Source organism: Longispora sp. NPDC051575, assembly GCF_040681875.1.
Lineage (GTDB): Bacteria > Actinomycetota > Actinomycetes > Mycobacteriales > Micromonosporaceae > Longispora.
Genome location: NZ_JBFAZP010000002.1, coordinates 712,109 through 769,779, shown reverse-complemented (window position 1 = coordinate 769,779; position 57,671 = coordinate 712,109). Strand labels below are relative to the sequence as shown.

At 73.1% G+C, this 57,671-nt stretch carries 48 protein-coding genes and 1 riboswitch (1 of these 49 cut by a window edge); of the genes, 26 read left to right on the top strand and 22 right to left on the bottom strand.

What is annotated here, in order from left to right:
* Positions 1 to 103: 103 nt before the first annotated feature.
* The gene (locus tag AB0M43_RS07175) at positions 104 to 1,192 is read left to right on the top strand and encodes a hypothetical protein (RefSeq protein WP_363721940.1); all 1,089 of its coding nucleotides are present in this window, start codon (positions 104 to 106) and stop codon (positions 1,190 to 1,192) included.
* 81 nt (positions 1,193 to 1,273) lie between these two features.
* On the opposite strand, the gene AB0M43_RS07170 is transcribed toward AB0M43_RS07175, so the two are convergent.
* A complete protein-coding gene (locus AB0M43_RS07170) occupies positions 1,274 to 3,208 on the bottom strand; it encodes a hypothetical protein (protein ID WP_363721938.1) in 1,935 nt (644 codons plus the stop codon).
* Positions 3,209 to 3,451: 243 nt separating this feature from the next.
* On the opposite strand from AB0M43_RS07170, the gene AB0M43_RS07165 reads away from it, so the two are divergent.
* From AB0M43_RS07165 to AB0M43_RS07135, 7 genes are all read left to right on the top strand, one after another.
* The gene (locus tag AB0M43_RS07165; protein WP_363721936.1) at positions 3,452 to 3,709 is read left to right on the top strand and encodes a hypothetical protein; all 258 of its coding nucleotides are present in this window, start codon (positions 3,452 to 3,454) and stop codon (positions 3,707 to 3,709) included.
* Between the two features lie 111 nt (positions 3,710 to 3,820).
* Positions 3,821 to 4,861, top strand: a complete 1,041-nt coding sequence (locus tag AB0M43_RS07160; RefSeq protein ID WP_363721934.1) for a class I SAM-dependent methyltransferase — start codon at positions 3,821 to 3,823, stop codon at positions 4,859 to 4,861.
* A 117-nt stretch (positions 4,862 to 4,978) separates the two neighbouring features.
* Positions 4,979 to 5,148: riboswitch (M-box (ykoK) riboswitch) on the top strand.
* A gap of 281 nt (positions 5,149 to 5,429) precedes the next feature.
* On the top strand, positions 5,430 to 5,603 hold the full coding sequence (locus tag AB0M43_RS07155; protein WP_363721932.1) for a hypothetical protein: 174 nt from the start codon (positions 5,430 to 5,432) through the stop codon (positions 5,601 to 5,603).
* 34 nt (positions 5,604 to 5,637) lie between these two features.
* The gene (locus AB0M43_RS07150; RefSeq protein WP_363721930.1) at positions 5,638 to 6,579 is read left to right on the top strand and encodes a CorA family divalent cation transporter; all 942 of its coding nucleotides are present in this window, start codon (positions 5,638 to 5,640) and stop codon (positions 6,577 to 6,579) included.
* Positions 6,580 to 6,992: 413 nt separating this feature from the next.
* Positions 6,993 to 8,249 carry a S8 family peptidase gene (locus tag AB0M43_RS07145; protein WP_363721928.1) on the top strand — a complete coding sequence of 419 codons (1,257 nt, stop codon included), beginning with the start codon at positions 6,993 to 6,995 and terminating at the stop codon, positions 8,247 to 8,249.
* 161 nt (positions 8,250 to 8,410) lie between these two features.
* Positions 8,411 to 9,343, top strand: a complete 933-nt coding sequence (locus AB0M43_RS07140) for a hypothetical protein (protein ID WP_363721927.1) — start codon at positions 8,411 to 8,413, stop codon at positions 9,341 to 9,343.
* Between the two features lie 471 nt (positions 9,344 to 9,814).
* Positions 9,815 to 10,348, top strand: a complete 534-nt coding sequence (locus tag AB0M43_RS07135) for a hypothetical protein (protein ID WP_363721925.1) — start codon at positions 9,815 to 9,817, stop codon at positions 10,346 to 10,348.
* Between the two features lie 70 nt (positions 10,349 to 10,418).
* On the opposite strand, the gene AB0M43_RS07130 is transcribed toward AB0M43_RS07135, so the two are convergent.
* Together AB0M43_RS07130 and AB0M43_RS07125 are read right to left on the bottom strand one after the other, a co-directional pair.
* Complete coding sequence (locus tag AB0M43_RS07130; RefSeq protein WP_363721923.1) at positions 10,419 to 12,461, bottom strand: hypothetical protein; 2,043 nt, start codon at positions 12,459 to 12,461, stop codon at positions 10,419 to 10,421.
* 205 nt (positions 12,462 to 12,666) lie between these two features.
* Positions 12,667 to 13,134: a hypothetical protein gene (locus AB0M43_RS07125; protein ID WP_363721921.1), complete on the bottom strand. Its 468-nt coding sequence runs from the start codon at positions 13,132 to 13,134 to the stop codon at positions 12,667 to 12,669.
* 299 nt (positions 13,135 to 13,433) lie between these two features.
* On the opposite strand from AB0M43_RS07125, the gene AB0M43_RS07120 reads away from it, so the two are divergent.
* Positions 13,434 to 13,634 (top strand): hypothetical protein, encoded by a 201-nt coding sequence (locus AB0M43_RS07120; RefSeq protein WP_363721919.1) that lies wholly within the window; start codon positions 13,434 to 13,436, stop codon positions 13,632 to 13,634.
* Between the two features lie 172 nt (positions 13,635 to 13,806).
* Positions 13,807 to 14,478: an SIMPL domain-containing protein gene (locus tag AB0M43_RS07115; RefSeq protein ID WP_363721917.1), complete on the top strand. Its 672-nt coding sequence runs from the start codon at positions 13,807 to 13,809 to the stop codon at positions 14,476 to 14,478.
* Positions 14,479 to 14,608: 130 nt separating this feature from the next.
* On the opposite strand, the gene AB0M43_RS07110 is transcribed toward AB0M43_RS07115, so the two are convergent.
* Positions 14,609 to 15,169 carry a hypothetical protein gene (locus AB0M43_RS07110; protein WP_363721915.1) on the bottom strand — a complete coding sequence of 187 codons (561 nt, stop codon included), beginning with the start codon at positions 15,167 to 15,169 and terminating at the stop codon, positions 14,609 to 14,611.
* A 247-nt stretch (positions 15,170 to 15,416) separates the two neighbouring features.
* On the opposite strand from AB0M43_RS07110, the gene AB0M43_RS07105 reads away from it, so the two are divergent.
* Positions 15,417 to 16,916, top strand: coding sequence for a GGDEF domain-containing protein (locus AB0M43_RS07105; RefSeq protein WP_363721913.1), 1,500 nt, complete (start codon positions 15,417 to 15,419; stop codon positions 16,914 to 16,916).
* Positions 16,917 to 17,025: 109 nt separating this feature from the next.
* Here the strand turns inward: AB0M43_RS07105 and AB0M43_RS07100 are convergent, their stop codons facing one another.
* The 3 genes from AB0M43_RS07100 to AB0M43_RS07090 form a co-directional block, all read right to left on the bottom strand.
* Positions 17,026 to 17,868, bottom strand: coding sequence for a 5'-3' exonuclease H3TH domain-containing protein (locus tag AB0M43_RS07100; protein WP_363721911.1), 843 nt, complete (start codon positions 17,866 to 17,868; stop codon positions 17,026 to 17,028).
* Positions 17,869 to 17,994: 126 nt separating this feature from the next.
* Positions 17,995 to 19,245, bottom strand: a complete 1,251-nt coding sequence (locus tag AB0M43_RS07095) for a hypothetical protein (protein WP_363721909.1) — start codon at positions 19,243 to 19,245, stop codon at positions 17,995 to 17,997.
* 76 nt (positions 19,246 to 19,321) lie between these two features.
* Positions 19,322 to 22,399 carry a BTAD domain-containing putative transcriptional regulator gene (locus tag AB0M43_RS07090; protein WP_363721907.1) on the bottom strand — a complete coding sequence of 1,026 codons (3,078 nt, stop codon included), beginning with the start codon at positions 22,397 to 22,399 and terminating at the stop codon, positions 19,322 to 19,324.
* A 452-nt stretch (positions 22,400 to 22,851) separates the two neighbouring features.
* Here AB0M43_RS07090 and AB0M43_RS07085 point away from each other — a divergent pair, with 452 nt between their 5' ends.
* From AB0M43_RS07085 to AB0M43_RS07075, 3 genes are all read left to right on the top strand, one after another.
* A complete protein-coding gene (locus AB0M43_RS07085; protein ID WP_363721905.1) occupies positions 22,852 to 24,882 on the top strand; it encodes a hypothetical protein in 2,031 nt (676 codons plus the stop codon).
* Positions 24,883 to 24,943: 61 nt separating this feature from the next.
* On the top strand, positions 24,944 to 25,924 hold the full coding sequence (locus AB0M43_RS07080; protein ID WP_363721903.1) for an NAD-dependent epimerase/dehydratase family protein: 981 nt from the start codon (positions 24,944 to 24,946) through the stop codon (positions 25,922 to 25,924).
* Positions 25,925 to 25,972: 48 nt separating this feature from the next.
* Positions 25,973 to 26,656, top strand: coding sequence for a PhzF family phenazine biosynthesis protein (locus tag AB0M43_RS07075; RefSeq protein WP_363721901.1), 684 nt, complete (start codon positions 25,973 to 25,975; stop codon positions 26,654 to 26,656).
* A 46-nt stretch (positions 26,657 to 26,702) separates the two neighbouring features.
* On the opposite strand, the gene AB0M43_RS07070 is transcribed toward AB0M43_RS07075, so the two are convergent.
* Complete coding sequence (locus tag AB0M43_RS07070; RefSeq protein WP_363721899.1) at positions 26,703 to 27,197, bottom strand: DinB family protein; 495 nt, start codon at positions 27,195 to 27,197, stop codon at positions 26,703 to 26,705.
* 174 nt (positions 27,198 to 27,371) lie between these two features.
* Between AB0M43_RS07070 and AB0M43_RS07065 the strand changes: the two genes are divergently transcribed.
* Complete coding sequence (locus tag AB0M43_RS07065) at positions 27,372 to 29,030, top strand: extracellular solute-binding protein (RefSeq protein ID WP_363721897.1); 1,659 nt, start codon at positions 27,372 to 27,374, stop codon at positions 29,028 to 29,030.
* A gap of 25 nt (positions 29,031 to 29,055) precedes the next feature.
* Here the strand turns inward: AB0M43_RS07065 and AB0M43_RS07060 are convergent, their stop codons facing one another.
* On the bottom strand, positions 29,056 to 29,403 hold the full coding sequence (locus AB0M43_RS07060) for a DUF4440 domain-containing protein (RefSeq protein ID WP_363721895.1): 348 nt from the start codon (positions 29,401 to 29,403) through the stop codon (positions 29,056 to 29,058).
* A 327-nt stretch (positions 29,404 to 29,730) separates the two neighbouring features.
* Here AB0M43_RS07060 and lanKC point away from each other — a divergent pair, with 327 nt between their 5' ends.
* Together lanKC and AB0M43_RS07050 are read left to right on the top strand one after the other, a co-directional pair.
* Positions 29,731 to 32,421 (top strand): class III lanthionine synthetase LanKC, encoded by a 2,691-nt coding sequence (gene lanKC, locus AB0M43_RS07055; protein ID WP_363721894.1) that lies wholly within the window; start codon positions 29,731 to 29,733, stop codon positions 32,419 to 32,421.
* The gene (locus tag AB0M43_RS07050; RefSeq protein ID WP_363721892.1) at positions 32,418 to 33,656 is read left to right on the top strand and encodes an MFS transporter; all 1,239 of its coding nucleotides are present in this window, start codon (positions 32,418 to 32,420) and stop codon (positions 33,654 to 33,656) included. The genes lanKC and AB0M43_RS07050 overlap by 4 nt, the downstream gene beginning before the upstream one ends.
* 18 nt (positions 33,657 to 33,674) lie before the next feature.
* On the opposite strand, the gene AB0M43_RS07045 is transcribed toward AB0M43_RS07050, so the two are convergent.
* The 4 genes from AB0M43_RS07045 to AB0M43_RS07030 form a co-directional block, all read right to left on the bottom strand.
* Positions 33,675 to 34,211, bottom strand: a complete 537-nt coding sequence (locus AB0M43_RS07045) for a hypothetical protein (RefSeq protein ID WP_363721890.1) — start codon at positions 34,209 to 34,211, stop codon at positions 33,675 to 33,677.
* A gap of 132 nt (positions 34,212 to 34,343) precedes the next feature.
* On the bottom strand, positions 34,344 to 37,334 hold the full coding sequence (locus AB0M43_RS07040) for a PPC domain-containing protein (RefSeq protein WP_363721888.1): 2,991 nt from the start codon (positions 37,332 to 37,334) through the stop codon (positions 34,344 to 34,346).
* A 209-nt stretch (positions 37,335 to 37,543) separates the two neighbouring features.
* Complete coding sequence (locus tag AB0M43_RS07035; RefSeq protein ID WP_363721887.1) at positions 37,544 to 38,593, bottom strand: methyltransferase; 1,050 nt, start codon at positions 38,591 to 38,593, stop codon at positions 37,544 to 37,546.
* Positions 38,594 to 38,733: 140 nt separating this feature from the next.
* Positions 38,734 to 39,402 carry a TetR/AcrR family transcriptional regulator C-terminal domain-containing protein gene (locus AB0M43_RS07030; protein WP_363721885.1) on the bottom strand — a complete coding sequence of 223 codons (669 nt, stop codon included), beginning with the start codon at positions 39,400 to 39,402 and terminating at the stop codon, positions 38,734 to 38,736.
* Between the two features lie 155 nt (positions 39,403 to 39,557).
* Between AB0M43_RS07030 and AB0M43_RS07025 the strand changes: the two genes are divergently transcribed.
* From AB0M43_RS07025 to AB0M43_RS06995, 7 genes are all read left to right on the top strand, one after another.
* Positions 39,558 to 41,456, top strand: coding sequence for a ricin-type beta-trefoil lectin domain protein (locus AB0M43_RS07025; protein ID WP_363721884.1), 1,899 nt, complete (start codon positions 39,558 to 39,560; stop codon positions 41,454 to 41,456).
* A gap of 304 nt (positions 41,457 to 41,760) precedes the next feature.
* Complete coding sequence (locus AB0M43_RS07020) at positions 41,761 to 42,369, top strand: carbonic anhydrase family protein (RefSeq protein WP_363721883.1); 609 nt, start codon at positions 41,761 to 41,763, stop codon at positions 42,367 to 42,369.
* A gap of 252 nt (positions 42,370 to 42,621) precedes the next feature.
* Complete coding sequence (locus AB0M43_RS07015; RefSeq protein ID WP_363721882.1) at positions 42,622 to 43,152, top strand: sigma-70 family RNA polymerase sigma factor; 531 nt, start codon at positions 42,622 to 42,624, stop codon at positions 43,150 to 43,152.
* Entirely contained in the window at positions 43,153 to 44,220 is a 1,068-nt protein-coding gene (locus AB0M43_RS07010; RefSeq protein WP_363721881.1) for a CU044_5270 family protein, read from the top strand.
* Positions 44,221 to 44,318: 98 nt separating this feature from the next.
* Positions 44,319 to 45,218, top strand: coding sequence for a helix-turn-helix transcriptional regulator (locus tag AB0M43_RS07005; protein WP_363721880.1), 900 nt, complete (start codon positions 44,319 to 44,321; stop codon positions 45,216 to 45,218).
* Between the two features lie 167 nt (positions 45,219 to 45,385).
* Positions 45,386 to 47,899 carry a S8 family serine peptidase gene (locus tag AB0M43_RS07000; RefSeq protein ID WP_363721879.1) on the top strand — a complete coding sequence of 838 codons (2,514 nt, stop codon included), beginning with the start codon at positions 45,386 to 45,388 and terminating at the stop codon, positions 47,897 to 47,899.
* 203 nt (positions 47,900 to 48,102) lie between these two features.
* On the top strand, positions 48,103 to 48,543 hold the full coding sequence (locus AB0M43_RS06995) for a hypothetical protein (RefSeq protein ID WP_363721878.1): 441 nt from the start codon (positions 48,103 to 48,105) through the stop codon (positions 48,541 to 48,543).
* 28 nt (positions 48,544 to 48,571) lie between these two features.
* Here AB0M43_RS06995 and AB0M43_RS06990 read toward each other — a convergent pair whose 3' ends face one another.
* Positions 48,572 to 51,421, bottom strand: a complete 2,850-nt coding sequence (locus AB0M43_RS06990) for a BTAD domain-containing putative transcriptional regulator (protein ID WP_363721877.1) — start codon at positions 51,419 to 51,421, stop codon at positions 48,572 to 48,574.
* 120 nt (positions 51,422 to 51,541) lie between these two features.
* Between AB0M43_RS06990 and AB0M43_RS06985 the strand changes: the two genes are divergently transcribed.
* On the top strand, positions 51,542 to 51,952 hold the full coding sequence (locus AB0M43_RS06985) for a peptidase inhibitor family I36 protein (protein ID WP_363721876.1): 411 nt from the start codon (positions 51,542 to 51,544) through the stop codon (positions 51,950 to 51,952).
* 51 nt (positions 51,953 to 52,003) lie between these two features.
* Here AB0M43_RS06985 and AB0M43_RS06980 read toward each other — a convergent pair whose 3' ends face one another.
* The gene (locus tag AB0M43_RS06980) at positions 52,004 to 52,369 is read right to left on the bottom strand and encodes a response regulator transcription factor (RefSeq protein WP_363721875.1); all 366 of its coding nucleotides are present in this window, start codon (positions 52,367 to 52,369) and stop codon (positions 52,004 to 52,006) included.
* A 55-nt stretch (positions 52,370 to 52,424) separates the two neighbouring features.
* On the opposite strand from AB0M43_RS06980, the gene AB0M43_RS06975 reads away from it, so the two are divergent.
* A complete protein-coding gene (locus AB0M43_RS06975; protein ID WP_363721874.1) occupies positions 52,425 to 52,610 on the top strand; it encodes a hypothetical protein in 186 nt (61 codons plus the stop codon).
* Between the two features lie 60 nt (positions 52,611 to 52,670).
* Here AB0M43_RS06975 and AB0M43_RS06970 read toward each other — a convergent pair whose 3' ends face one another.
* The 7 genes from AB0M43_RS06970 to AB0M43_RS06940 form a co-directional block, all read right to left on the bottom strand.
* Complete coding sequence (locus tag AB0M43_RS06970; protein WP_363721872.1) at positions 52,671 to 53,102, bottom strand: DUF6234 family protein; 432 nt, start codon at positions 53,100 to 53,102, stop codon at positions 52,671 to 52,673.
* Positions 53,103 to 53,196: 94 nt separating this feature from the next.
* Positions 53,197 to 53,979 (bottom strand): methyltransferase domain-containing protein, encoded by a 783-nt coding sequence (locus AB0M43_RS06965; protein WP_363721870.1) that lies wholly within the window; start codon positions 53,977 to 53,979, stop codon positions 53,197 to 53,199.
* Positions 53,976 to 54,722: an ATP-binding cassette domain-containing protein gene (locus tag AB0M43_RS06960; RefSeq protein ID WP_363721868.1), complete on the bottom strand. Its 747-nt coding sequence runs from the start codon at positions 54,720 to 54,722 to the stop codon at positions 53,976 to 53,978. Before AB0M43_RS06960 ends, AB0M43_RS06965 begins: the two co-directional genes overlap by 4 nt.
* A 102-nt stretch (positions 54,723 to 54,824) precedes the next feature.
* On the bottom strand, positions 54,825 to 55,556 hold the full coding sequence (locus AB0M43_RS06955) for an ATP-binding cassette domain-containing protein (RefSeq protein ID WP_363721866.1): 732 nt from the start codon (positions 55,554 to 55,556) through the stop codon (positions 54,825 to 54,827).
* A gap of 76 nt (positions 55,557 to 55,632) precedes the next feature.
* The gene (locus AB0M43_RS06950) at positions 55,633 to 56,598 is read right to left on the bottom strand and encodes a branched-chain amino acid ABC transporter permease (protein WP_363721864.1); all 966 of its coding nucleotides are present in this window, start codon (positions 56,596 to 56,598) and stop codon (positions 55,633 to 55,635) included.
* Between the two features lie 128 nt (positions 56,599 to 56,726).
* The gene (locus tag AB0M43_RS06945) at positions 56,727 to 57,593 is read right to left on the bottom strand and encodes a branched-chain amino acid ABC transporter permease (RefSeq protein WP_363721862.1); all 867 of its coding nucleotides are present in this window, start codon (positions 57,591 to 57,593) and stop codon (positions 56,727 to 56,729) included.
* A protein-coding gene (locus AB0M43_RS06940) for an ABC transporter substrate-binding protein (protein ID WP_363721860.1) crosses the window boundary here: on the bottom strand, positions 57,590 to 57,671 show its 3' portion. Its footprint extends 1,121 nt past the window's final position; only the last 82 of its 1,203 coding nucleotides appear in the window; its start codon lies off the right edge, out of view — the gene reads right to left on this strand; it ends in the stop codon at positions 57,590 to 57,592. Before AB0M43_RS06940 ends, AB0M43_RS06945 begins: the two co-directional genes overlap by 4 nt.

Sequence of the window (57,671 nt, the reverse complement as noted above, 5' to 3'; positions counted from 1 at the left end):
ATCCACAATCCCGCCTTGCTACTTGTAGCGGAGGCGGCCGAGCGGGCCGCACGGACGAGGGCCCGGTGCCCAGTCGTCCGTCCGTTCGAAGGAGGACAGATCCATGCGCATCCGTTCCCTGCTCCTCGCGTTCGGCGTCCTACTCGGGGCGCTCCTCGCACCCACTCCGGCCTCGGCGACCCCGCCGGTCCGGTACGCCTTCGCCTATGTCGACGCGCCGGCGGCTCCGGCCTGGGTCAACCTGTCGGCCGCGCACCGCTGGCCGGTCGGCGTCCAGGGCATGAAGATCGGCCCCGGCCGGTACCAGATCAAGTTCCCCGGCGTCGGCTACGGCAGCCGGGGCGTGGCACACGTGACCGCCGTGGACTACGGCGCCCGCAACTGCCAGCTCGTCGGCTGGACGCAGACGTCGACCGGCGACGAGATCGTCACCACCCAGTGCTGGCAGGTCGCCGGCGGCGTCATCTCGCCGGCCGACACCCGGCACACCGTGGTGTGGACGGTCGGCTCCGGGGTACTGGCCGCCGGCCAGCCCGGCCACGCGTACGTGCACTACCGGCCCGGCGTCGGCATCGTCGACCAGTACAACTCCCTCGGCCTGGTCAACGGGGTGGCGGGCGCCAACCCCTACACCGTGACCTTCCCGGCGGTCGGTGACCCGGCGGGCGCGGTGCTGGCCGGCGACGTGCAGGTCACCGCGATCGATCCGCTGTACCACCGGCGGTGCAAGCTCGGCTCGTTCACCCACAGCGGCACCAACATCACGGCGGTGGTGCTGTGCTTCGACGGCGCCAACGGCCTGCCCCCCACCGAGTTCGCCGTCTCCTACCACCGCAGGCAGTCGGTGTACGGGGCGTTCGCGCCGCCCACCCGGATGGGCTACCTGTGGTGCCTGCCCGGCGGCGGGACCGTGCCCGGCCAGACCAACTGGAACAGCGTCGTCGGGGTGGGCGGCAACAGCTGCGCCGCGCTCGCCCCGGGCTTCTACCAGTCGAGTTGGCCCCAGATCGGCCCGCCGCAGACCAACGCGCACGTCACCGCGATCAGCACGCAGCCGAACTTCTGCAACCTGAAGCTGCTCTGGTCGGCGAACGCGGCCTTCGACGTCACCGGCCACCAGGGCTGCTGGACCAGCCCGGGCGGCGTCGCGGTCAACGAGCCACATCTGATGACGTTCACGTCCAGGGTCTGAGTCTCCGGCGCTGCCGTCACCTGCGAACCTCCAGGTGACGGCAGCGCCGGGCTGCTCCATGGGCCCGCGCAGCGGGTCGGCCTACTTGGGCAGGGCCAGGTACTTGGTGACGCCGGTGGTGAAGGTGACCCGGGAGATCGGATCGCTGCCGTACTGGTCGTGTCCGGAAGTCCTGACCCCGGTGATGAACAGCGATCCGGCCTGGGTGGAGGTGTAGGTGAGGCTGTTGGTGGAGCGGGTCCACGTGACGTCGGTTCCGCCGGCCAGGATGGCGAAGTGGGTGTTGCGGTAGGCGGTGTAGCTGGCCAGGCCGGGCCAGTCGTAGGTGCGCAGGGGCACGGTGTACAGCTGCTGGTACTTCGCGAGGAGCGCCGTGAGCCAGTCGAAGGTGAGGCTGTGCCCGGGGGCGTACTGGCGCAGGTTGCCCTGGTGCAGGGTGTGGGAGTAGACGGAGCCGGCCGCCAGGTGGCCGAGGGCGACGGTGGCCTCGCGGTCGACGACCTCGGGGTAGGTGAGGTCGTGGTCGAACGCGGGGAACCGGCCGGCGGGCCCGTAGTAGGAGTTGTAGAACGCGGTCTCCTCGTCGGGTGTGGTGACGTGGTAGGCGATGTTGGTCGGCCAGTCGGGCACGACGAGCAGGGTCGGGGTCAGGGGGTGCGCCCGGGAGCAGTTGACGCAGGCGGGCCGGTGCGAGGCGAAGGACATGTTGCCGTGTAGGTACCGGACGCCGGCGGCTTTCGCGGCGTTGAGCAGCTGGTGGTTGGACGCGGCCAGGCCGTGGTCGGTCGGCGGGTCGGTGGCGTTGTCGGGGTCGGGGTGGAAGACGCCGAGTCCGGAGTACTCGGGGGTCTTCAGGACGGTGCCGGGCACGCTCAGCCCGAGGGTGTTGGCGGCGGTGAGGTTCGCGGTGATCTCGGCGGAGCTGTCGGCGTAGGTCGTGGCGTTCATCTTCGGGTGGCTGAAGGTGTGGTTGATCCAGCGGAACTGGCCGGACAGGCAGCGCGCGTAGCTGGTCAGGGCATCGGGGGTGCCGTCGGCGGAGCACTGGGCGGGGGCGGCGGCGTTGGCTCCCTCGCCGTTGTAGGCCAGGTTGAGGGCAAAGGCCGAAGCCTGGGGGTACCCCTGACGTAGCGCCGCCTGCTGGGTCGCCGCGGCGGCCAGGTCCTCGCCGGTGATGCGGAACTCGCCCGGGTCACGGCTGCCGTCGGCCAACAGGTGGTCCGTACTGTTGAACAGGTCGTCCACGTCGACGTGCAGCCAGTGCCGCTGTTCGCCGACGAACACGCCGCGCGTGGCCCAGCGCAGCAGTCCGTAGCTGAGCAGGTCGGCCTGCGGCAGGTACTGGTTCGACGTGAATGTCAGCGCCATCCGTTCGCGCCCGTCGGGGGCGGTGGCGGTCACCGCCACGATGTCCGGGCCGAGGGTCAGGATCGGGGTGGCCGCGCAGCCCGGGGCGATCGTGCTGCGGTAGACGTAGGACAGCTGGATCGGGATCTGTCCGCCGGGCCGGAGGTAGTCGAAGACCGCCGCTCCGGCCGGGGTCAGGGTCGCCGGTTGCGGTGTGGAGCCGATGCCCTCCTCGTTGCCGGAGCGCAGGCAGTATTCCTCGGGATACGTGCCGAATCCGGCGTAGAGCGCGACCTGGCGCACGTGGTAGACGGCCTCGTAGTTCCACAGGGCCGTCCACTCGCCGGCGTCGAGCGCGGACGTGTAGCCGCCGTTGCCGTCGGCGGTGAGCAGGGCCGCGCTGGTGAGCAGGACCGCGTCGTAGCGGCCGACCCCGTCCTCCCGCACCAGGGCGCCCAGCGGGGTGGCGCCGGCCAGGAGGACGTCGTAGGGGCTGCCGACCCGGTCGAGTTCGCTCCGCCACGTGGCCAGGCCGAAATCGGCTTCGTCGACGGCGATCACGAGTTGGCGCAGGGCGACCCGGTCGCCCGGATCGGCCGCCTGCGCCATGGTCGGCACGGCGAGCACGACGCCGAGGACGACCATGGCGAGAAGTGCACGAGTTCTCACATCAGCTCCTTCCTGTCAGGATTCGTGCACTGTGGACGGAAATTGACAAGGATGGATGTAACTGTCGTGCGGGTGACACCAGAATCACCTGATCGGCGCCCCGCCATCGGACGATCCGCCATCGGGCGCGGAACCCGACGGCCCGGCCGGACCGGTCGAGGGTTGCGGGCGCGCCCCCGACGGTCATCTATCTATTGTGGACTGATGCGGGGTACGCTGACACCCCCGGCGAGAGGAAGATAGATGTCGATGTCTAAACTCGGGCTGCGCGGTGCCGTGCTCGCCGCGACCGCGACCACCTTCGCCCTGCTCCTCGGCCAGGCCCCGGCCGCCGCGGTCCACTTCGAATGGGCGGGGGCGTTCTCCAGCCCGGACCAGTGCGAGCAGTACCGCTCGGACGCCGAGGCGGAGGGCTGCCTCACCGGACCGTGCACCTACCGGGACCAGCCGGGCACCGACTGGGACGGCTGGTACTACCGGATGTCGGTAACCCCCGCCTAGAGCCTGCCCTGTCGGGGACTACCGGGTCGCATGTGCGAACCCGACTGGTACCCAACGCTGGTGTTTGCGGCATGATTGTGAGATTTCGCCTGGTAGCGGCATCATGGTCTGATGGGTGTGCCAAGCGTCGAGTCCCGCCGTGAGCGCGTCGCCGAGGTCACGGGCCTGCTGACCGGCGTGTTCGCCGCACGGGCGACCGCCGGGCCGGTGTTCGTCGTCGTGGACGGTCAGCACGCGGCGGAGTTCGCCGACCGGCTCGTGGAGGCCATGGCGTCGGCCGGTCAGCACCACGCCCGGTTGACCGACGCCCGCCCCCTCGCCGACGAGGACGCGTGGCGCGCGCACCGGCACCCGCACGAGGTGGTCGTCGCCGACGGGCCCCGGTGGCGGACCCGACCCCCTGCCGGCACCTGGGACGTGGTGATCTACCTGCGCACCGCTCCACGCGACGGTGCCTCCGGCGACAGCGAGCACGCGGCGAGCGTCGTGCTGGACTACCACGACCCCGGTTGGCCGGTGATCCGTCATCTGGACGCGGGCCTGGCCGACCGGGAGCGGTGGTACCTGTCGGAGAGCCGCGCGTTCTTCGCCGTCCGCGCCCACACGTGGGACACCAGGTTCGGCGAGGACCTGCCCGCCTACGCCCGGGCCGTCGCGGAGGCCGGGCTGCGGACCGGGGACACCGCCCTGGATCTGGGCTGCGGCACCGGGCGCGCCCTGCCCATGCTGCGCGCGGCCGTGGGTCCCCGGGGAACCGTCCTCGGCCTGGATGTCACCCCCGCGATGCTGGACACGGCCCGCGAGCGCGGACGCGCGGAGCGGGCGACGTTGCTCCTCGGGGATGCCCGGCGTCTGCCGCTGGCCGCCGGGAGCGTCGACGCGGTGTTCGCCGCCGGGCTCGTCAACCACCTGCCGGAGCCCCGGGCGGGGCTGGCCGAACTCGCCCGGGTCACCCGTCCCGGCGGAACGCTCGTGGTCTTCCATCCGTCGGGGCGGGCGGCACTGGCGGCCCGGCATGGCCGCACGCTCCGCCCGGACGAGCCCCTCGCGCGCCCGAATCTCGAAGCGCTGCTGGAGGCCGCCGGCTGGCGGCTCACCGGCTACGAGGACGCCGAGCACCAGTTCCTGGCCGTGGCGGCGCGGGTGGTGTGAGCTGGGTGTCGGCGCACGCGGAGCAGGGCGGAAGTCGTCGGCGGCGGGTGTCGGGTGTCACCGTTCCATTGGTTGACGCTCCATCCGGGCGGGTGCATCCTTGACGAGGTTTACTCAGACGCACCTTGTTCGGTGAGGCGTCTGCACGGACACAGGCCACTGACCCCACGACGTCGAGAGACGCCCAGGTTCAGGACACCTCTCCCCGGCTTAAGGGGTGAGGCCAAGTGGCTGCACCACCCGGTGCTACGCCGTGCAGTGCCAAAGCTCTTACGAGGAGGGGCTCTGACCGGCGGGAGCGTGTCTCCCTGCCGTTTCGGCGTGGTCTCTCCCGGGTGCGTGTCAGCACGGCACCACGGTGTCCCGACCGCAGGGAGGTGAGTGGCATGGATAGCTGCGGCAGTAGTAGCTGCCATCCCCGTGCGTTCACCCCCACCTCGGTGACCGCCGGCGACGACCGCTAGCCAGCCTCCGCTTCCCGGTGCCCCGCTTCGGCGAGGGCCCGGTTCCGGCTGCGCCCGGCGGTGTCTCGTGCGGCGGTCCGCCCTTGCCGGACACGGAGCCCGTCATGTTCAAGAAGAAGTCCTCCGGGCGCAGCCTGGAGCGTGAGGTGATCACCGCCGTGGTCACCCTGTACATCATCATCTGCGTGGGCCTGCTGGCCGTCCACTACGCGCAACCGGCCGACCAGTGCACGGCGACGTCCTCGACGTCACCGTCCGCACCCGCCGACTGCAAGTAGCCCGACACCCCAGCACTGGACAGGAGTCCCGCCGATGACACCCCGCACCCAAACCACCACCACCACACCCTTCGACGCCGCCGCCCTGGACACGATCTGGCTGCGCGTGCCCGCGGACGACGACACCGCCCTGGCCGCCTGCCGTGCCGCGCACGGCGCGGTGTTCCCGCACCTGTCGGACGGGATGGAGGAGGACGACACGTTCATCTACATCCCCGTCACCCAGATGATCCGCAGCCCCGACGGCCCACGCCGCGTCACCGTGCTCTTCGCCCTCGCCGACGACCTGCTGATCACCGTCGCGCCGGCCGGGTTCGCGCCGTTCGACAGGGCGCTCACCCGGATGCGCCGCAACCCCGCCCTCACCGCCGGTCCGCGCGGGGTCATGCAGGCGGTGCTGCACGCCATGAACGAGGCCTCCGCCGAGGTCGTCGAGCACGCCTCCACCGCACTGGAGGCCATGAACGGCGAGATCGAACGGCTGTCGGCCGGCAGGGACGAGAAGGGCCGCGAGATCGGCGTCACCGACATCCAGGCCACCACGTTCGCCCTCAACGGCACCGAGGAACTCGTCTCCCGTTGCCTGGAGGGGCAGCTCATGTTGGCGCGCGCCGCCCGGTACCTGAGGATGGAGGTCAACGGGGACGACCCCGACCTGGCCAGCCTCGTCGACCTGCTCGGCGCGGACATCCAGGGCGTGAAGGAGCGGGCGGCGTTCGAGCACGACAAGGTGCGCTTCCTGCAGCAGTCCATCCTCGCGTCGCTGGATGTGAAGCAGAACCAGATCGTCAAGGTGTTCACCATCATCACCGCCGTGTTCCTGCCGCCGACGCTGATCGCCACGTTCTACGGCATGAACTTCGCCGTCATGCCCGAGCTGACCTGGGAACACGGCTTCCCGATCTCCATCGGCATGACGCTCGTCGCCGCGTTGTTGCCGTTGTGGTACATCAAGCAGAAGGGCTGGCTGCGTTAGCCTCCCGCGACAGGGTGCCGGACGGCCGGCCAGGACACCGACGGTGCGGACCAGAACGCGCTGGAGGGGCCTGGCCGTCGCCGTCCGAGTCCGGCCAATTCTGTGAGTGCGCCATTGTCCCGCCCTCTGGGAGCCCACCCTCCTGACCTGTGTGTACGTCACGCCGCCCGGCCAACGCCGCGCGCGGACCAGGGCGGACGCGCGCCCCTCGCGGGGTGCCGGCGGGGTAGATGTTCACCCGAAATGCATGGGTTCGGTACCCCGATCGGGTGCGCTGTTCTGTGGGGTGTGCGCCCGGACATCCGGTGACAGTTTTGGACGGTCGATCGATGTTCGGCTGTGCGACGCTCTCGCCCCGGAGCGCGCCGGCTTCCTAGGGTCCTGCCGAACGTTTCCCCTCGAAGGAGTTCGGCATGAGAACAACAGCAGTGCGCGCGTGGGTGGCCGCCGCGGCGGTCGCGGTCGCGGTGGTGGCGGGTTCCGGCGGCGTCTCCCAGGCCGCCGCGCCACGGGAGGGCGTGATCCGCGGCGACGATTCCCCGGCGGCGGTGCCCGGCCGGTACATCGTCGCGTTGAAGGACGCCCCGGCCGGGATCGCGTCCGCCTCCGTCCGCGGCCGGGCCGACGGCCTGGCGGGCAGGTTCGGCGGCACGGTGAACCACGTGTACGACCAGGTCCTGCGCGGGTTCTCCGTCAGCATGTCCGCCGCGCAGGCGCGCCGGTTGGCCGCCGATCCGGCCGTGGACCACGTCGAGCAGGTGCAGGAGATGGGCGCGGCCGACGTCCAGGACGACCCGCCCAACTGGGGCATCGACCGCATCGACCAGCCGGCCCTGCCGCTGGACGGGTCCTACTCCTACCCGGACAACGCGGGCGAGGGTGTCACCGTGTACGTGATCGACAGCGGTATCAACGCCGGGCACAGCGAGTTCGCCGGCAGGGTCAGGCCCGGCGTGGACTTCGTGGACGACGACGATGACCCGGCGGACTGCCAGGGGCACGGCACCCACGTCGCCGGCATCGCGGTGGGCGCCACCGCCGGTGTCGCCAAGAAGGCCAACGTGGTCTCGGTGCGGGTCCTCGACTGCCAGGGCAGCGGCCAGGACGACGCGATCCTCGCCGGCCTGGACTGGGTGAAGGCCAACGCGGTCAAGCCCGCGGTCGTCAACTACAGCATCGGTTGCCGCAAGCGGTGCAGCCTGAGCTCGTTCGACAAGGCGGCCAAGGCCGTCATCGACTCCGGCCTGCAGTTCGTGATGGCCGCCGGCAACAACGACGACGACGCGTGCTACTTCAGCCCGCAGAAGGTCGCCGCGGGCATCACCGTCGGCAACAGCACCAAGGCGGACAAGCGGTACTCCAGCACCCCCGGTCCGTCCAACTACGGTTCCTGCCTGGACCTGTGGGCGCCCGGCACCGCCATCAACTCCGCCGACAACGCCAACACCACGGGATTCCGGCTGGACACCGGCACCTCCATGGCCGCGCCGCACGTGACCGGCGTGTCGGCCCTGTACCTGGCCGGCCACACCGACGCCACGCCGAAGCAGGTCCGCGACGCGATCGTCGGCAACGGCGTGACGGGCAAGCTGGGCGGCATCAAGACGGGCTCGCCGAACGTGCTGCTCCAGACCGGCTTCCTCAGCTCCGGCGTCGCCGCCGGCAGGTGACGCGGGCCGGCGGGTGACCTGACGGTCCCGGCATCCCGATCCGTTGGCCGGCGCGCGTGCCCCTCCACGCGCGCCGGCCAACCTTATGCGCGGCTTATCCCTGCCCTAAGCTGGGCATTCGCCTCTTAACAACCGTGGTCGCCAGGTGGATACTCCTCCGTATGCGGCAACAGATCATCGATCGCGAACTGGCTCACGTGTTGCGCACCGGCCCCTTCTCGGCCGCGCTGCACCTGGCCATCGAGGCCAGCGGGATGCGCGTCGAGGAGATCCAGAACCGGCTGGCGGCCCTCGGCATCATGGTCAGCCAGTCCGCGCTCGCCTACTGGCGACGCGGACGCCGCCGACCGGAACGCCCGGACTCGCTGCGCGCGGTGCACGCACTGGAGGGCATCCTCGGACTGCCCGCCGACTCGCTCACCGCCCAACTCGGCCCCCGCCGTCCGCGCGGCCGGTGGCTGGACCACGCCGCCGGGACCATGGCGCTGAGCGACGGCTGGGCCGACAGCGAGAACCTTCCCCCGCTCCTCGCCGCGATCGAAGCCCCGCGACACAGCGCCCTGTGCAGCTTCAGCCACGACCTGTACCGGCTCGGACCGGACCGGGCCGCGATCTCCCTCACCACCCGGCACGTCCTGCGGGCCACCAGGGACAACATCTCCCGGCACGTGATCACCATCAAGCACGACGAGGGGGACCGGAGCAACATCCCCACGGCGCACGCGCTGCGCAACTGCCGGATCGGCCGGACCCGCGCCGACGCGGACGGCCTGTACGTCGTCACGGAGCTGATCTTCGACCGGGTCCTCAACACCGGAGAGACGGCGATCGTCGAGTACGAGCTTCGGTTCGGCCCCGGCGTCGTCACCGACCACTACACCCGGATGGTCCCGGTCCCGCTGCGCGAGTACATCCTGGAGGTCCAGTTCGACCCGGCAGCCATCCCCGCCCGGTGCCTGACCTTCTCCCGCCGCAAGGAACCCGCCCCCGACCAGGGCGTCCGCGAGGTCTGGGTCGGCAACACCCACGCCGCCCATCTGGTCGACAACGACATCATGCCGGGCATGCTCGGCATGCGCTGGGAATGGACCTGACGCCACGGAGCACGCGCCTCCGCCTCGGTGTGGGCTGGTCCGACCCGGACTGGCCGGTCGGCGATGGTCGAAATTTCGATTCTCGTCGCGATCCTGTGAAATCGGCGACGGCCCGCTCCGCCCGCGCGGCCGGCTGAACAGGGAAAACAGGGCAGAAGTAGCCGACTCGAGGCGTCCGTCCGCGACGAGGATTTTCACAGAATTGTCGGGGGCACAATCGACATATTGAACTTTTCTCCACCCTGGGTCCATCATGGGTTGTCAATCCCCTCAATTGACCGGAAGCCCGGCGGGGCGCCACAGAAAGGCAGCCCCTCCTGTCTTCGGGGAACCCGCCCTACCGATCCGGAAACCCCGCGGTCGAACGGGCGGACCACTCGAGGAGCAGTAGTCGGACGTGCCGCCTCCCGGCCCGTCCGATCCGGCGTCGGAACTCTCGGCCGACGCCGTCCCCTCACCTAGGAGTCCACTGTGTCCACACTATTCCGCAGGCTCGCCGGTGCGGCGCTGACCGCCGCCGTCATCGTGATGTTCCCCGTCGCCGCCAATGCCTCCGGCCCCACCGGGTACGGCTTCGCGCAACCCGCCCAGGCGGTGGGCGGCCCGTCCGGCGTCGACAACGTCCGGGCCGACGCCCCCACCGCGCCCAGGGCCCAGGGCGCCCCGCTCGCCGCCGCGACCTGGTACTACCACATCGAGTCCTCGTGTCGCGGCTACGAGAGCTCCATCCGCAGGGGCGCCAACTACTGGGGCGGGGCCGTCGAGACCCAGTCGGGCGGTACGCCGGTGGGTTGCGTGAGCGGCTACGTCCAGGGCTGTGGCGGCGGCACCACGGTCGTGGGCTGCAACTGGAACATGGGCGGCAGGATCGCGCTCTCCTTCAGGGTCAACGACTTCGCCCTCCTGGCCGCGCACGAGTTCGGGCACAACTGGTACGGACACTCCGCGTCCGGGTGCATGAGCTGGCGCAGCTCGTACGAGGTCATGCGCACGCACAGCTGCTGACCTGACCGGATCCGACACGAACACCGGCTCGGGCACCCGCGTGCGGGGCCCGGGCCGGTGCCACGGGATCTCAGCGGGCGTTCTCGGGTTCTGATCGCGCGGGGGCCGGCTCCGGGTTCGCGGCCAGGATCCGTTCCTGGAGGCGCAGGTGCCGGAACTGGTACGCGGCCCCGGTCTGGCGCAGCATCCCGCGGCGCCGGGCGTCGGCGAGGAACCTGACCAGTCGCCACGGCAGGTCTCCCCGTGCCGCGAGAGCGAACCGGGCGATCGTGAACCGCACCCACGCCTCCCCGGGCAGGCTGCCGAGCCCGATCACGATGGCCGCGCCGGCGGCGAACCGCAGCCCGTACAGGGGGCCGAGCAGGATCCAGGCGGGTACCCCGACGAGCAGCGCGGCGGGCACCCCGGCCGCGACCGCCGAACGCCGGTCGTCCCGCAGCGTGCTGAGCGGGTCGAGGAGGTCGGCGCGCGACAGCGGGCCACCCAGCCCCATGGCCAGGGCGAGGGCGAAGAAGAAGGCGCCCCACAGCACCTGCCAGTGCGGAAACAGCTCCGCGTCGCGGGCCAGGAGGAACGTGACGGCCGTGGGTACCGAGCACAACCCCAGCGACATCAGGGTCCGCCACGGCTGGAGCGCGATCCGCCGGGGGAGCACCTCGCCGACCCGGAAGAACGTCGTGGACACGAGCAGGCCCGCGACGATCAGCGCCTCGGCGCGGAACCCGAACGGGGCGGCGGCGGCCAGGGTGACCAGGACCGCCGGAGCCGTCCTGTCCCACCTCGGACCGAGCAACCTGGCCAGCCGCCACCAGGCCATCTCGTTGTCGCCGGGCTCCCGCAGCCGGGTGGCCAGGAACGTCAGCCAGTGCCGGGCCCGCTCAGCGGGGTACCTCGGGTGCCGGGGTGTGCCGGGGGCCGGCGGGCCGGGGTCGTCGTACACGGCGGGCAGGAACGCGTCCAACAGGTGGTCGGTGATCGCGGTGGCATCGGCGAACCGGGTCAGCTCGGCGGGGTCGCGGTCGACGGCCCGGTAGACCACCCGGGCCAGGAACACCGTCAACGGCGTCGACAGCGCGGCGGCCAGGGGACCGGTGGGCTCGGCGGCGAGGACGTCGAGTACCGGTGCCCACCGCCGGGTGCCGGCGACGCCGCCCGCAGCGAGGTAGACCGCCGCCTGGCGGGCCGTGACCGGTTCGATCTCCACCACGAGGGCCTTGCCGAACGGGCGGTCCTGTTTGCGGCACGCCGCCTCGTACTCGTCCGTGCGGCAGGTCAGCACCACCGGGCGCCCGCCGAGCGCCCGACTGAGCCGGGCGAGCGCCTCCGAGTGCATGCCCGTGGGCATCTCGTCGAGGCCGTCGAGGACCGGCGCGACCCTGCGGGCCGCCACCAGCCGGGCCGCCACGTCCGGACCGTAGCGGTCCCGGTCCGCGAGGAACGGGTACTGCTCCACGAGCCGGCCGGCGAACCACGTGTCCAGGTGCCGGACCCGAGGGTCCCAACCGGCCAGGTTCACCAGGACCGGTACGGCGGTCGGGTCGCCGGGCGCCCAGCTCCGCAGCACCCCGGTGACGAGCAGGACGGCCAGGGAGGTCTTGCCGCCGCCGGGCTCGCCGATGACGACCAGCTGGCGCAGCGGCAGGCCCAGCCAGCACCGGGCCAGGTCGCCCGGACCACCCCGGAGCCGCAGCCCCTTGGCCCGCCAGCCCGGCCCGAACACCACCTCGGACAGCGCGGGCTGCACCGCCCGCCCGGTGGGCCGCCACCGCACGGGGATCGGATCCGGCCCGGACAGTCCCCGGTCCTCGGCCTCGGCGTCCCACTGGGCACGCAGCCGCTGGACCAGATCGGCCAGCGCGCGGTCGAGCTGGACGTCGGGATCACTCGGAGGGGTACGCAACGCGGCCCAGGCGCCCAGTACCCCGATCCCGAAGCCCCCGACGCCGAGTACCAGGCTGCCGACGCTGGCCAGCCGGTCCCACGCCTCCTGGCGCGCGACCGGGCCGGAACGCAGCGCGAGCAGGACGAAAACGAGTGCCGCGAGGACGAGGAGCACGACGCCGACCGCCGCCAGCCCCGACCACCACGACCGGCCCCGACGAGACAACCACACCCCGACGATTGTGGACGACATCCAGCGGCCCGGACCTGGGCCGTCGGGTACCCGTCAGCTGAATCCGCTCCTGCCACGGTGACCTGGGCGACGGTGGCCCGGGCTGTGCCGCGGCTGGCGGGGGCGCGGCACCGCCCGGTCCTCGGCGGCAGAACATTCGAAGTGGCGGAACGCAGTACCCGACGGTGTGGTTTCGGTCCTGGGTTCAGCTCTGGACCGTGAAGTTGCCGCTGGCGATCTCCGCCTGAGGGGCCATGCCCATGCACGAGGGGATGTCGCCACCGTGCCCCAGTTGCCAACTGGCGCCCAGTCGGTCGTGGCGGCCGTGGTCGTAGACGGTGATGCCGATCCGGCCCCCGATCGGCACCCGTGGATCCGACGCCCAGGTCGTCCTCCCCGTCATGACGGCCACCGGGCCGCCGACCTGCAGACACACCACCTCACCGCGGGAGGTCACGTCGGAGTCGCCTTCCTTGTGGTGGATCATGAACGTGCCCCGGGCGGCCTCGTCGACCCCACGGGCGTCGATCGTGAAGTCGATCTCGGCCGTGGTGCTGGTCTTCAGCCGGACGGTGCCGGAGAGTCGGGGTTCGCGGGGCCCCGTGGCCACGGCGGGGGCCGCGGCGGACAGGACGACCGCCATGGCGAGGACGGAAGCGGCTACTGGTCTCATGAGGCCCATCCTGCGGCGAAGGTCCTGTGTCGACTCTGAGGCGGGCTCAGGGGACTCTCAGCGGGCCGTCGGGCAGGCGCGTCGCCGGGGAGGCCGTCTGTGGCCGGGTCAGAGCGGGCGGGCCGCGAGCAGGTGCGTCCCGCGCGGACAGGGCCCGGCCGTAGGCGCGCACGTCGGCGACGGCCCCCTGCCACCGGTTGACCGGGTCGCCGGTGGGCTCGGCCCGCCCGATCGCGGAGGACCGGGTCGACGCCCACGGCGGGTCAGCGCTCCGCCTGATCCCGGGCTATCGTCGGGGTATGAGTCTCGGCGACGGTGTGAGCGGCGGCGACCCGATGCGGGCTGTGAACACCTCGCCCGAGGCGGTGCGCGCCGCCTCCGAGCGGCACCGTGACCGCAACAGCCTGGTGAACCGGCGCACGCGGCACATCCCCACCTGGGTGTTCGTCGCCGTACTGTGCGCGGTGGTCATCGTCCTGGCCGCCATCAACGTGATCTGACGGTGGCGGCGGTACCACGCCACCCGTCGGACTGTCCCCGGGTCGCCCGCTCGACGGCGTTCCCCGAAGGCGACCAACCGCCCGAGGTCGACCGCCAGCCCGGGTGGCGGCGCCCGGCCGCTGCCGGGGCGGACCGGGAGGCCGCCGTGGGCGGGACGAGTTAGCATGCGCCATGACCGAGACCGTGTTGCTGACCGTCCGGGGCGAGGCAGTGCTGGAGGCCGAGCCGGAGCTGGCCGCGGTGACGGTGACGCTCGCCGCCCAGGATCGGGACCGGCCGCAGGTCGTGGCGCGGCTGGACGCCGCCGTCGCGGCGCTCGGCGCGATGCTGGACCGGTACCCGGGAGCGGTCGACGTCCGTGAGTTCGGATCCGTCAGCGTGCTCCCGGAGGGGGAGCGGAAGCGGTCCGGGTTCTCCGGCTCCGCCCGGGTCATCCTGTCGGTCGTGGACTTCGCGCTGCTCGGGGAACTCGTGTCCTACGCCGCCGGGGACGAGGGCGTCTCGCTGGGCGGGGTGCGCTGGACGCTGAGTCCCGACAGCCCGGTGTACGCGCGGGCCCGCCGGGCGGCGCTCGCCGACGCGGCGGCCAGGGCCAGGGACTACGCCGAGGCGCTGGACGCGACGGTCGTCCGGCTGGTCGAGGTGGCCGACGAGGGGCTCACGAGCGGCCTGGCGTGGCAGGGCGCCCGGGTCGAGGGCGTGGCCTACGCCGCGTCCGGATCGGGGAGCTTCGCGGGCGCCGCCTACGGCAAGGGTTCCGGTCCGGGGATGGAACCGCAGCGGCAGCGGATCCGCGCGGTCGTGGAGGCGCGGTACACCCTGAGCCCCCCGCACCAGAACTGACGGGCTCGGTGGCCCCGGGCGGGTGCCCGTGGCGGCGTTCCGGGCCGCCGGACCGGATCCGGGCGGCGAGGCGGGGCCGTCGGGCTCCGCCACAGCCACCGGGCCGCCGCCGGCCAGCGTCGTCGGCGGCTCAGCGCGGCCCCCGCCCCGGGTCGTACAGCTCGCCGCCGAACGTCCTCAGCGCCTCGGCGACCCGCTCGTCCGTGGTGTCCAGCGTGGCCAGGTCGCAGATCCGGACCCCACCCAGCCGGGCGTGCCACGACGGTAGGTGCATCCGGGCCGCCGGCGGCTCCACGTCCGGTGCCAGCCACACGACGACCCAACCGTTCGCCCCGGCCCGGCGGCGCGCCAGCCGGGTGCGGACCACCGGCGTCGAGCGCACCCCGGGCGGCAGCGGTCGGTCGATGATCCGGACCTGCGCGATCTGCTTCCACGACAGGCGGGTACTCCACAGGCCCGCCTCGACCATCAGCCCGCCGTCGTCCACGGTCAACCGCTGCCGCGTCCCCAGCACCGGCCCGAGCGCGCTGACCGCCGCCCCGGCCCCGAGCACCACCAGCAGCAGCGGCACGACCAGCGGGTACTCCCGCCGCGAGGCGGCGAACGCGAGACCCGCCAACCCGAGGACGAACACCGCGGCCAGTGCCCACCGGGTCTTCCGGAACCGTCCGGGCTCGGCATCGAAGCTCATCACATCCTCCTCCGTCGACGCCCGGCAACCTAGCGGCAGCGGAGGGTACGAGGGAAGAGCTGTTCGGGGAGTGGGGAAAGTGGTCGCGGTGCCCGGCCGGCTGGGTCACCGGTGAGGCTGGTACACCCCCGGTCAGGTTGCCAGAGCACGCGCATCGACACGGCGGCACCGGTTCCGGAATAAGTCACCCCGACAGACCCCCGCCTGGCCGAGAATGGGGGACACCACCAACCCCGAAGGGGCGCGAATGACGCACGCAACGGCGACGGGCGGCGAACCGGCCGAACTCCTCGACGAGTTGGGCCGCCTGATCCGCGCCGGCCGCCCGGCCGACGCCGTCACGTTGGCCGACGAGGCACTGACCGGAACGGTATCGGACCGGACCGCCGCCACGGTGCTGTTGTACAAACTCAGCGCCCAGCTCAACCTCGACGACATCGAGCGGTGCCCGGCCACCGTCGACGCCGTGCACGCGCTCCTCGACCGGTTCCACGACCCGGCGATCGTCGGGGAGTTCCACGCCCTCGCGGCCCGGGTCAGCCAACGACTGGGAGCCCTGGAACTGTCGGTCCAGCACCTGGTGCGCGGCGTCCGGGCCCTGGAGCGCGCGCCGTCGGGGTTCGCGTCGGCGACGGCCTGGCTGGACGTCGCCGTCACGTACTCCTATATCGGTTTCCACACCGAGGCCGTGGAGGCTCTGGCCCGGGCGCGACGGATCGCGGCCACCGCCGGCCTGGATCCCGCGACGTTCTCCCATCCCGAGATCCGGGTGCGCTACGCGCTGTGGCTCGACCAGCAGGGCGACACCGCCGGCTGCGTGCGCGAGCTCCTCCGGGTGAACACCACGCTCGGCCCGCAGGACATCCAACCCCAGGAAACCCCCTTCCTGGTGTACGCCGCCGCCCGGCTCGCGGCCCTCGGCGTCCGGCCGCACCGCACGGTGGCCGTGTTCACCGAGAACTACCAGGCGACGTCCCCGGAGGCCGTCGCGGTCATGCTCGCGGTGGACGCGTGCCTGGCCATCGCGGCGGGCGACCCGAAGCGCGCGCTGGCCCACCTCGAGGCGGTGGAGGCCGACGGCCACGTCCCCGAGGCGGAGATCTACCGGCTGCGCGCGATGGCCTACGCCCGCGACGGTGAACTCGCCGCCGCGCTGGCCTCCGAACGGATCGTGCACCGCGGCATGCGGGACCGCTCCGCCCGCCTGCACAGCCTGTACGTGGAGGGCGTCGCGGCCCGCCTCGACCTGGTGGACCTGCGCCAGACCGTCACGCGGTACTCCGACGAGGCGCACACCGACCTCCTGACCGGTCTGCCCAACCGCCGGCACCTCGACAGGTTCGTGGGCGACCTGGCCAGTGAGGGGAGGAACGGCACGGTGGTCGTTGCCGGCCTGGACGGGTTCGCGACGGTCAACGCCGTGCACGGGCGGTTGTCGGCCGACGAGGTGCTCCGTCAGGTCGCCGTGATCCTGGGTCGGCTGCTGCGCGGGAGCGACTTCCTGGCCCGGTACGGCGGCGACGAGTTCGTCATCGTCCTCCCCGACACCCCGCTGTCGGCGGCGGCCGAGGTCACCGGTCGGCTGGCGGTGGCCGTCGAGAACTTCGACTGGAACATCCTGGTACCGGGCGCGTCGGTGTCGGTCACCATGGGGCTGGCGGAACTGGGCCCCGGCACGGACCTCGTCGCCGCGTTCCAGGCCGCCGAACTGGACCGGTCCCAACGGAAGGCCGCAGGGCCCAGCTGACGGTGAGCCGGCCAGGGGTGCCGAGTGGCCTCACCGTCTAATGTGGTGCTGTGGTCGCCCGGCGGCACCCGTTGTGACAATCCGAGGCCGGAACCGCCCCCCGGGTCGGCTACAGTCCGAACTCGGTGTGCAGCCGGTGGACGTCGGGGAGTTCGGGACTCGGACCGCCGGTGCTGACGTACCCGACGTCCAGGTCCCGCCGCAGACGGATGAGGTCGCGGAACAGCAGGGCGTTCTCCCACTGCTCGAAGATCTTCTTCGCCCGGCCGGTGCACCGGCCCGAGTTCGGCAGGTCCTCCAGGAGGAAGCCCCCGGCGAGGACCCGGGCCGCCGTGTCCTCGCCGATGCCCGTCACACCCGGGATACCGTCGGAGGAATCGCCCACCAGCGCCCGGTAGTCCGTCCACTGGGCCGGCGTGACCCCGTACTCGGCCAGCACGACGCGTTCGGTGACGAACCGCTCTCCCCGGGGCCGTTTGGCGTCGAGGACCAGGACCCGGTCGGTGACGAGCGCGTACAGGTCGCGGTCGCGGGACCAGACGGCGATCCGCCGGTCCGGCTTCTCCCCGGCGACGATCGAGGCGATCTGGTCGTCGCCCTCCGCCCCGGCCATGGCGTACACCGCGATCCCGGACTGTTCCAGGGTCCGGCGGATCACCGGCACCGCCGTCAGGAGCGCCTCGTCCTCGGGGCGGCGGACACGGTGCGCCTTGTACGGCGGATACAGGGCCTGCCGGGCCGCGCGGGAGTTCTCCCCGTCGAAGGCGACGACGAGTTCCGACGCGGCCGGCAGGTCGCCGTGGATCGAGGCGCGCAGCATGTCGAAGAACCCGTAGGTGCCGACCATCGGCTGGCCGTTCGGCGCGAGCGTGGAGCCGTAGCCGAGGGTGGCGAACAGCATGCTCATGCCGTCGACGACCAGGAGCGGTGCGGGGATGGTGGCGGACGTCACGGCGTCGGCGGGCCGGGGTCCGGCCGTTGGTGGGCGTCGCGGTCCTGTTCGGCGACGAGGGACATGCCAGGAAGTTACAGCGGATGTGCCCGCGGGATCCCACCGGGGCCGCCCGTTCGCCGGCCGCTACGGGCGGCTGTCCGGTGCGGGCCGGTCGGGGGTCTGCGGATCGAGGGCGTCGTAGGCGGCGTGCACCGCCAGGACGCTCTCCAGCTCGGCGATGGTGGGGGCGAAGAACTCCTCCCGGGTGTCCGCGTTGTTCATCGAGTGCACGACGTAGTACATGCCGCCGAAGCCGGCCAGGAGCACGGCGAGGCGGAACATGGCGGCGGGCTGGTCCGGGAACACCGTCGAGTACTCGATCGGGGCTCCGATCCACTGCCGCGCCAGCGACGGGTACAACACGAGCCAGCCGAGCAGCGTGAACAGGCCGTACAGCCCGAGTCCGACGACGGCGCCCTGGATGAGTTGGCGGATCGCGAGCGCGAACAGCAGATTGGCCTGCTGGCGGGGCCGCAGCGCCGCTCCGACGGCGCGGGACGCCACCCGTGGGGCGAGCCGGGCCAGGGGCGTGCCCGCGCAGGCGGCCAGGATGTCCGCCGGGCTCATGTCGCGCTCGATCCGGCCCAGTTCGACGCGCAGCCGGGTCGCCACCGCCAGGACCGAGATGGCGGCCAGCACCGTCACCAGGACGAAGATCCGGACCCAGGGCAGCCGGTTGCACAGCTGCCACAGTTCGCCGGTGAAGAACAGGAACAACGTCACGAACAGCAGCACCGGCAGCGCGCGGCCCTGGAGCCGGGCGCTGTGCCGCAGGTCCGTGACGGCGTGGCCGAGCGCCCGGACGGACAGCGCGACCAGTCCGTTGGACGTGACCAGGTAGCCCACGGCGACGAGGACGAGGTCCACGGCGATCCACAGGCCCACCACCTCCGCGATGATGCCGAGCAGTCGGCCGGGGTCGAGGTCGTCCGGATCGTCCAGGACCACCTCGACCAGGCCGTGCACGCTGAGGTGGAAGTCGAGCCAGCCGAGGGCCGCCATGCCCACCGCGACGACGGGCGGCCCGAGCACGTGCGCGAGCAGTACCCCGATGGCGGTGCCTGTGGGTAGTCGCGGCGGCGGCCGGGTGCCCAGCCGGGTCAGCCACGCCCAGGTGGCCGCGGCCCCGACGGCGGCCACGGGAAGCACCTGCACCGGGCCGAACCCGGTGAACATGTCCAGCCATAACAGGGCGGTGAACACCAGGTAGGGGACCATGCGGGAGACGATCTGGCGGAAGCCGTACCCCGTGATCAGCTGCGGTATGCCCTGTCGGATGAACCAGCTCTCCGTCCGCGACAGTACCCGCTGGACCTGGGAGGTTTGACTACTCATCGTCACAGTGTCGGGCACCGGGCCCGCCGCACGCCGCCGACCCCGCGCCGGGGCCGACCGGCGCGGGATCCGCGGGTCACCCCACGGTGCGGCGCCCGGTGAGCCGCGCGATGTGCGCCTCGGCCTCCGCGAGCGCGGACGGGGCCTGGAGCTGGGCGAACAGGTCCGCCGCCTTCCGCATGTGCCCGATGCTCTCCTCGAACTCCCCGAACCTTTCGGCGGATCGGGCCCACGCCTCGTGGACCAGGGCGATGGTGTCCGGTTGGCCGATCCGGTGGGCGATGGCCAGCGCCTCGCGGATCGCCTCCGTGGCGGCCGGGGCGGGCCACAGGTTCGCGAGGCGGTTGAGGCAGGACAGGACGCCGGACTGGTCGTCGCGGGAGCGGGCGACCTCCAGGGCGCGGTTGAGGAGCTCCTCGGCGGGGCCGGGGGTGCCCTGCCGGAGGTAGACGCTGGCGAGTCCGAAGCTGATCTGCGAGCGCTCCCTGCTCATCGGCTCGGACGCGGTGATCTCCAGCGCGCGTTCCAGGTGGTGCCGCGCGCGGTCGAGGTCGTTGAGGTAGTCGCGGTACACGACACCGAGCGCGTGGTGTGCCGCCGCCTCACCCACCGGGTCGGACGTTTCCCGGGCGCACCGCAGGAGGGTGGCGGCGGTGTCCTCGGCGCCCGCGGTGTCCCCCTGACGCCGTTTGAGGTACTGCAGGTCGTACAGCAGCCGGTTGCGGTTGTGCGGCTCGCGTTCGGCGGTGAACCAGGCGAGACCGCGTTCGACGAGTACCGTGGCCGCCGCGTGGTCGGCCTCCACGATCGCCAGCAGGGCGGCGCAGTTCCAGCCGTAGGCCTCCGCGTGCGCGTCGCCGGTCCGCCGGACGGCTGCGAGGACGACGTCCAGGGCCTGCCGCCACTCGTCGGTCAGGTACCGGGTCCGCAGGTACGGGATCGTGACGGTCAGCAGCGCCACGGCGAGCCGCGCCTGACCGGTGTCCCCGGCGTACCGGATCAGGTCGAGCAGATGCCGGTGGTGGCGGTCGAACCACACCCGGGGATCGACGGGCGCCGTGCCGGGCGGCAGTGTGGCTGCCGCGAGGCCCAGCGCGTCGGTGGACAGCACCCGGGAGGTCATCTGCCGGCTGGCCGCCTCCGCCAGCCGGAACCAGTGCAGGACGACGTCGCCGACCGCCCGTTCGTCCGTCGGCGTCACGTCCCGCCGGGCGTAGAGCCGCACCAGGTCGTGCAGGGAGTGGTGGCCACCCTTCCCGGACGGCGCGTTCGTGAGGTGGGTGTCGCTGAGTTCGGCGAGGATCCTGGTCGCGTCGGACGCGGAGCAGGCCATGACCACCCGCACGGCCCAGGAGGGGAACGCGCCGGTCGGCAGGGCCGCCAGGCGGCGCAGCGCGGTCCGCGCCGGGCCGCTGAGTTTGCGGTCGCACGAGTCGAGGCTGGCCTGGATGGCCTGCTCGCCCGTGTGCAGCTCGCCGACCCGGCGATCGACGTCGCGCAGCAGCCGGGCGATGTCCTTCAGGCCGACCTCGCGCTGCGACCGGGAGGCCGCGATCCGCAGGGCCAGGGGCAGCCCCGCGCAGTACTCGGCGATCTCGGCCGCCGCGCCGGGTTCGTCGTCGAGCCGCTCTGAGGGGAGGAGGCGCGCCAACAGGGACAGCGCGCCGTCGAGGGGCAGCGGCTCCAGCCGGTACCGGGTGACGGGCAGCTCCGGCAGCGGGCCGCGACTGGTGATCAGGACGTCGTTGCCGGAGTCCGACGGCAGCAGCGCCGTGACCTGGCTGGCGGTGCCCACGTCGTCGAGCATCATGAGGATCCGCCGCCCGGCGAGGTGCGAACGCAACATCGCGGACCGCTCCGCCGGATCGCCGGGGATCCGCTGCGGCGCGACCCCCAACGCCCGCAGGAAGCCGGCGAGTACCTGCGCGGCGTCGGCCGGATGCTCCCGCTCGCCCCGCAGGTCGGCGAAGAGCTGCCCGTCCGGGTAGCAGTGCCTGATCCGGTGGCCCACCTGCAACGCCAGCTCTGTCTTGCCGACCCCGGCCATCCCGTGCAGGACGACGACCCTGGGGGAGGGGATCTCGCTGGGCCGCCGGGGTCCCGTCAGGTGACCCATGAGGAGGACCTCGAGGTCGTCGCGACCCGCGAACAGCATCGTCGCCATGGGCAGCTGCGCCGGGCGGGGCATCGGGGGACCGGCCGCCCGGTCGAGGTGGCCCCGGCCGAGTACGTCGCGGTAGACGGCCTGGATCTCCGCGGACGGATCCACCCCCAGCTCGTCGGCGAGCCTGGTCCGGAGCCGGCCGTACAGCCGCAGCGCGCTGTCCTGCCGGCCGGTCCGCGCCCAGGCCGCCATCAGCCGGCCGTGGACGCCCTCGTGCAGCGGCTCCTCCCCGGCGACCTGTTCGAGCCAGGGCACCGCCTGACCCGGCCGGCCCGCCCGGGACGCCGCGTCGGCCAGCGCCAGCGTCGCCGACAACCGGGCCCGCCGCAGGCCCTCAGCGGAGGGCCGACCGGACAGCCGCCCGTCGTCGCCGAGCAGCACCGGTCCCCGCCAGCAGGCCAACGCCTCCTGGTACAGCGCGATCGCCGCCCGGACGTCGGCCTGTTCCGCCCGGCCGACCAGGTGACCGAAGCGGCGGGCGTCCAGCTGTTCCGGGTGCGGCAGCTCCAGGCGGTACTCCCCGCGCCGCCCAGTGAGGACACCACTCTGTCGGCCCGGTTCGAGCAGCTCGCGGACCCGGCCGACGTGGACGTGGATCCGGTTGCGCCACCCCGACGGCGGTCGCGCGCCCCAGAGCACGTCGGCGATCTCGTCGACCGTCACGAACCGGTCCGACTCCAGCGCCAGCAGACCCAGCAGGTGGCCGGCCGCGCCCGCCGCGACGGGCACCCGCTGGCCGCTCCTGTCGACGGTGAGCGGACCCAGAATGCCCACCGCGAGCGTGGGCGGCGCGGACAGCCGGTCCCGCTCGTCGGCGCCGAGCTGGAGGGCGTCGGCGAGCCGGCGCACCGTGGCCGCCTGCGGCGTCGCCACCCGGCCGTGCTCGATGTCCCGCAGCGACCGCTCGCTGACCCCGGCCAGCGTGGCCAGCTCGCGCTGCGTGAGTCCGCTCCTGGTGCGGTGGTCCCGCAGCCGGTCGCCCACGTTCACCGTGCCCCCATTCTGCCGCCGGAACTTCCGCCCCGGCACGCCGCAGACATCCTGCCCACCCCCGTGCCCCAGGTCAACGCCCTCGCGGACACCGGCAGAACGGGCGGCGGCAGGGCACAGAACAACGGCATCACCGCTGCCTAGTCTTCGCACTGCCCGGTCACGACGGTTGGACACAACACGGAGGCGTCGATGCACGGGTCTATCAGGAGGGAGCCCACAACGCCACTTCGACCTGTGGACCATGTCCGGTGGTACGGGAACGGGTGGCACTGGCATCCCACGTGCCACCCAGGTCCGCCCGGGAACGGAACAGGGATGCGGCACGGCGGGTCGGGAGCACCGCGCGGCGGTGACGCGCGGTCGACCCTGCCCCTTCGGGCACGCACCCTGCCCGCTCGGCCGTATCCGCCGCCCTTCCGGCCCCCACCGGGTGGGCGCACACTCACACCGTGCCCGACCTGGACCGAGACCACCCGGCCGAGCCGGGGCCGCCCGCGCGGCGCCCCGCGGCCGATGCCGCGCGGACCGGCCCGGCGGTCGGACCGCTGTCGGCGGGCGGGATGCTGTCGATGCAGCGGGCGGCCGGCAACGCCGCGACGGCCGCCGCGCTCGACGTGCAGCGGTGGACGAACTCGGTGCTGTCCTTCAAGTCCAACGCGGAGCTGGTCCGGGCGGCGTTGGACGACGACGACGCCGGCGCGGCCAAACAGATCAACGACGTGAAGGGGGTGCCGGTCCCGGACATCCTCAAGCTGATCGACCTGCTCAACCGGAAGGGCTCCACCTGGGGCCGGGACGTCATGGCGATGCTGCTGTTCTGGGAGTCGGTCGGCCCGGACCTGATCACGGTGGCCAACGCCGACGGCGGCGCGCGGTGGAAACTCAGCGTCGCGAAGGTGCCCACCCTGACGAGCGACCTGCCGGCCATCGCGGCACTCAAGACGGCGTTCCCCAAGGATGTCCTGGCCCTGGCGCAGAGCACCCTGGCCGACAACCGGACGTTCGTGGTCAAGGAGATGGGCGCGCTCGGCATCTCCACCGACCCGACGGTGACCGGCGCGCAGCTCACCACGGGCCAGCACGACCGGATGCGGGACCTGCAGGACGCGGCGGCCGTGATCGCCCGACTGCAGGCCGCCCAGGAGCACGCCCGCACCCTCAACGTCGGCTGGCGGCTGGAGAACCTCGACGGCGCGCCGCCGCCCGCCTCCCTGGGCGGCACGGAGGGCGCCGGGTACGTTCCGCCGTCGACGGGCGCCACCCGGATGTACGTGCCGGTGACGTTCGATCCGTTCGCCAAGCCCGAGCTGGACCAGGCGCCCGTCGACGCCCCGCTGATACCGGTCGTCGGCCGCAACAGTGTCGTGCCGTACGCGCAGGTCAACACCCTCTACGCCACGGCTACGAGCTTCACGGAGCTCTTCCTGGAGAAGTACCCGGAGGTCTACGCGATCACCCGGGACGGCAAGAGCGCGTCCACGGCCGCGTTCGCCCAGCAGAAGGACATGGTGGCCGCCCGGGACCAGATCGGCGTCGGCATGCACAAGCTGATCGGCGACATCGAGGGCGCGCAGACCAAGCTCGGCGAGGACCTGGACCCGCTGGACCTGGTGCCGCTGCACGCCCGGATGACCGGCAGCGGCCTCAAACCGGCGGGCGGCACCATCGCCTGGAACGAGCCGGTCGCCGCCCTGGCCGCCAAGGAGGTGGTCGGCGACCACGACTTCCAGCGCGCGCTCCGGTCGATGGCGATCGACGTGGCGGCCAACGCGCTGTTCATGGTCGCGCCGCTGACCGGTGCGGGCGCGATGCTGGTCATGCTCGCCGGCATCGGGGTACTCGGCGCGAAGGCGAAGTTCAGCGCCGACCGGGCGGCGGCGCTGACCCAGGCGGCGGGCACCGCCGCCGCACCCGGGACGGCCCTGGTCGACGCCGGCACCGTGGACATGGCGACCAAGCAGGCCGAGGCCGACAAGGTCGCGGTCGAACTCGCCGTGCTCCAGGCCGGCGTGGACGCGGCCGTGGGCAGCGCGGTGCAGAGCGGCACCCGGGTCGCGGAGCTGGAGGGCCAACTGAGCGGCAAGCTCGCCAACCCGCTGCTGCACGAGGGGCCGAACACGCACGCGTACATCGACGCGACCGGGCCCCGGGTCCGGGCCTACGAGAGCGAGACGATCCAGGTCCTCGGGGAGGAACACGGCTGCCACAGCTGCGGGAAGCGCGACGCCGGGAAGTACGGCACGTGGATCGGCGACCACCAGCCGCCCACCGGGCTGGTCCGGCGCGGCATCGTCAACGGTCAGCAGATCCTGGTGCCGCACTGCGAGTCCTGCTCGGGCCTGCAGTCCGTCCTGGTCCGCGAGATCACGGAACTGTGGAGCGCCCTGCAGGTGGCCCGGGGCCGCCCCGCCCCGCCCGGCGTCCTCCCGCCGGTCGTCGTGCCCCCGACCGCCCCGACCGGAGGGCGCGACGGCGGCTAGGCGCGGTCCGTGGCCATCGCCGCCCAGCTCGGACCGGGGTCCGACCGTCTAGGATCGCGGCATGCGCATCTTGATCATGGGTGGGACGAAGTTCGTCGGCCGGCACCTGGCGACCACGGCGATCGCCGCGGGCCACGACGTGACGCTGCTGAACCGGGGGAAGTCCGGCGGTGACCTGTTCGGTGACTCCGTGCGGCCGCTGCTCGCCGACCGCGACGACCCCGACGCGCTCACCGCGGCCCTCGCGGACGGCGAGTGGGACGTCACCATCGACGTCTGCGCGTATGTGCCAGGTCAGGTCACCGCGCTCGCCGACGCGCTCGGGGGCCGGGGCGGCCAGCTCGCCTTCGTCTCGACCAGCTCCGTGTACGACCCCGAGGGCCCCGGCTTCACCGAGGACAGCCGCCTCCTCGAACTCGACGGCCCGGTTCCGACCGAGTCGACCCCGGCCACCTACGGCGGGCTGAAGGTGTTGTGCGAGCGGGTCGCGCTGGACCGGTTCGGCCCGGCGACGCTGATCGTCCGGCCGACGTACGTGGTCGGCCCGTGGGACCACCACGGCACCCTCGACTACTGGGCGCACCGGGTGGCGCGCGGCGGCGAGGTCCTCGCGCCCGGTGACCCCGACGCCCCGATGCAGATCATCGACGCCCGCGACATCGCCGACTTCACCCTGGCCGGCGTCGCGACGGGGCTCGCCGGGACGTTCCACCTGGTCGGCGACTCGGGCACCGCGACCTTCCGGGAACTGCTCGACGCCGTCCGGGACGCGGTCGGCCCGCCGGGAACGACGTTCACCTGGGTCGACGACGCGTTCCTGCTGGCGGAGGGCGACCGGTTGCCCCTCTGGTCGGCGGGCGACCCGAGCGAGGACCTGATCAGCACGGCCGACCCGCGCGCCTCCCTGGCCGCCGGCCTGACCGTGCGGAGCGTCGCGACGAGCGCGCGCGACGTCCTGGACAGCCCGGCGACGGGCATGTCGGCGGACCGCGAAGCGGAACTGCTGACCCGCTGGCACGCCCGGGCCGACCTGGCCGGGTGACCGTCGCCCTCCAGGGACAGAACCGGCCCCCGCCGCTAGGGTGCCCCAATGAAGATCTTGGTGGTCCGCGCGTTCACCGGTGACGGGGGCGCGTACGGCAACGGCGTGCGGGTGGTCCTCGCGAGCGGCGCCCTCCCCGACGCCGCGACCCGGCAGGCGTTCGCGGGCGCGGCGGTCGAGCCGGCCTCGGTGTTCGTCGCCCCCGACCTGCGCACGGTGCGGATCCACAACCGCACGGTGGAGCGGCGGTTCATCGGTCACGGACTGCTGGGGGCCGCGGCCGCCCTGTGTTCCCTGGGGCATGATCCGCGGACGTTCACCGTGCCGGCCGGCGACGTGCGGCTCTGGCTCGACGGGGACGGCACGCACTGGCTGCACGCACCGTCGGAGTGGTCGCCGAACGACCGGCACCGCCAGCTCGCGACGGCCGGGGAGGTCGCCGCGCTGACCGGTCCGCCGCCGGACGAACCGGTCCAGGTCTGGGCGTGGTCGGACGAGGCGGCCGGCCTGGTGCGGGCCCGGCAGTTCAAGCCCAGCCTGGGCATCCCGGAGGACGAGGCCTGCGGCTCGGCCTCGATGGTGCTGGCCCGCGCACTGGGACGCGACCTGACGGTGCTGCACGGCCGTGGCTCCCGGATCCATGTCCGACCCCGGGACCAGGGCGTCGACCTCGGCGGAACCTGTGTCGTCGACGCGGTCCTGGAGTCGGCCGCGTTGCCGGGCGACTCCTGAGGAAGCCCCCGGCCGCACCGTCCTGCCACCGTGGAATCGGCGGCGGTCACCCCATGGACTTCGCGCCGTCCAGCGACTCCCGGATGATGTCCGCGTGCCCCGCGTGCTGCGAGGTCTCCGCCAGGATGTGCACCAGCACCCGCCGCGCCGACCACCGCGCCCCCGGCTCGAACCACGGGGCCGCCGGCAACGGCTGGTCCGCGTCGAGGTCCGGCAGCGTCGCGATCAGCTCGTCGGTGCGGGCCGCGACCAGCGCGTACTCCGCGAGCAGTTCTTCGAGGGTTTCGGTCTCCAGCATCGTGTGCTGCGCCTCCCAGGCCGCCCAGTCGCCCCCGGTGTCGAACGCGGCCGGCCCGGTGAGGATGAAGTCCGCCCAGGCCCGCTCGGTGGCGGTGACGTGCTTGATCAGCCCGCCCAGGTGCAGGGCGCTGACCGTGGTGCGCTTGCGGGCGTCGGCGTCGGCGAGCTCCCGGGTGGTGTTGCGCAGGAAGAAGCGGTGCTTGCCCAGGGTCTCCAGCAGGTCGGTGCGCTCGCGGTTCATGGCCTGTCCTCCAAGTGTGGTCCGTTCCTTGCTCCGCCTCCCAGCCTAGAGGCCATTCAGGCCACTTTCAGACCTAAATTCCGGAGCCTCCGACGGGTACGGGTCACCCAGCTGGATCGTGCCCTGACGGCCGACATTTCTTCTGGAATACCCTAATTTTGGTACTATCCATGTGTGGTCGCGGCTGCGATTGTTGCCCTGTCCGCCGGCGATTGGGTGGGCCTGGCGGGCGTGCTCGTGGCGGCGGCCGGCATCGCGGTCCCCTTCGTCTGGACCCTCACGCGGAGGCGCCGGCAGTCCGACCAGGCCCAGTCCGACCAGGCCAGGGACGTGCACGCGTGGTGGGAGCGCAGTCCCCGACCCCATGAGGCCGATCGGGCCGAGGCCGTGGTCGACAACGACTCCCGGTCGCCGGTGTTCCACGCCAACATCACCGTGAGCAGCGTGCGCGGCGGCTGGCGGCAGAAGTACGACTGGCCCACGGTGCCGCCGAAGTCCCGGGTGCGGTTCAGCGTCCCGGCGGAGGCGGAGGCGCAGGCCGGGGCCGGGGCGCCCACCGAGCTGCGGTCCGGCGACCACGAGGTGCGGCTGCTGTTCAAGGACGCCCAGAACAGGTTCTGGCTGCGTGAGGAGGGCCACCTCGAACGGCTCAATCCGGAGCTGCTGCTCTGGGCGGAGCCCCGGCGCGCCGAGATGATCCGCCGCCAGCTGGAACGCGACTTCACCGGCCTGTACGGCATCACCGTCCGCTACGGCACCGGAGGCGCCCGCACCGGTTACCAGGAGACCGTCACCGAGCTGCTCGACCGGTTCGAACGCGCGGCCAGGGGCGGGACCTGCCCCGACGTGCTCCTCGGCCCGCACGATTGGGTGGGTCGGCTCGCCGGCCGGGGACTCATCGAACCGCTCACCCTCAGCGAACGGCAACGGGCCGCGTTCTCCCCGGACGCGCTGGCGGCGATGACGTACCAGGGTCAGCTCTACGGCGTGCCCTCCACCCTGGACACCGTGGCCCTGATCCGCAACACCGACCTGGCACCCGAGGCGCCGGCCACCGTCGAGGAACTGGTCGCGCACGGCCGTGCGCTGCGGGCCGACCGGGCGGACTTCCGGATCCTCGCCCTCCAGGTCGGCGAGGAGGGCGACGCCTACCACGCGTGGCCGCTGCTCTCCAGCGCCGGACTCGACCTGTTCGGCCGGCACGGCGACGGCTCCTGGGACCCGGGGGTGGTCCTCCCCGGCGCCCCGGAGGCGTTGGCGGCACTGCGCGGCCTGGGCGACAAGGGCGAACAGGTACTCCGCCAGGACGTCGGCGACGACACCGCGATGCGGCTGTTCCTGGACCGGAGGACGGCGTTCCTGGTCAGCGCCTCCCGCGCGCTCGTGGACATCGCGGCCGTGAACGACACGCTGCCCGCCGGGGGCCGGCTCCCGTTCGCGGTGTCGCCGGTGCCGGGCTTCGCCGGTGGCCGCCCGGGGGTCCCGATGGTGTCGGCGTACGGCTTCTACGTGCACAGCGCCGCCCCGAACAAGGCGCTGGCCCGCGACCTGGTCGGCGACTACCTGGCCCGGCTCGACGTGGCCGAGAGCATCGCGGGGCTCCAGTCGCGGCCGTCCGCGCTGATGGCGGCCCAGGACCTCGCAGGGCTGGGGGAGCCGGTCCTGGCGTACACCCGGGAGTGCGGTCGCGGGGACCTGATGCCGTCGTACCCGTACATGAAGGAGGTCTGGTCCGCGCTTGGGGAGGCCGAGCGCAGGGTGATCGGGGGCGCGGACCCGGCCCGGACCGCGCAGTCCCTGGTCCGCGCGGTCACGGGTCACGTCCACGGCTGACCCTCAACGGGTCCGACGCCGGGGGCTACGGCAGTGGCCACACGCACGCGTGGAAGCAGCGCCAGCCCTCGGCCGTGCGCCGGTAGGTGTCGACATACCGGTTGTACTTCCCCGGCCGCAGGAAGCTGCGCGCCGACACCACGGCCACGTCCCCGGCCACGTGGACCACCACCTGGTCGATGTCGATGGTCGGCAGCGGGGCGGCCGTCAGGTCCGCGATGTAGCGCGGCATGTCCCACAGCTCACCGGTCCGCCCGTCGAGGTAGCGGAAGTCGGCGGTGAGCACCGGCTCCAGGATCTCCCACCGGGCCTCGCGGAACGCCTCGATGAACTGGTCGTTGAGCTGCGTCAGGGTCGCGATGTCATCATCCATAGTGGTCATTCTGGCACCCGTGCAAGAGCGCCCCCTTCGATGGGTATCGGCGTTCCTGAGTGGACTCTGAGTGGTTTCCCAGTGCCGCCTGCGACGCTCTGCCGACCGGAGGTTCCTCCGGTGTCCACCGAACGAGAGTAGGCATTCCCATGTCGAAGATCCTGAAGCTCCAGAAGAGCGTCCTGCCCGCCGCCTCCGCCATCGCGATCAGCGTGTCGTCCTGCGACTCGAACAGCTGCCACGGCTAGTCGGCCCCGGTGTCCCGGCGGCCCACGGCCGCCGGGACACCACCCTCCGCCGGCACTTCGACGAGGAAGGCAACAGGCTGTGTATCCCTGGGAGACCGTGGTCCACTACGCGAGTTACGACCCCCGCTGGTTCGAGACGTCCGACCGGTACCTGCCCTCCGACGAGCACCTGGCGGTATACCGGTCCGTCTCCCCGGGCACGTGGCGACTGCGGCGGCGCGGCCTGTGGTTCATCTCCGACCCGCCCGGGGTCGCGATGCCCCGGCAGGGCTGGAAGCTGCACGTGTCCGCCCTGGCCGACGAGAGCGTCGACGTGCTGCGGGCCGCCCTGCCCGTGCTGGTCGGGCACGCGGTGCCGTACAAGTTCCTCCTGGACCGGCACGCCGTCGAGGTGACCTCGGGGAAGGTGTTCCCCCGCACCGCGAGCGGGAAGTTCATCACCGTGTACCCGGTCGACGACGACCACTTCCACGCGGTGGGCGAGGCGCTGGCCTCCGCGCTCAAGGGCCGGACCGGCCCCTACATCCTGTCCGACCGGCGCTGGCCCGGCTCCACGGCCGTCTACTACCGGTACGGCGGCTTCGTCGGGGTCTCGCGGCTGCGGCCCGACGGGGCCCGCGACCTCATGATCAGTACACCGGACGGCGCGCTGACCCCCGACGTGCGCTCCCCGTTCTGGGACCCGCCGGCCTGGGTCACCGACCCGCACCCGCCGGAGGAGGCCACCGACGACGGCGACCTGATCGGCGGGCGCTACGAGGTGCTGGAGGCCCTGAGCCTCGGCAACCGGGGCGGCGTGTACGCCGCGACCGACCACCGGACCGGCGGCCGGGTGGTGCTGAAGGAGGCCCGGCCCGGCGTCCTCGTCGGCAGACCCGGCAGATCCGCGATCGAGGTACTGGAGAAGGAACACCGGCTCCTCGTCGAGCTGGCCGACACCGGCCGGTTCGCCCGACCCGTGGAACTGTTCACCGAGTGGGAACACGTCTTCGGAGTCCAGGAACGCCTCGACGCCATACCCTTCGGCGCGTTCACGATCGCCCGGAACCCGGTCGTCACCCTCGACCTGCGCCCCGAGGCGCTCCGTGACCACTTCCGGATGATGCGCGGCCTGTGGCGCCGGATCGCCGAGGCCGTCGACGCCGCCCACGACCGGGGCATCCTGCTCGGGGACCTGTCGCACACCAACATCCTGGTCGCCCCGGACGGCACCGACCTGTGGGTGATCGACCTGGAGACCGCCGTCCGCGACGGCGAGGACCCGCACCTCGACATCCACACCCCCGGCCTGGCCGGCCCGCGCCGGATGCGGACCCGCAGATACGACCGCGACAATGACTGGTACGCGCTCGGCGCCCTGATCCTCGGTTCCGTGTTCGTCGTCTACAACGTGACCGGCCTGCACGCGCCCACCTTCGACCGCTATCTCACCGCCCTCACCGCGGACCTCGGCCTGCCCGCCGAACTCGCGGAGCTGGTCACCCTCCTGTGCGCCGAGGACGGCGCGCCCCCGCCCGCGGAGATCCTGCGGCTCCTCGACGCGCTCCCGTTCGACGACCCGGCCGGGTGGACCGGCCCCGTGCCGCTGGCCCTGCCGGCCACGGACCTCGCCGACCCCGGACCGACCGACGCCGAACTCGGCGAGGTGATCGACGGCGTGCTGCGCTACGTCGAGGCCACGGCCACCCCGCACCGGCAGGACCGGCTGTTCCCCGCCGACCTGTTCGTCTTCGAGTCCCACCCGGCCTCGGTCGCCTACGGGGCCGCCGGCGTCCTGTACGGGCTGGAACGGCTCGGGGCCACGGTCCCCGCGCGCCTGGTCGGCTGGCTGCTGGCCCGCGACACCGGCCCGGACTCCTGCCCGCCCGGCCTGTACACCGGGCAGGCCGGCATCGCCTGGGTCCTCGACGCGCTGGGCCGCCCCGAAGCGGCCCGGGCGCTGATGGCACAGGCCCGCGAGCACCCCCTGCGGTACGCGAACCCGGGCATCGTGTCCGGGGCGGCCGGCTACGGACTGGCCTGCGTGCACCTGTCCCGCAGACTCGACGACGACCAGCTGCTCGCCGACGCCGTGCGCGCGGGCGAGGCCCTGGCCGCCACGGCGGTCCACGACGACCGGGGCGCCCACTGGCCCGACGGGGAGCACACGCCCGTGGGCTACGGGCACGGTGCCAGCGGCGTGGCCCTGTTCCTGCTCAGCCTGTACCGGGCGACGGGGGACGGGACCTGGTACCGGCTCGGCCGGGCCGCGCTGGACTTCGACCTGGCCCAGCGGGTCCCGTTCGGCAACGCGCTGCTGCTCTTCCCCCGGTACGTGGAGGAGCCCGAGGAGGGCCGGGTGCTGCGGTCCTACTGGGACGAGGGCACCGCGGGCGTGCTCACCACGGCCCTGCGCTACCTGGCCGTGCACCCCGATCCCGAACTGGAGGCCCTGGTCCGGGCGCTGCTCGCGGACACCTGCCGCAAGTACAGCGTGTTCCCGCAGCTGTTCCACGGCCTGGCCGGCCTCGGCAACGTCCTGCTCGACGCCGGGGAGATCCTCGGCGAGGACCGGTGGTTCGCCGAGGCGCGCCGGACCGCCGCCGGGGTGCTGCTGGCCCGGGTCGACCGCCCCGAGGGCATCGTCTTCCCCGGGGAGCAGGCGATCCGGGAGAGCGTGGACCTCGCGACCGGCTCGATCGGCGTGGCACTGTTCCTGGACCGGCTGCGCCGGGCCGTGCCCGGGGGCCGGACGAACTTCAACTTCGTCGTCGACGGGCTGCTGCCGTGAGGCTCCCGGGGACACGCGGGTTCGCGCTGGTCGGGGCGCACCGGAACTTCCGGCTGCTGTGGATCGGGCAGTTCACCTCGGGGCTGGGCAGCTCCATGACCTTCCTGGCCGTGCCCCTGCTCGCGGTCGCGGCGACCGGATCGGCGGTCCAGGCCGGACTGCTCGGCACCCTGAGCTTCCTGACCACCTGGCTCGTGGCGATCCCCACCGGAATGCTGGCCGACCGGTGCGAGGCCCGCCGGCTCATGCTCGCCTGCGACGCGGTGCGCCTGGGCGCCGTGGCCGTCCTGGCCGCCGCCGCGATCGCGGGGAGCACGCCGTTGTGGCTGCTGGCGGCGGTCGTCGTCGTGGACGGTGCGGCGGCGATGGCCTTCAACCCGGCGGCGACCAAGCTGCTGCGGGCCGTCGTGCCCGACGGGGCGCTGCCGGAGGCGGTCTCGGCGAACCAGGCCCGGGGGTACGCCGCCGGGCTCGCCGGGCCGCCGCTGGGCGGGCTGCTGTTCCACGCCGGCCGGTCGCTGCCGTTCCTGGCCGACGTCGCGTCGTACCTGGTGTCGTTGTGGTGCGTGTGGCGGCTGCCGGCCGGCCCGGCACCGGAGCCCACCGGCGGCCGGAGGAGCCTGCTGTCCGGGGTGGGCACCGGGTTCGCCGTCCTGTGGCGCACCCCGTTCCTGCGCGCGACCGCCGGGTACTCCGTCGGCGCGAACGTCGCCGTCTCCATGCTGTTGTTCGTCCTGCTGCTGCGCCCCGGAGCCGCCGTGGGCCCCGCCACCACGGGCGTCGTGCTCAGCCTCGCCACGGTCGGCGGCCTGCTCGGCTCCCTGTGCGCCCCCGCCGCGCACCGACGCCTCGGTCTGCGGCCGTTACTGCTGGTGGTGGCCCTGTCCCGGCTGGTGGTCGCGTCCGTGGCCGCGTTCCTGGGCGGGCCGGTCTGGCTGGGCGCGGCGCTGTTCCTGGTGCTGTTCCTCGGCCCGGTCGCCGGGGCCGCCATCACCACCACCCAGCTGCGGGTGGTCCCCGACGGGGTGTACGGCCGCACGAGCGGCACGATGTCGTTCCTGTCGGGCACCCTGCAACCACTCGCCCCGTTCGCGGCCGGCGCGCTGATCCAGCTGTCCGGACCCGGCGCGGCCCTCGTACCCGTCGCCGTGTTGTTCGGGTTGGGGGCGGTCACGGTCGCCCTGGCCCGTGGTCTCGCGGTCGCGCCGGCCGGGGTGCCCGCTCCCGTGGCGTGACGCCCCCGGTCGGCCGCCTCACCGACCCGGTGGCGTCGCGGCGGCCTTCCCGGGGGATCGCACGCTGCCCGCGACCGCCGCGCTGACCGCCGTCATCGCGCCGCAGAGGACCGCCAGCCCGACGACGGCACCGTTGCTCTTCTCGAAACCGAGGACGAACCTCAGCTGGGTACTCAACGGGGTGCCCCACAGCAGCGGCGCCGTCACGAAGACCGCCACCACGTACAGCGAACACAGGGCGCACAGGGTCCACGCGCCGGCGATCCTGCGGGCGAAGGTGAACCCCGCCGGGACCGCCAGCAGCGCCGCGCCGAGGACGCCGCCGACCACGTTGACCACGGCCACGCTGGACCAGACCCCGTCCGGCCCGCTGGCGTGGACGACGTTGTAGAGCGCGAAACAGACGAACAGGCCGGCGGTGAGCAGCGCCAGGACGCCCGCGACCACCGCCGCCACGCCGTTCGCCCTCGCCCTGGGCCGCGCCGCCAGCGGAAGCCCGCCCGCCCTCGGCGGCTGACCGTACGGGGAGAACCCCGGCGGTGGATCCGGTTGCATCCGCACTCCTCGCTCGTCGGCGCCACGAACCTACCGCCCATCATGGTCCGTGCACGCAAACCGGCCCGGCGCACCCGCCCGGGCCGGCGACGACGGCCGCCGGGTGACACTGCCACCCGGCGGCCCGCCCGCCTACCGCACCGTGACCGTCGCCCGGCCCGTGGCCGCCCCCGACGGGTCGATCACCAGGGTGTACACGCCGGCCACCGGCACCGTGACGGCACCGAGGTTCGCGGTCGCGCCGCTGGCCGTCTTCGTCGCCAGGATCGAGCCGTCCGGCGCGCGGAGGGTGTAGACCGTGCTCGCGCCGAAGTTCGCGGCGGCGGAGCTGACGGTCACGACCTGCCCGGCGGTGGCCGTGAACGTCACGGTGCCCCGCTGGCCGGGTGCGTCGACCGTCGCGACCACGCCCGGTCCGCCGACCGTCGCGGCGGTGACGGTGTCGGCGGGCAGGACGTACGCCTGGACGGCCATCGTCCCGGTGTAGTCCGCCGCCGGGTCCACGACCACCGTGTACGTGCCGGTGGCGGTCAGGAGCACCGGTTCGAAGAAGCACGACGTCCCGCAGTTGACGGTCGCGCCGACGATCTCGTTGGCCGGCCCGCGCAGGGTCGCCGTGGCGGCCTTCGAGGTGCCGAAGCCGGCCGCCGTGAGCTTCACCGAGACCCGGTCACCGGCGGTGGCGGCGAACTCCACGGACCCGTTGCCGCCGGGTACCGCGAGGGTCAGGTTCGCGGTCGTGCCGTTCGGCGCGACGGTGGCCTTCTGGTCGGTGATGTCGTACACCTGGGCGGTGATGGCGCCGGTCACGGCCACCTCCGGGTCGACCGCGACCGTGTACGTGCCGGTGGCCGGCAACGCGAACGTGTCGAAGAAGCAGGTCGCGCCGCAGGAGATGTTCTGCGCCTGGCTGGTGCCGTCGGGGCGGCGGACGACGACGGTCGCGTCGTGGCTGCCGTACGTGCCGCCCGACAGCCGGACGGACACCCGCTGCCCGGCGGTGCCGGGGAACGTCACCGCCGCGTTGCGCCCCGGCACGGTCGTGGTCACCGTGACCGCGGCCCCGCCCGGGGTGGTGGCCGCCGCGACGTCCGCGCCGACGTCGTGCACCCGGACGTCGATCGCGCCGGTCACGGCGTTCTCCGGGTCGACCAGCACCGTGTACGTGCCGGCGGTCGGCAGCGCGACGGTGTCCAGGAAGCAGGTCGCGCCGCAGCTCACGTTCGAGCTGATCTTGCCGCCGTCGGGGCGGCGCAGGGTCACGGTCGCGTCGGTCGCGCCGAACGTGCCGCCCGAGAACTGCACGGCGACCCGCTGGCCGGCGGTGGCGGGGAACGACAGCACCGCGTTGCGGCCCGGCCGGTCCAGCACGACGAGTACGGCCGGGCCGCCGGGTGTGACCGGGGCGGTCAGGTCGGTCGTGTCCGACACCAGCACGGTCTGGGTGCCGCGGCTGGTCTCCTGCGGGTCGATCTCGACCGTGTACTGCCCGGTGGCCGGCAGCGCGAACGAGTCGATCAGGCACTGCTCGTAGCAGGAGGTCGAGGCCGCGAGGGTGCCATTGGGCTGCTTGACCCGCAGGTAGGAGTAGCCGGGGAACGTCGAGCCGGTACCGGTGAGGGAGACCCGCTGGCCGGCGGTACCCGTGAAGGTGCCCTCCGGGTTGTGGCCCGGCCGGTCGACGGTGAACGTGGTCGGCGTGCCGACCGTCAACGGCACGGGGGTGGTGGTGATGTCGTAGCCCCGCACGGTCACCGGCCCGAGTCGGCCCCGGAGGGGGACCACCGTGAGGGTGTACCCGCCGTCGAACTGGAGGGGGCCGGTGACGGCCAGGCAGTCCGGTTGGAAGTCGTACGTCGGCGCGGAGCACGTCGCCACGACGCCGCCGGGGCCGGACAGCACCAGGCTGTGGATCGGGCCGGACCCGGTCCGCTCGACCCAGAAGGACGCCCGCCGCCCGGCGGGAACCGTGACGCTGAACGTCGCCGCCGTCTCCGGCGCGAGGATCGTCGAGGAGGTGGGGGTGCCGTCGAGGGGGAGCGGCGTCGCCGGCTGGGCCAGGATGTCGAAGAGCTGGATGTCCATGGCCCCGCCGTCGCCGCCCCGGAAGTCCACGACCAGCGTGTAGGTGCCGGTCCGCGGCAGGACCACGGGGTCGATCTCGCAGATGGCGGCCCCGACGAAGCAGTCCCGCCACCAGCCCACCGACTGGCCCGTCGGGTCGAGGACCGTGAACCGGAAGTAGTTCGTCGCGGTGTGGCCCGTGATCAGGGCCGCGAACGACTGCGCGGTGCGGCCCTCGAACGGCAGCGCGAAGTTCTGCCCGAACCCGGACGTCGCGACGGCCACCGCGGGCCCGTAGGTCAACGGTGTGGCCAGGTCTTCCGGCACCTCGTACACCCGCACGGTCACGGTGCCGGGGTTCACCCCCTTTGGCTCGATCCGCACCACGTGGGTGCCGTCTCCCACCACCTGGGCGGGGCAGAACGACGGCAGCTGGTACTCCTCGCGGCACGCCCAGACGGACCCGTTCGGGAGCTGGACCTCGGACACGCTGCCGCCGACCGAGGCGTCGTCGATCCGCACGGCGAGCCGCTTGCCGGCGACACCGGTGAAGGCCACTTCCACCGCCTGCCCCGGCACGGTCGTGGTGACCGGTACGGCCGGCCCGGCGATCTCGGCGGTGGCCGTCGCGGTCGGGGAGCTGAGTACCCGCAACGTGATCCCGGCGGGCAGCTGGTAGGTGTATGTGCCCGTCCGGTACACGCCGTCGGTGTGCACCTGGAACGTACCGACCAGGCACGCGGCCACCGAGCAGGACTTCGACGGGGCCAACGCGGCGCCGGCGGAGTCCTCGATGAACATCGTCTTCCACGTGGGCTCGACCGAGTTCGATGCGACGACGCTGATCCACTGACCGGCGGTGGCGGTGAAGGTGACCCCCACCCGCTGGCCGGCCCCCGTGGAGGCGACGGTCACGGCGGGTCCGTCGACGGCGGCGGGGAGGAACAGCTCAGGGTTCGCGGCCGCCGCGGCGGGGGCCACGCCGACCGTCAGCGCGAACGCCAGGCCGGCGGCGACCCCGGCGGCGGCGCGCCAGGCTCGGGAGAGGATGGGGGACACGTGGGCTCCTTCGCGGACGACGGGGGCGTCAACCCACGCCGGTCGGCATCGACCCCCGACGAAGCCGACGTCTGTCCACAGTGGCAGTACGGTCCGGCCCGGGCATGTCCGGTGTTTACCCGACACGCGCGCGTGCCCGACGCGCTCGATCGCCGGACGAGCGGGACTCGTCCGGCGATCAGGGATCCGGCGACCGGTGGCCGCCCGGGCTAGCGCCGCGTGCCGGTGATCACCACATCCCCGAGCCCGCCGACGACCAGTCGACCGGTCGGCTCGAAGCCGGCCTCGGTGAACCAGTCCTCGTACTCGGCGCAGGTGTAGACCATGCCCTCGCCGGAGGCGACGGTGAGGAAGTACGCCGACAGGGCGGCGGCCAGGTCCGGGCCGGTCAGGTCGTCGTCCGCGCCCGGCGTGACCACGAAGATCCCGGCGCCGGGAGCCACCGCGCGGGCGGCCTTGGCGATCAGTTCCTTGTTCCGCTCGATCGACCAGATCTCCAGGAAGTGCCCGAAGAGCACGGCGTCGCAGCCGGTCGGGAACTCGTCGTTGAACGCGTCCAGGCCGATCGCACGGACCCGGTCGGACAGGCCGAGCTCGGCGAGCGTCTTGTTGGCCCGCTCGGCGACGGTCGGCAGGTCCACGATGGTGATCCGCAGGTGCGGCCAGCGCTGGGCCAGGTGGCTGGCGTTGATCGCCGTGCCGCCGCCGATGTCGAGCAGGTGGGTGTAGCCCGACAGGTCGAGGTGCTGCTGGAGCTCCTCGGCCACCAGGCGGCTCACCGAGCCCATCATGTTGTGGAAGGTCTTCTCCAGCTTGCTGTCCAGGGCCAGCCGGCCGTACAGGGTCGGCGAGTCGCCGGGGATGGCCTCCCGGAGGCCGACGTTGGTGTTCTCCTTCAGCGACTCGTAGAACCAGGCCATCGGCCGGTAGTTGACGTGCTGCTCCCACGGCACGAACGCCGCGGGCACGTCCTCCAGGCTGCCGGCCAGCGGCGCGGCGACCTCGGTGTTGTAGAACCGCTGCCCGTCCTTGCGGACCAGGCCGGCCGAGGCGCAACCGAGCAGCAGGATCCGGGCCGGCTGGTTCTCGATGCCCAGCCGGTCGGCGATCTCCTCGCGGGTCAGGCCCGGCTCCTTGCCCAGAAGTGCGAACAGGCCGAACTCGCAGGCCGCGCTCAGGTACTGGAAACGGTAGTGGGCGTAGAACAGCTCCCGGAGGGGATCAACCTGGCTGGTACGTACGTCAGTGCTCGCAGTCAAGGCAAACTCCTCGTCCAACGTGGATGTTGCAAGGAGTCTCGCGGGGATCCCGGCGGGGGACATCACGTGTTTGAGGTGTATCCCGCCGCGATCGGCGCCCGGTCGGGGGCGGGGTCGCGGACGCGTGGGAGCGGGATCCGCTACGGGGTGCGCAGGAGGCGTTCGAGGCCGTTGAGCGTCAGGTCGAGGCCGAAGGTGAAGTCGATGACCCCGTCGTACTCCCCGGCCATGACCTGGGTGGCCATCTCGACGATGTGGGGGTAGCTGCCGGGCGGGAGCTGGGGCAGGTAGGTCGCGGCGGCTTCGGCGTACTGGTCCGGATCGAAGGGGGAGTTGAGTTTCTGGAGGGTGAACCCGTAGATATGGCTGTCCATGGCGTTGGCGGCGTGGTCGGCCTGCGCGACGGTGAAGCCCGCCCGGCGCAGGCTGGCGAGGGTGGAGTCCACGTAGTTCAGCATGGCGGGCCCGACGGTGGGGCGGGACATGAGCAGCGCGCAGGCCCACGGGTGCCGGAGCAGCACCTGGTGCGCGGCGATCCCGCGTCTGCGCATGGCCGCCCGCCAGTCCTCGTCCGGGGCCGGCAGGGCGATCTCGGCGACGACCAGGTCGACGATGCCGTCGAGGATCGCGTCCTTGTTGGCGACGTGCTTGTACAGCGACATCGCCTCGACGCCGAGTTCCTGGCCGAGTCCGCGCATCGTCAGCCCGTGGGTGCCCCCGGCGTCGGCCAGGGCCAGCGCGGCGCGGAGCACCCGCTCGACGCTCAACGGCTCGCGTGCGGCCGGGGTCGTGGGGGTCTGCGAACTCACCTCGGTTCGGTCCTCTCGATCTTCGACTGCGGAGCTTGACATCATCCCAGACCGGCACTAGCTTACGGCGTAAGCCGCCAGGCTTACAGCGTAAGCCTGGCGTCGCGGATGGTGCCCGCGAACGTCGAATCACGGACAAAAGAGGCAGGTACTCAGTGCGAAAGTCATTCACCCGGTGGGCCTGGGCGGCGGCGGGACTCCTCGCCGTGTCCCCGGTCGCCGTCGCGGGGCCCGGAGCCCCCGCGCACGCGACGCCCGGCGCGGCCCCGTCGATCGTGCTCTCCGCGATGCAGCGCGACCTGGGACTCACCGCCGCCCAGGCCGAGGCCCGGATCGTCGACGAGGAGCGCGCCGGTCAGACTGACAAGCGGCTCCGGACCAGCCTCGGCGGGGCCTACGCCGGCACCTGGCTGTCGGCCGACGCGACCGTCACACACGTCGCGGTCACCACCCAGGAGGCCGCCGACCTGGTCCGCGACGCGGGGGCCGAACCCACCGTCGTGACCTACAGCGCCGCCGACCTGCGCGGCGTCCAGGAGACCCTCGACAAGGAGCTGGGCTCCGCCGGGCTGCCGGTCGTCGTGACGTTCGTGGACGTGGCTGCCAACCGGGTCGCCGTGCGCGCCCGGCCCAAGCTCGTCGCGGACATCCGGGCCGTGGCGCTCGCCAGCGGGATCCCCGCCGGAGCCGTGTCCGTGGTCGGCACCACCGACTCCCCGACCCCGACGGCCGACATCGTCGGGGGCAGCCGGTACGACCTGCCGGGCTACTTCTGCTCGTCCGGGTTCGCCGTCGACAACGGCGGCTTCGTCACCGCCGGGCACTGCGGGGTCCAGGGGGCGAACACCAGCTCGCCGTCCGGTACGTTCCAGGGCTCGCGGTTCCCGGGCGACGACTACGCCTGGGTGGCCACCCCCGGTCGCACCCCCCAGCCGTGGGTCAGCGACCACGCCGGCGGGTACATGACGGTGCGCGGCTCGGCGGAGGCCCCGGTCGGCGCCTCGGTCTGCCGGTCGGGGGCCGCGTCCGGGCTGCGCTGCGGCGTGATCACGGCCTGGAACACCACGGTCACGTACACCACCGGGGAGACCGTCTACGGCATGATCAGCGCGAACGTGTGCTCCGCGAAGGGCGACTCCGGCGGCGCGCTGATCTCCGGCTTCCAGGCCCAGGGCGTCAACTCCGGCGGCAACGGGGACTGCAACTCGGGGGGCTACAGCTTCTACCAGCCGGTGAACGAGATCCTCGCCGCGTACGGGCTCACCCTCACCGTCGAGAACTACGTCCCCCCGGTCGTCACCGACCACGCCCCGAGGGGCATCCTCGAGGCCGTCACCGCGCAGAACGGCGGGCTGCGGGTCGAGGGCTGGGCCGCCGACGAGGACCTGGCCCCGCGCACCACCCCGACCCACGTCGACCTCTCCGTGGACGGCGCCGCCCGGCCCCGGCTGCTCGCGAACCAGAACCGGCCGGACGTCGGCGTGCTCCTCGGCTCCAGCTACGGCCCCAACCACGGCTTCTCCACCTACTACTCGCTGGCCAACGGCCCGCACACCGTCTGCGCCTGGGCCCACAACCACCGGCCGAACGGCGCCCCCAACGAGCAGCCGGCGACCGCCCTGGGCTGCCGCACCGTCACCGTCGGCGGCGGCCCCCCGGCCCAGACCAGCGGGCCGATCTCCAGCGTCTACTCCACTCTGTGCCTCGACGTGACCGGTGGCGTCGACGCCACCGGCACCCGGGTCCAGCTCTACACCTGCAACGGCACCCCCGCGCAGAACTGGAAGGTGGCCTCCGACGGCACCCTGCGGGTCTACGGCGGCAAGTGCCTGGACATCGTCGACTACGGCACCGCCAACAGCGCGCCCTTCCAGATCTGGGACTGCCACGCCGGCGTGAACCAGGTGTGGCAGACCCGGCCCGGCGGGGTGCTCTACAACGCGAACTCCGGCAGGTGCATGGACAACATCGGGTACGGCACGACCAACGGTTCCCCGGTGGGGCTGTGGGACTGCAACGGAGCGTCCAACCAGCAGTGGCGCCTGCCGAGCTAGTCGTCAGGGTGGGCGCCCCGGTTCCCCGGGGCGCCCGCTCGCGTCGGGGTGCCCGGAGGCGGGCCGTCGGCAGGTCGGGCCGTCGGCAGGTCGGGCCGCCGGGTGGTCGGGTTTTCGCCGGCAACCGCCGGACGCGCGTGTCCGGGATGTGCTGGAATCGTCCGGGTGAGCGGTCCACTGTCCACGGCGCCGGACGGCCCCGCCGACAGGGAACGCGAGCGACAGTCGAGATCGAGAACCTGTCCGCACCGGTACCCATGGGAAGAAGTTCCCGTCATGCCGGCGGACACCGGAGGGAGCCGCCGTGCCAGGTCAGCAGCAGTCGCCGGTCGATCTCGTGTCCGCGGACGCGATCGGGGTCTCCCCGGCGGGCGGGCGGGTGACCGTCGACTGGAGATCCGGCGACCAGGAGTTCACGGTCAGGAGGAAGTCGAGCGGCTACCGGTTCAAGCCCCATGAGGGCGGACAGACGGTGCTCCTCGAATCGAGGGAGTACGGGCTCGCCGAGGTGCACTTCCACCTGCCCAGCGAACACTGGATCGACGGCGCGAGCTTCGACGCGGAGCTGCACGCGGTGCACGTCCGCGCGGAGGACGGCGTCCGGCGGTGCGCCGTCAGCGTCCTGCTGAACCTGGCCGGGGGCGCCCACGAGCACGCGGAGCCGACCCCGCCGACCTCGTTCGACCTGGGTGCCCTGCTGCCACCGGACCGCGCCTTCTACCGGTACGAGGGCTCGCTCACCACCCCGGACTACGGCGAGCGGGTCAGCTGGATCGTCATGCGGGACCCGGTGGCCGTGACGGATCCCCAGCTGAGGCGCTTCATCCTCGACGGCGCCGACGAGGCCCGCGACCCGTATCCGCTCGACCGCCGGTTCGTCCTCGCCGATCACTGCGCCCCCCGGCCGGTCTGACGCGGCCCAGGCGGAGCCGGCGCGCGGCCCCGGACGGCGAGCTCCGGGGTCGCGCCCCGGTGGTCGGCGTCGACGACGGCCCCGCCAGCCGGATTTCCGTTCCCACAGGATGATCATGATGTGTCGGGTGTCGCGAACGCTCCGCGGTCGAGCGGCGAAGTAAGGCGAACCCCCGATCACGGAAGGAGAGTCCATGGATGTGGTGAGCACCCGGTCGCCGTCGAACTGTCCGACGCCGACGTCATTCGCCGCATGCGCGAGGACCCCGAAGGCTTCGCGGTCGTCTTCGACCGGCACTACCCCGCCATCCACGGGTACGCCAGCCGCCGGCTCGGCCCGGACCTGGCCGACGACGTGGCCGCCGAGACGTTCCTGCGCGCCTTCGACCAGTGGGAACGCTACGACGTCAGCCAGCACAGCGCCCGGCCCTGGCTGTACGGGATCGCGTCGAACCTGATCTCCGGGCACCAGCGGGCGGAGGCCCGCCGCTACCGGGCGCTGGCCCGGTCCGCCGGCGCCGAGGTCGAGGCGCCCGCCGACCTGGACGGCCGGCTCGACGCGCAGGCGGTCCGGGCCCGGCTCGCCGAGGCGCTGGCCGGCATCGCCCCCTCCGACCTGGAGGTGCTGCTGCTGATCGCCTGGGCGGAACTGAGCGGCGAGGAGACCGCCCGCGCGCTGGGCATCCCCGCCGGCACCGTCCGCTCCCGGCTGCACCGGGCCCGTACCCGACTCCGCGACGCCCTCGGTGGCGCCGACCCCACCGCGATGGAAGAGGACTTCTAGATGGACGAGATCACCACCCTCCGGGAGAACTGGGACACCGCGCCCCCGTCGGCCGACGCCCGCGACCGCGCCAGGGCCGCCCTGCTGACCCGGATCGCCCGGCCGGCGGAGGCCCCGCTCGTGTCCGCCCGGCCGGCGGGCGTCCCTGTCGTGCCCGCCCGGCCCCGGAAGCGGACCGCGTGGGCCTGGCGCACCGGGATCGCCACCGCCGCGACCTCCGCCGTGCTCGGCGCGTTGTTCCTGGTCGGCGGCACCGACGCCCCGACTCCCGCACCGGCGCCGGGCGCGCGGGACCGGCCGACGGCCACCGGCGCCCCGACGAGGCCGGCGATCGAACTGGCCGCCGCGTACGCCTCCGGCCAGCCCTTCACCGCACCCCGCCCCGACCAGTGGATGTACGTCGAGCTGAAGTCGCAGAGCCCGGGCGGCATGGCCCGCTCCAAGGGGCAGCAGACCTCCTCCACCGTCCGGTTCTGGCGGAAGGCCGACGGCACCCAGGAGGCCTGGCCCGACGACAACGGCCAGGTCCGGATCAGCCCGACGACCGGCAGCACGCCACAGATCCCGGTCGACTACCCCACGCTGGCCGCGCTGCCCACCGACCCGGCCGCGCTGATCACCCGGCTGCGCGAGCTGATCGAGAAGCCGGCCCTGCACCCCAGCGTCAAGACGCCCTCGCCGCTGGACAAGCTCCCCGAGGCGGAGCTGAACGCCGCGACGTTCCACGCGATCGCGGGAATTCTCAGCAACACCCTGCTGCCCCCGGACGTCACAGCCGCCCTGTTGCAGGCCATGGGCATGATCCCGGGGCTGGTCCAGGCGCCCGCCCCGGAGACGATCGACGGCCGGCCGATGCTGTCGGTGGGCGCCGTCACGGAGGGCTGGCTGCGGCAGGACGTCCTGCTCGATCCGCAGACGCACGCCGTGCTCGGGTTCCGCGACGTCGCGGTCGCCGACCACACCCGGGACGTGGCGGGGAAGAAGACGCTGATCCCCAACGGCGAGGTCCAGTCGCTGACGTTCCGCACGGCGGCCAGATTCGTGGACGCGGCGGGCGCCACGTCCTGACCGGTCCACGAGGCACGCCCCGCCGGAGGTCCGGCGGGGCGTGCCGAACTGGGGGCGCCGGCCTTTACAGCCAGGTCGGGGAGGGTCAGGCTCAAGGGATGGTGGAGCCTGATGTGGCGCAGGCGTTGCGGATCGGACCCTTCCCCGTCGCGCTGGCCGTGGCGCTCGACGCCAGGGGACTGTCCCTGGAGACCCTGGCCGCCCGGCTGGCCGAACGCGGCATGTCGCTGTCCCGCGCGACCCTGTCCTACTGGCGGTCGGGGCGTTCCCAGCCCGAGCGGGTCGGCTCGCTGGAGGCGCTGACCGCCGTGGAGGAGATCCTGGAGGTACCGGCCGGCTCCCTGCACGCGCTGCTGCGCCCGAGAGGAGCCCCGGCCCGGTCCGTGCACTGGCCGGCCGGTTCGGTGCCGCGCCGCCGGTTGTGGCCGGCCCGGCCCTCGGCGTTGGCGGAGGTCAACGCGCCCCCGGACGGCCAGCTGGAGTTCCTGGCGGTCAACGACCTGTTCGTCGTGGAGGGCGTCTCCGGCGTGCGGTTGCTGCGGGTCCGGTTGGTGGTGCGGGCACTCGTGGACGGGGTGGGCCGCACGGTCGTGTTCTACCAGGCCGACCAGCACGGCGAACCCCCGCGCTGGGGCGGACTCGCGCACTGCCGCCCCGGTCGGGTCCGCACCGAGGGCCAGGTCACGGTCGCCGAACTGATCTTCGACCGGCCGCTCGCCGCCGGGGAGTGCGCCGTGCTCGACTACGAACTGATCTTCGCGGCGGACACCGACGTCTCCGACTGCTACCACCGCAGCTTCACCCGGCCGTGCCGGTTGTGGACCTGCCAGGTCGGTTTCGTCGGCGACCTGCCGTCGCGGGTGTACCGGTTCCGCCAGCGCCACCAGGGCGACACGTACCGCGACATCCACGACGTGTGGCTGGGCGCGGACCGCACCGCGCTGGTCGTGGCCGAGGATGTCCGGCCCGGCCTGCTCGGGGTCGGCTGGCAGGTGTAGCGCCGACTGTTACCGCAGGGGCGCGTAACAGTTCGTACCCCCCTGTGAGCTGTGGCTCTTCCGACCCCGTACCCATGTCAAGTTACGTTCTTACAAGCCATTCGCATTGATGATCCTCGTTCGTAGGGTCGGGGTGTTCCGCCCTACCCCTCACGATGGGACCACCGATGTCAACCACCCGAGCATTCCTGGCGGCCGGAGCGGCGACACTGCTCCTGGCCCTGTCACCCGGCCTGGCGCACGCCGACGAGGCCGAGACCGACGTGCGGCACGCCGCCCGCAACCCCGTTCCGGGCGCCTACCTGGTGACCCTGAAGCCGAACGCGCTGACCGCGACGGCCACCCAGTCCACCGCCGAGGCGGCCGTCGCCCGCTACGGTGGCCGCCTGCACTCGGTGTACACCCGCACCATGACCGGCTACGCGGTCGAGGGCCTGTCGGAGCGGGCCGCCCGCCGGATCGCCGCCCGCCCCGAGGTCGCCTCCGTCGCACAGTCCGGCACGGCCGGCGTCGGCGGGGCGGTCACCCAGCCCAACCCGCCCAACTGGGGCCTGGACCGCATCGACCAGGCCAGCCTCCCGCTGTCGAAGTCCTACACCTACGACGACGCGGCGGCCGGTCAGGGCGTCACGGTCTACGTCGTGGACACCGGGATCCGGTTCAGCCACACCGAGTTCGAGGGCCGGGCCTCTGCGGGTACCGACCTCGTGGTCCCCTCGACCAACGGCTCGGACTGTCACGGCCACGGCACCCACGTGTCCGGCATCGCCGCCGGCAAGACCTACGGCGTGGCCAAGAAGGCCAAGCTGGTCTCCGTGCGCGTCCTCGGCTGCGACGGCATGGGCAAGGACATCGACGTGTCCAAGGCCGCCGAATGGGTCACCGCCAACGCGGTCAAGCCCGCCGTGGTGAACCTGTCGGTGTACACCGACGACAAGGACATCGCCGCCAGCGCCATCCGGTCCTCGGTCCAGTCGGGCGTGCAGTGGTCGCTGATCACCGGCAACAACGGCGCCAACGCCTGCAACCACGGCCCCGGCGGCCAGGTCACCGAGGCGCTCCAGGTCGGCAACTCCACCTCCAGCGACGGCAAGGCCGGCGACTCCAACTACGGCACCTGCATGGACCTGCACGCGCCCGGCAGCAACATCCTGTCGGCGCACCACGGCTCCGACACCGCGACGACGACCATGTCCGGCACGTCGATGGCCGCCCCGCACGTCGCGGGCGCCGTCGCCACCTACCTGACCGGCCACCCGTCGGCCACCCCCGCCCAGGTGCACTCCTGGGTGATGGACAACGCGTCCACCGGCAAGCTGAACAACCTGCCGGCCGGTACCCCGAACAAGCTGCTGTACGTGCCGACGGGCGGCACCGAGCCGCCGACCGGCGACTACACGCTGGCGGCCAGCCCCACCTCGGCCACCGTCCAGGCCGGCGGTTCGGCCAGCACGAGGATCACCGCCACCGCCACCACCGCCGCCCCGCCCCAGGGGGTCATCAACGGCACGCAGACCACCGTGGCCAAGTACCCGTTCATCATCTCCCAGCACCGGGCGGGTGGCGCGCGGCCGACCGAGCAGTCCTGCACCGGCAGCGTCGTGGCCAAGCGGATCGTGCTGATCGCCGCGCACTGCAAGTTCGCCCAGGGCGACAAGTACCTGGTCTACGGCCGCGACGACCTGGCGAACACGAACACGGGCACCCGGATCGAGATCGCCGAGTACCGCACGCACCCCAACTACAACGCGAGCGACGGCTGGCGGACCGGCTGGGACGTCGCGGTCATCATCGCGGCCTCGGACATCCCCACCCCCGCCGGCATGGCCTACCCGGCGGTCGCCAAGTCCGGTGACACCCTGCCGGTCGGCACCCGGGGCACCGCCGTCGGCTACGGCAAGACCGACGCGAACGACACCAACCGCAACACCAAGCTGAACGAGACCGTGCTGCCCGTCGCCGACGACCAGAACTGCAAGACCATCAACAACCAGTTCGACGCCCGGTACATGTTCTGCGACGGGTACGGCGACAACAGCACCGGCCTGTGCCAGGGCGACAGCGGCGGCCCGTACCTGTCCAACGGCAAGATCTACGGCGTCTTCTCCTGGCTGCGCACCGACTGCGCGTCCTACAACGCCCACGGCCGCCTGCACGGCGTGATGGGGGACTGGGCCAACGAGCAGCTCGGCGGCACCACCCCGCCGACCGGCGACATCACCCTGTCCGCCAGCGGCCTGCCGAGCGGGGCCACCGCCACGTTCGACCCGACGACCATCTCCGTGGGCGGCAACGCCACCCTGACGGTCGCCACCAGCGCGAACACCCCGGCCGGCACCTACCCGATCACCGTCACCGGGACCAAGGGCCAGACCAGCGCGCAGACCACGTTCACCCTCACCGTGGGGTCGACCACCCCCACCAACCTGACCCTGGCCAACCCCGGCCTGCAGATCTCCAACGTGGGCAAGCCCGTCACCCTGGCCCTGCGGGCCTCCGGCGGCAGCGCCCCCTACCGCTTCACCGCCACCAACCTGCCCACCGGCCTCAGCGTCAACCAGGCCACGGGCGTCGTCAGCGGCACCCCGACGACCTTCCAGAACCGGAACGTCACCGTCACGGTGACCGACGCGAGCGGACGCACCGCGCAGGTGACATTCACCTGGTTCGTCTTCCCCTAGACCGCCGGTCAAGCAATTTTCGTGTACCGCGGTAATGGAAGTCGGGCACCACTTGGGACGTACATCGGAATAGTCACTACAGCCCCGGCGGTAGCGCGTGTCTCAAACTTGTGCGGTATTGCCTTCCCAGCCGCGATCAACAAGATTTGAGGCACGCGGCCGGCAGAAATGGCCGGCCGCCCACAACAGGGGGACGACAACACATGGCAATCCTGAAGAGACGGAAAGTCTCCGTGTTCCTCGCGACGCTGGCGGGTGTCGGGCTCGCCCTCGGCGCCTCCGGCATCGCACACGCCGACGTGATCAACAGCTACTGGAACACCAACCCCGAGGGCGTGGCCGGCGCGAGCGCCGAGGGTGACCTGTGGAAGACCACCAGCGGCAGCAACTGGGACGTCCACGTCCGGGGCAAGGTCTGGGACACGGCGGGGGACAGCAAGAGCGCCCGCGTCCGGGTCAAGGTCCGCAACTCGGGTGGCCAGATCAGCTACCACCGGGCGACCAACAGCGGCGGCCACAACTCGACTCCGAAGTCCTTCGAGTTCAGTTTCCGCAACGCCCAGAAGGTCTGGATCGCGGAGTGCACATTCAATGTCCGGGGCGAGGACTGCGGCAAGGAATGGCAGATCTACTCCCGTTTCTAAAGGGTACCGAATGGTGATACCGGGGCGGCTATCCACGGCCGCCCCGGTATTTCGTTCCGGCGACCCCCGCGCCGGCCCTGCCCAGGAGTTCCGCGCACCCCGCCTCCTCCGCCGTGTGCGCCGGATCGAGATTCCGCCAGTGCGCGCCCGCCCGGGTCAGCGCCACCACCGCCTCCGCCGGCCGGCCGGCGGCCAGGTGCGCCTCGCCGAGCACCGTCAACGCCTGCGCCAGGCCGAACGCGTCACCCAGCCTGCCGTGGGTGGCGACGCACTCCACCACCATCGCGCACGCCTGATCGGGGTCGCCGCCCCGGATCAGCGCCTCGGCGATCGTGGTCCGCACGTACGTGGCGCGCAGCTCGTCGCCCGCCGAACGGAACAGCGCCTCGGCCTCCCTGCACGCCGCGACCCCGGCCGGGGCGCGACCGGTGGCGGCGTAGACCTCGCCGAGGAACTGCTGGTGCTGCGCCGTGAACCGCAGGCACCCGAGGGACCGGGCCATCGCCAGGCCCTCGACGAACCGGACCTCGGCTGCCCCGTACGCCCCGGCGTCCAGGTGCAGCATCCCTTCCAGGAGCAGCGCCCGCAGCAGGGCCAACGGGTCCGGGTGCTCCCGGAGGTGTCCGAGCACCACCGCGACCAGCCGGCACGCCTCGGCGTGGTCGTCGGTGAACCGGGCCAGCTCGGCGAGGGCGCAGTCCGTCAACGCCAGGCCGTGCCGGTCGTCCAGGGTCGCGAACTCGGCCCGGGCCCGGCGCAGCAGCCGTTCGAACAGGTCCAGGTCGTCGTCGCGGGCTGCCAGCCGGGCCAGCCCGAGCCGCAGGTACGCCACCCCGGTCCGGTCGCCCGCCAGCTCCGCCGCCTCCAGGGCGAGCAGGTGGGTCCGGCGCCACTCGTCGAGGTCGCCGTGCAGGTCGAAGTAGCCCGCGGCGGTCGCGGCCAGCGACCAGGCCAGCCCGGCCGCGCCCACCCTGGCGGCCTGCTGGACCGCCGCCACGATCCCGTCGCGCTCCGCCTCGAACCAGGCCAGCGGATCGGAGACCACCTCGCCCGCCAGCTCCGCCGGGTGCCGGTCCGGCACCTGCCACGCTCCCGCCTGGAGCTGGGCCTCCGCCCGCCTCGCCAGGGCCAGCCAGCCCGTGACGGCCCGGGTGACCGCCGCGGCGAGCGCGTCCGGGGGCTCCTCCTCGGCGGCGCGTTCCTTCGCGTACAACCGGACCAGGTCGTGGAACCGGAACCGGTCCGGGCCGCAGCTCTCGAGGAGGTGGCAACCGGCGAGCACGTCGAGCAGGTCCTCGGCCTCGCGCGGGCCGACGTCGAGCATCGCGCGCACCACCCAGCTGGTGACGGTCCGCGCCTCCAGCGCGCCGAGCAGCCGGAACGTCCGGCGCTCCGGATCGCCCAGGGTCCGGTAGCTCAGCTCCAGGCTGGCCCGGACCGCGAGGTCGCCGTGCGTCAGCTCGTCGAGGCGGCGGCGTTCGTCGGTGAGCCGGGAGGTCAGCCAGCCCAGGGTGCGCCCGGGCCGGCCGGCCAGTTTGGCACCCGCGACCCGCAGCGCCAACGGCAGATGCCCGCACAACTGGGCCAGCACCCGGGCGTCGGCCGGCCGGTCCGCCCGGTGCCGACCGACGATCCGGCAGAGCAGCTGGACCGACTCGGCCGGTTCGAGCACGTCCAGGCCGACGATCCGGGCGCCGGGCAGGCCGGTCAACCGGATCCGGCTGGTGACGAGGACCGCGCACGTCGGGCTGCCCGGCAACAGCGGCGGCAGCTGGCTCTCCTCCGTCGCGTCGTCGAGCACCACCAGCAGCCGGCGTCCGGCGCACCGTTCCCGGAACATCGCCGCCCGGTCGGCCAGCTCGACCGGCAGCGCCGAGCCGTGCACGTCGAGGGCGCGGAGCAGCCGGGCCAGGGCCTCGGCGGCGGACAGGTCGCGCAGGTTCAGGTACAGCCGGCCGTCCGGGAACGCCTCACCCAGGTGCTGCGCCACGTGCACGGCCAGGGTGGACTTGCCGACGCCCGCGTGCCCCACCAGGACCACGACGGGCAGCGTGTCGCGGGCCCCGGTCAGGGCCGCCCGGAGCTCGGCGATCTGGCGCGCGCGGCCCGTGAAGTCCGCGGTGTCGGCCGGCAGCTGCACCACGGGGGTCGGGCGGGCGGCGGGGTCCGGCCCGGCCGGGCGCAGCGCGCGCAGGTGCGCGGCGTTCAACGCCGCCCCCGGACCGACGCCCAGCTCCTCCGCCAGGCTCCGCCGGATCCGTTCGAAGGCGAGCAGGGCCGCGCTCTGCTGGCCGCTGGCCGTCAGCGCGTCGAGGACCAGCGCGTGCACCCCCTCGTCGAGCGGGTGCGCGGCGGCCAGCGGCACGGCCAGGGTCAACGTCCGTTCCGGGTCCCCGTCGGCGAGCGCGGCGGCCGCGCACCCGGTGACCACCGCGGCGTGTTCCCGGTCCAGCTCCGCCGCCCGCTCGGCCAGGCCGGCCCTGGCCAGCGTCCCGAGGGCCGGCCCGCGCCACAGCTCCAGGGCCTCCTCCAGCAGCGGGCGGGCACCACCGGCTGCGGCCCGCAGCGTCCGGAACCGCTCCAGGTCCGTCGGAAGATCAGCCTCCAGGGTGTACCGGCCGGCCGCCGTCACCACCCGCACCGAGCCCCCGGCGTGCTCGGCGAGCCAGCGCCGCAACCGGTGCACCCCGACCTGCACGACGGTCTCGGGCGCACTGGTCGGGCGGGTGCCCCACGCCAGGGCGTACAACCGGTCCACGGACAGCGGGTGGTCGGCCACCGCGAGCGCCGCCAGGATCGCCCCGGACACCCCCGGCGGCGCGGCCAACCGGCGGCCACCGACGTCCAGGCAGACGTCACCGAGCACGAGCACCGTCATCCAAACACCCCGTGACTTGCGAAGACGGAACCTTACCTCCACATCAGACATTGAAAGGCGCCAGTAAGTCCAGTGCTGTGTATTGAACGGGTCAACGACCCTTCCACCCATGGGGGACACGTGAGAACCACACAGAGGATCCTCGTCGCGCTCAGCATGTTCGCGCTGCTGCTCGGCGGACTCAGCGGCACGGCCACCGCCGCCACCGCCGAGGCGCGGACGCCCGTCAGCGTGACGGCGGCCTGGGACTGTCCCAGCGCCACGTTGTGCGTCTGGGACCAGTACGGCGGAGTCGGCCGGCGGTGCACCTGGAACAGCGCCGACAACGACTGGCGCAACGGCAGCGTCCGCTGCTCGTGGTCCACCAACAACAACGTCGGCTCCGTCTACAACAAGACGGGCTACTTCGCCTGGTTCTACTTCGACGCGAACAACCAGAACTCGGCCGGTTGCATCCCGCCCAACACGATGTGGGACATCATCGGACTGAACCTGCGGTCCCACGAGTTCAGGACCTACACCTGCTACTAGGGGGCTGTGGGGTGGTCGACGTCCGGGCAGCCGGGCGTCGACCGCCGCGCGTCAGGCGTCGTCTGTGGTCCACCCCGCGCGGTGCGCCACCGCCGCCGCCTCGGTCCGGCTCGCCGCGCCCAGCTTCGCCAGGATCCTCGACACGTGCACCCCCGCCGTGTTCTGCGAGATCCCCAGCTCCCGGCCGACCTGCCGGTTGCTGAGCCCCCGGGCGACCAGGACCAGGACCTGCCGTTCGCGGTCCGTGAGGCCGTGCGGGGCCGGCGGCGGATCGAGCAGGTCCGCGATCCGGGCCGCCAGGGGCGCGGTCCCCAGGTCGGCGGCGATCGTCGCGGCCTCGGCGAGCGCGGCGCGGGCCGCCTCCCGGTCACCGGCCCGACCCGCCGCTTGGCTGACCCGGACCGCGGGCTCCGCCATCCGGTTCTACGCCGAGAACGCCCGCGCCGGACACGGCCCCACGGGTCCGACCAGTGTGCCGACCGGGCTGTGCGCGGCGGGCTCCGGGGACTTCGCGTCGATCCGCCGGTTCGCCGAGCGCGACCACGCGGCGATCGTGTCCTGGAACGTGCACAAGGACATCACCGGCCACTACGCGGCGCACACCCACCCGGGGACCGTCACCGAGGACGTGCGGGCCTTCTTCGCCGGGCTGCGCTGAGCCGGCGCCCGGCCCAGGGACCTGGTGTCCCGGGGTCGGGAACGCTCACCGTCGCGGCGCTCAGCCGCCCGGGCAACTGGGGCCGCCCTCGCCGCTGGTCTCCTGGCACACGTACGACGGGGACGGTTCCGGCGCGGGCGGGTTCAGCTTCCGGTACGCCGGCCCGGCGATGGTCAGGCCGGCGATCAGGGTCAGCACGGCGAGGACACCGTAGATCCCGGCGGCCCAGTACCGCCGCCCCAGAGCCGCCGTCGCGGCGATGACCGTGGGTCCGGCGAACAGGAGGATCCCGCCCGACATCATGATCAGATTTCCCTGGCGCTCGAGGCTGTCGGCCTCCGCCGCGGTGGTCTCGCTGTAGAAGTTGGACCATTGTTCCATGCCGGCGCTGAAGGCGAACCCGGCGAGCACCACCAGGCCGCCCAGCCACAGCAGGGTCAGCACGAAGACGGCACCAGCGGACCAGGGCGCTGCGGGTTCACGTTCAGACATGCGCTGAACACTAGATCGGATGGGGGATCACCGCCTGAGTAGAAGTACTCAGCTGTGACACCACCCGCTGTCATGCCGACGCCGGGGCGCGGGTTCAGGCGGCGGGTTTGCGGCCCCACGCCGACACCGTCAGGTACGAGGACACGGCGAAGCGCGGATCCGCGAGTACCCGCCGGAACGCGACCAGGTCCTCGGCCGTCACCCGCCCCGCCCCGACCAGCCGCGCCTCCAGCTGCCACGAGTTGATCTCGTGCAGCCGGGCCCCCGGGGAGCCCGACCGCCACGGTTCGGCGTGCGCCGCCGCGTCGACGTCCACGAGGCCGTGCCGGCCGAGCGCGCCGAAGAGCTTGGCGCCCCAGGCCAGGTCGGCGCCGGCCGAGGCCAGGAGCGCCAGCATCGCGCCGTTGACGCGGGTGAACAGGGCCGCCGCCTCCTCGTCGGGGGCGGACAGCACGGGCAGCCACGTGCAGTCGAACTCCTCGAACACCAGCCAGCCGCCGGGCCGCAACGCCCGGACGAGTTTGGCGAGTACCTGCTCGCGGGCCGGCAGGTGCAGCAGTACCAGTCGGGAGTGGATCAGGTCGAACGACTCCGCCGGCAGCGGGTCGGTCGTGATGTCGTGCGCCAGGACCTCGAACGGGCCGTCGAGGAGGTGCGGCTTGATGTCGGTCGCGACCACGGAACCGGTGGGCCCGACCCGCTCGGCCAGGTCCCGGGCGACGGAACCGGCCCCGGCGCCGACCTCCAGGCACCGCCAGCCCGGACCGACACCGAGCCGGTCGAGGTTGGCGGACGTGATCGGGTCCAGGCAGGTCTGGAGGCTGGCGAGCTGGTCGACGGCCAGGTCCTCGGCGTTGTCGAATGCGTACGTGGTCATTCTGGGGCCTTTCCGGTGGATGGGGTGAGTGTGCCGTCGGCCAGGACCGTGACCCGGTCGGCGACGGCGGTGGCGAGCTCGACGCGCTGTTCCACCAGCAGGACGGCGGTGCCGGCGCGGGCCAGCTCCGGCAGCAGCGCGACCACCCGGGCCGTCACGGCGGTGGCGAGGCCCTCGAACGGCTCGTCGAGGAGCAGCAGGGTGGGCCGGAGCAGGAGGGCGCGGGCCAGGGCGAGCATCTGCTGCTCGCCGCCGGAGAGCCGGTCGGCGCGCTGGGGGAGGCGGTCGCCGAGGCGGGGGAAGAGGGCGAGGACGTCGGCGCGGTCCAGCCCGGCCGGCGGCCCGTCACGGCCCGGAACACCGGCCCGGGCTGATGCCGTCCCCAACGGCCCACGGCCCGACCACCGTCGGCGGGCCGGCGTGCCCTGGCGGGCGGCGAGGGCCAGGTGTTCGGCCACGGTGAGGGATGAGAAGACGCGTCGGCCCTGCGGCACCAGGGCCATCCCGGACCGGGCCAGGTGGTGGGTGGCGCGGCCGGTGACGTCGGCCCCGTGCGTGTGCACCGTGCCGGCCGTGGGGCGGACCAGGCCGAACAGGGCGTGCAGCAGGGTGGTCTTCCCCGCGCCGTTGCGGCCGAGCAGTGCCAGGACCGTCCCGGCCGGCAGGTCGAGGTCGAGCCCGTTCAGGACGGTGGAACCGGCGTATCCGGCGGTCAGCCCCCGGACCCGCAGCGCGGCCGTCACGGCCGCACCCCCGCATCGAGGCCCCGCAGCGCGGCCGTCACGGCCGCACCTCCGCATCCAGGCCCAGCGGCGCGGCCGTCACGGCCGTGCCCCGCGTCGTGGTCACGGCCGCACCCCGGCGAACGCGTCCCGCACGACCGCCGACGTCCGGATCTCCGCCGGGCTGGCGGTGACCAGGTGCCGGCCGTTGTCCAGGACGGTGACCGTGTCCGCGAGGCCGTAGACGAGGTCCAGGTCGTGTTCGACGATCAGCACGGTGGTCGAGGCGGGCAGGTCGGCGAGGAGCCGGGCGAGACGTTCGACCTCCGAGGGCGCGAGTCCGGCCGCCGGTTCGTCGAGCAGCAGCAGGCGCGGGTCGGTGGCGAGCGCGGCGGCGAGTTCGACGCACCGGCGTTCGGCGTAGGACAGCGCCCCGGCGGTCACCGTCGCCCGGTCGGCCAGGCCCACCGCCGCGAGGGCGTCGGCCGCGCGGGCCCGCAGCGCGCGGCGCAGGGCCGGTCGGAGTGCGGCGCGCAGCGGGCCCGCCTGCCGGTAGAGGCCGAGGAGCACGTTGTCCAGGGCCGTGAGGGTGGCGCAGGTGGCCGCCTGCTGGTGCGTGCGGCCGACGCCGAGCCGGGCCCGGCGGTGCGGGGCCAGTCCGGCGAGTTCCCGGCCCGCCAACCGGCAACCGCCCCGCGCGGGTGTGGTGCCGGCGATCGCGGCGAGCAGGGTGGACTTGCCGGCGCCGTTCGGGCCGATCAGGCCGTGCCGGCTGCCGGGCGCCACCCGCAGGGACACGTCGTCCACGGCGACGACCGGCCCGAAGGCGACCGTGACACCACTGAGGATCAACACCCGGACCCCTTTTCCGGGTACTGCGCGCCCGGCCGCCGGTCCGGGGCCGACTGGGCCAGGGTGGTGCGGGAGGGGTTCATGTGCGGGGCCGGCGGAGGTTCGCGAGGCGGCGGGGCAGGGCCGCGAGGCCGCCCGGCAGGGCGTACACCGCGAGGAGGCAGGTCGCGCCGAGCAGGAGGCCGTTGTGCGCGCCGAGCAGGCCCTGGTCGCGGAGTACCACCAGGACGGCGGCTCCGGCGCACGCGCCCCACAGGGAACCGGTCCCGCCGATGACGACGGCGAGGAGGGCGAGGGCGGAGACGTCGAAGCCCAGGTCGGCGGGGGAGAAGTACCGTTGCGCGGAGACCGTGAGCGCGCCGGCCGCGCCCGCCAGGCCACCGGCGACGCACTGTGCCAGCAGCCGGTACCGGAACACCGGGTAGCCGTGTGCCCGCATCCGTGCCGCGTGGTCCCGGATCCCCCGCAGGACGAGGCCGACCGGCGACCGGACGAGCGCGGCGACGGCGGCGGCCAGGACCGCGAACACGGCGAGGACGTAGTAGTAGACCTGGCCGTCGAGGGGGAGCGGGGGCAGGCCCCAGAACGGGACCACGTCGCCGATCCCGGCCAGGCCGTCGGTGCCGCCGGTCACGGGCGTCCACCGCACGGCGGCCTCGTGCAGCAGCTCCCCGACGGCGAGCGTGACCATGATGGCGACGATCCCGTGCGATCGGGCCACGACGGTACCCGTCAGAAGGGCCGCGGCCGTGGCCGCCACCACCGCCGCGAGGAGCTGGACGACGCCCACCGGCGTGACGGCCCGGGCCACGGTCGCCGCCGCGTAGCCGCCGACCCCGAGGTAGGCCGCCTGGCCGAGGGTGGGCAGGCCGGTGACGCCGGTCAGGAGGTTCGCGCTCATCGCGAGCAGGCCGAGGATCAGCGCGTGCGAGAGCATCAGGACCGGGTAGGGGCCCAGGATCCAGGGCACGGCCAGCATCCCGGCGACCCCGAGGGCGGCGACCGTCCGACGCGGCACCGCGCCCCGGAATGCCCCGCTGCCCATGATCGCCCGACCTCGCGGTCGCCCGTCCCGGGCTGTGCCGCCGCGCACGGCGTCACCCGTGCCCGCGCGGTCTCCCGCCTCGCCGGCCGGCACCGCGCCCGGCCGGGTCGGGCGCCAGGGCGGGCGTCTCATGTGGCCCGGACCGTGGGAACCAGGCCGCCCGGCCGCGATGCCAGGACCGCGAGCATCACCCCGAACAGCAGGAACGGCGCGTAGGACGGCGCGAGCCGCACCCCGAGGGTCTGCACCTCCCCGACCAGCAGCGCCCCGCAGAACGCGCCGGGCAGCGAACCCACGCCCCCCACGACGACCACGACGAGGGACAGCACCAGCACCGACCGGTCCACGCCCGGCCCGGCCCCGAGGATCGGCGCGCCCAGCACGCCGCCGAGGACGGCGAGGGCCGCGCCGGCCGCGAACACCCCGCCGACGACGAGGCGGGTGTCGACGCCCAGCGCGCGGACCATGTCCCGGTCGGCGACCGTGGCCCGGACCAGGGCGCCGAGGGAGGTGCGGGTGAAGGCGAGGTGCCCGGCGAGCGCGAGGGCGAGCGCGACGGCGATGAACACCAGGCGGTACACCGGATAGGCGTGTCCGAACACGGGCACCGACCCGGCCAGGGCCGCCGGCGGGGAGGCCGGCTTCGCGTCGCCGCCGAACGCCGTGGCGAACAGGTCCGCGGCGACGTAGGCGAGGCCGAGGGTCGCGAGGGCCTGGTCGAGGTGGCCGCGGTGCGCCAGGGTCCTGGTCAGCGCGGACAGGGCGAGCCCGCCGAGCGCGCCGGCCGCCACCCCGCCGCACACGGCCAGGGCCAGTCCCCGCCAGCCGCCGTCGGCGAGCAGGTAGGACACGTAGGCCCCGGCGAGGTAGAGGACGCCGTGCGCCAGGTTGAGCACGTCCAGGACGCCGAAGACCAGGGACAGGCCGGCGGCCACCGTGTACAGCAGCAGCCCGAAGGCCACGCCGTCCACGGCGGTCACCAGGTAGCCGCTCATCCGCCGACGGTCGCCAGTTCCTGGACCAGGACGTTGGACAGGGTGGCCCCGTCCTTGCGGACCTGCCGCAGGTACCAC

Coding starts and splice junctions, on each gene's coding strand:
- AB0M43_RS07175 (WP_363721940.1), top strand. CDS start 104: ATGCGCATCCGTTCCCTGCTCCTCGCGTTCGGCGTCCTACTCGGGGCG.
- AB0M43_RS07165 (WP_363721936.1), top strand. CDS start 3,452: ATGTCGATGTCTAAACTCGGGCTGCGCGGTGCCGTGCTCGCCGCGACC.
- AB0M43_RS07160 (WP_363721934.1), top strand. CDS start 3,821: ATGGGTGTGCCAAGCGTCGAGTCCCGCCGTGAGCGCGTCGCCGAGGTC.
- AB0M43_RS07155 (WP_363721932.1), top strand. CDS start 5,430: ATGTTCAAGAAGAAGTCCTCCGGGCGCAGCCTGGAGCGTGAGGTGATC.
- AB0M43_RS07150 (WP_363721930.1), top strand. CDS start 5,638: ATGACACCCCGCACCCAAACCACCACCACCACACCCTTCGACGCCGCC.
- AB0M43_RS07145 (WP_363721928.1), top strand. CDS start 6,993: ATGAGAACAACAGCAGTGCGCGCGTGGGTGGCCGCCGCGGCGGTCGCG.
- AB0M43_RS07140 (WP_363721927.1), top strand. CDS start 8,411: ATGCGGCAACAGATCATCGATCGCGAACTGGCTCACGTGTTGCGCACC.
- AB0M43_RS07125 (WP_363721921.1), bottom strand. CDS start 13,134: ATGAGACCAGTAGCCGCTTCCGTCCTCGCCATGGCGGTCGTCCTGTCC.
- AB0M43_RS07120 (WP_363721919.1), top strand. CDS start 13,434: ATGAGTCTCGGCGACGGTGTGAGCGGCGGCGACCCGATGCGGGCTGTG.
- AB0M43_RS07115 (WP_363721917.1), top strand. CDS start 13,807: ATGACCGAGACCGTGTTGCTGACCGTCCGGGGCGAGGCAGTGCTGGAG.
- AB0M43_RS07110 (WP_363721915.1), bottom strand. CDS start 15,169: ATGAGCTTCGATGCCGAGCCCGGACGGTTCCGGAAGACCCGGTGGGCA.
- AB0M43_RS07105 (WP_363721913.1), top strand. CDS start 15,417: ATGACGCACGCAACGGCGACGGGCGGCGAACCGGCCGAACTCCTCGAC.
- AB0M43_RS07095 (WP_363721909.1), bottom strand. CDS start 19,245: ATGAGTAGTCAAACCTCCCAGGTCCAGCGGGTACTGTCGCGGACGGAG.
- AB0M43_RS07080 (WP_363721903.1), top strand. CDS start 24,944: ATGCGCATCTTGATCATGGGTGGGACGAAGTTCGTCGGCCGGCACCTG.
- AB0M43_RS07075 (WP_363721901.1), top strand. CDS start 25,973: ATGAAGATCTTGGTGGTCCGCGCGTTCACCGGTGACGGGGGCGCGTAC.
- AB0M43_RS07070 (WP_363721899.1), bottom strand. CDS start 27,197: ATGAACCGCGAGCGCACCGACCTGCTGGAGACCCTGGGCAAGCACCGC.
- AB0M43_RS07060 (WP_363721895.1), bottom strand. CDS start 29,403: ATGGATGATGACATCGCGACCCTGACGCAGCTCAACGACCAGTTCATC.
- AB0M43_RS07045 (WP_363721890.1), bottom strand. CDS start 34,211: ATGCAACCGGATCCACCGCCGGGGTTCTCCCCGTACGGTCAGCCGCCG.
- AB0M43_RS07015 (WP_363721882.1), top strand. CDS start 42,622: ATGCGCGAGGACCCCGAAGGCTTCGCGGTCGTCTTCGACCGGCACTAC.
- AB0M43_RS07010 (WP_363721881.1), top strand. CDS start 43,153: ATGGACGAGATCACCACCCTCCGGGAGAACTGGGACACCGCGCCCCCG.
- AB0M43_RS07005 (WP_363721880.1), top strand. CDS start 44,319: ATGGTGGAGCCTGATGTGGCGCAGGCGTTGCGGATCGGACCCTTCCCC.
- AB0M43_RS07000 (WP_363721879.1), top strand. CDS start 45,386: ATGTCAACCACCCGAGCATTCCTGGCGGCCGGAGCGGCGACACTGCTC.
- AB0M43_RS06995 (WP_363721878.1), top strand. CDS start 48,103: ATGGCAATCCTGAAGAGACGGAAAGTCTCCGTGTTCCTCGCGACGCTG.
- AB0M43_RS06990 (WP_363721877.1), bottom strand. CDS start 51,421: ATGACGGTGCTCGTGCTCGGTGACGTCTGCCTGGACGTCGGTGGCCGC.
- AB0M43_RS06980 (WP_363721875.1), bottom strand. CDS start 52,369: ATGGCGGAGCCCGCGGTCCGGGTCAGCCAAGCGGCGGGTCGGGCCGGT.
- AB0M43_RS06970 (WP_363721872.1), bottom strand. CDS start 53,102: ATGTCTGAACGTGAACCCGCAGCGCCCTGGTCCGCTGGTGCCGTCTTC.
- AB0M43_RS06965 (WP_363721870.1), bottom strand. CDS start 53,979: ATGACCACGTACGCATTCGACAACGCCGAGGACCTGGCCGTCGACCAG.
- AB0M43_RS06950 (WP_363721864.1), bottom strand. CDS start 56,598: ATGGGCAGCGGGGCATTCCGGGGCGCGGTGCCGCGTCGGACGGTCGCC.
- AB0M43_RS06945 (WP_363721862.1), bottom strand. CDS start 57,593: ATGAGCGGCTACCTGGTGACCGCCGTGGACGGCGTGGCCTTCGGGCTG.